47 protein-coding genes (2 of these 47 cut by a window edge) are annotated in these 57,671 nt (G+C 69.6%); 13 read left to right on the top strand and 34 right to left on the bottom strand.

Translation table 11 applies throughout. From position 1 onward, the window contains the following. Nucleotides 1–1,124, top strand: the 3' portion of a protein-coding gene (locus ABEA39_RS02345; RefSeq protein WP_345372790.1) for a glycoside hydrolase family 15 protein. The gene continues 808 nt to the left of window position 1, outside the view; 1,124 of the gene's 1,932 nt are visible here — the last part of the coding sequence; the start codon falls outside the window, past its left edge; it ends in the stop codon at nt 1,122–1,124. Nucleotides 1,125–1,246: 122 nt separating this feature from the next. Here the strand turns inward: ABEA39_RS02345 and ABEA39_RS02340 are convergent, their stop codons facing one another. Then, on the bottom strand, nt 1,247–2,623 hold the full coding sequence (locus tag ABEA39_RS02340; protein WP_345372788.1) for a glucose-6-phosphate dehydrogenase: 1,377 nt from the start codon (nt 2,621–2,623) through the stop codon (nt 1,247–1,249). A gap of 275 nt (nt 2,624–2,898) precedes the next feature. On the opposite strand from ABEA39_RS02340, the gene ABEA39_RS02335 reads away from it, so the two are divergent. From ABEA39_RS02335 to ABEA39_RS02310, 6 genes are all read left to right on the top strand, one after another. After that, a complete protein-coding gene (locus tag ABEA39_RS02335) occupies nt 2,899–6,363 on the top strand; it encodes a DNA polymerase III subunit alpha (protein ID WP_345372786.1) in 3,465 nt (1,154 codons plus the stop codon). A 15-nt stretch (nt 6,364–6,378) separates the two neighbouring features. Beyond that, nucleotides 6,379–7,413 (top strand): glutathione S-transferase family protein, encoded by a 1,035-nt coding sequence (locus tag ABEA39_RS02330; RefSeq protein WP_345372784.1) that lies wholly within the window; start codon nt 6,379–6,381, stop codon nt 7,411–7,413. Next, nucleotides 7,410–7,871 (top strand): TraR/DksA family transcriptional regulator, encoded by a 462-nt coding sequence (locus tag ABEA39_RS02325; protein ID WP_345372781.1) that lies wholly within the window; start codon nt 7,410–7,412, stop codon nt 7,869–7,871. The genes ABEA39_RS02330 and ABEA39_RS02325 overlap by 4 nt, the downstream gene beginning before the upstream one ends. Nucleotides 7,872–8,613: 742 nt before the next feature. After that, nucleotides 8,614–9,879 (top strand): GAF domain-containing protein, encoded by a 1,266-nt coding sequence (locus ABEA39_RS02320; protein ID WP_345372779.1) that lies wholly within the window; start codon nt 8,614–8,616, stop codon nt 9,877–9,879. Between the two features lie 123 nt (nt 9,880–10,002). Then, nucleotides 10,003–11,544 carry an acetaldehyde dehydrogenase ExaC gene (gene exaC / locus ABEA39_RS02315; RefSeq protein WP_345372777.1) on the top strand — a complete coding sequence of 514 codons (1,542 nt, stop codon included), beginning with the start codon at nt 10,003–10,005 and terminating at the stop codon, nt 11,542–11,544. Beyond that, nucleotides 11,541–11,957 carry a DUF779 domain-containing protein gene (locus ABEA39_RS02310; protein WP_345372773.1) on the top strand — a complete coding sequence of 139 codons (417 nt, stop codon included), beginning with the start codon at nt 11,541–11,543 and terminating at the stop codon, nt 11,955–11,957. The genes exaC and ABEA39_RS02310 overlap by 4 nt, the downstream gene beginning before the upstream one ends. On the opposite strand, the gene ABEA39_RS02305 is transcribed toward ABEA39_RS02310, so the two are convergent. Further along, the gene (locus ABEA39_RS02305; RefSeq protein ID WP_345372771.1) at nt 11,954–12,637 is read right to left on the bottom strand and encodes a hypothetical protein; all 684 of its coding nucleotides are present in this window, start codon (nt 12,635–12,637) and stop codon (nt 11,954–11,956) included. The two genes, ABEA39_RS02310 and ABEA39_RS02305, sit on opposite strands and share 4 nt — an antisense overlap. An 84-nt stretch (nt 12,638–12,721) precedes the next feature. Between ABEA39_RS02305 and rplU the strand changes: the two genes are divergently transcribed. The 3 genes from rplU to ABEA39_RS02290 all read left to right on the top strand — a co-directional run bounded on the left by rplU (nt 12,722) and on the right by ABEA39_RS02290 (nt 14,796). After that, complete coding sequence (rplU, locus tag ABEA39_RS02300) at nt 12,722–13,033, top strand: 50S ribosomal protein L21 (protein ID WP_345372769.1); 312 nt, start codon at nt 12,722–12,724, stop codon at nt 13,031–13,033. Nucleotides 13,034–13,047: 14 nt separating this feature from the next. After that, nucleotides 13,048–13,305 carry a 50S ribosomal protein L27 gene (rpmA, locus tag ABEA39_RS02295; protein WP_345372767.1) on the top strand — a complete coding sequence of 86 codons (258 nt, stop codon included), beginning with the start codon at nt 13,048–13,050 and terminating at the stop codon, nt 13,303–13,305. Between the two features lie 525 nt (nt 13,306–13,830). Continuing rightward, the gene (locus ABEA39_RS02290; RefSeq protein WP_345372765.1) at nt 13,831–14,796 is read left to right on the top strand and encodes a phosphodiesterase; all 966 of its coding nucleotides are present in this window, start codon (nt 13,831–13,833) and stop codon (nt 14,794–14,796) included. A gap of 219 nt (nt 14,797–15,015) precedes the next feature. On the opposite strand, the gene ABEA39_RS02285 is transcribed toward ABEA39_RS02290, so the two are convergent. The 9 genes from ABEA39_RS02285 to ABEA39_RS02245 form a co-directional block, all read right to left on the bottom strand. Beyond that, the gene (locus ABEA39_RS02285; RefSeq protein ID WP_345372763.1) at nt 15,016–16,563 is read right to left on the bottom strand and encodes a stealth family protein; all 1,548 of its coding nucleotides are present in this window, start codon (nt 16,561–16,563) and stop codon (nt 15,016–15,018) included. Between the two features lie 218 nt (nt 16,564–16,781). Beyond that, nucleotides 16,782–17,153 (bottom strand): DUF6804 family protein, encoded by a 372-nt coding sequence (locus ABEA39_RS02280; protein WP_345372761.1) that lies wholly within the window; start codon nt 17,151–17,153, stop codon nt 16,782–16,784. A 137-nt stretch (nt 17,154–17,290) separates the two neighbouring features. Next, the gene (locus ABEA39_RS02275) at nt 17,291–17,860 is read right to left on the bottom strand and encodes a GDSL-type esterase/lipase family protein (protein ID WP_345372759.1); all 570 of its coding nucleotides are present in this window, start codon (nt 17,858–17,860) and stop codon (nt 17,291–17,293) included. A gap of 43 nt (nt 17,861–17,903) precedes the next feature. Further along, nucleotides 17,904–19,442 carry an SDR family oxidoreductase gene (locus tag ABEA39_RS02270; RefSeq protein WP_345372757.1) on the bottom strand — a complete coding sequence of 513 codons (1,539 nt, stop codon included), beginning with the start codon at nt 19,440–19,442 and terminating at the stop codon, nt 17,904–17,906. 34 nt (nt 19,443–19,476) lie between these two features. After that, nucleotides 19,477–20,487, bottom strand: a complete 1,011-nt coding sequence (locus tag ABEA39_RS02265; protein ID WP_345372755.1) for a bifunctional riboflavin kinase/FAD synthetase — start codon at nt 20,485–20,487, stop codon at nt 19,477–19,479. Nucleotides 20,488–20,496: 9 nt separating this feature from the next. Further along, on the bottom strand, nt 20,497–21,006 hold the full coding sequence (locus tag ABEA39_RS02260; protein ID WP_345372753.1) for a hypothetical protein: 510 nt from the start codon (nt 21,004–21,006) through the stop codon (nt 20,497–20,499). Nucleotides 21,007–21,053: 47 nt separating this feature from the next. Further along, nucleotides 21,054–21,425: a hypothetical protein gene (locus tag ABEA39_RS02255; RefSeq protein ID WP_345372751.1), complete on the bottom strand. Its 372-nt coding sequence runs from the start codon at nt 21,423–21,425 to the stop codon at nt 21,054–21,056. After that, nucleotides 21,422–22,378 (bottom strand): tRNA pseudouridine(55) synthase TruB, encoded by a 957-nt coding sequence (truB, locus tag ABEA39_RS02250; protein WP_345372749.1) that lies wholly within the window; start codon nt 22,376–22,378, stop codon nt 21,422–21,424. The genes ABEA39_RS02255 and truB overlap by 4 nt, the downstream gene beginning before the upstream one ends. Nucleotides 22,379–22,436: 58 nt before the next feature. Next, nucleotides 22,437–22,886: a nucleoside/nucleotide kinase family protein gene (locus ABEA39_RS02245; protein WP_345372747.1), complete on the bottom strand. Its 450-nt coding sequence runs from the start codon at nt 22,884–22,886 to the stop codon at nt 22,437–22,439. Nucleotides 22,887–22,909: 23 nt separating this feature from the next. On the opposite strand from ABEA39_RS02245, the gene ABEA39_RS02240 reads away from it, so the two are divergent. Then, nucleotides 22,910–23,779 carry an A/G-specific adenine glycosylase gene (locus ABEA39_RS02240; protein WP_345372745.1) on the top strand — a complete coding sequence of 290 codons (870 nt, stop codon included), beginning with the start codon at nt 22,910–22,912 and terminating at the stop codon, nt 23,777–23,779. A 49-nt stretch (nt 23,780–23,828) separates the two neighbouring features. Here the strand turns inward: ABEA39_RS02240 and rbfA are convergent, their stop codons facing one another. From rbfA to ABEA39_RS02160, 16 genes are all read right to left on the bottom strand, one after another. Then, a complete protein-coding gene (gene rbfA / locus ABEA39_RS02235; protein WP_345372743.1) occupies nt 23,829–24,314 on the bottom strand; it encodes a 30S ribosome-binding factor RbfA in 486 nt (161 codons plus the stop codon). Nucleotides 24,315–24,387: 73 nt separating this feature from the next. Further along, complete coding sequence (gene infB, locus ABEA39_RS02230; RefSeq protein WP_345372741.1) at nt 24,388–27,183, bottom strand: translation initiation factor IF-2; 2,796 nt, start codon at nt 27,181–27,183, stop codon at nt 24,388–24,390. A gap of 151 nt (nt 27,184–27,334) precedes the next feature. After that, nucleotides 27,335–27,598 carry a YlxR family protein gene (locus ABEA39_RS02225; RefSeq protein WP_345373910.1) on the bottom strand — a complete coding sequence of 88 codons (264 nt, stop codon included), beginning with the start codon at nt 27,596–27,598 and terminating at the stop codon, nt 27,335–27,337. Between the two features lie 88 nt (nt 27,599–27,686). Then, nucleotides 27,687–28,679, bottom strand: coding sequence for a transcription termination factor NusA (nusA, locus tag ABEA39_RS02220; protein WP_345372739.1), 993 nt, complete (start codon nt 28,677–28,679; stop codon nt 27,687–27,689). 59 nt (nt 28,680–28,738) lie between these two features. Then, a complete protein-coding gene (locus tag ABEA39_RS02215) occupies nt 28,739–30,502 on the bottom strand; it encodes a proline--tRNA ligase (protein WP_345372736.1) in 1,764 nt (587 codons plus the stop codon). Nucleotides 30,503–30,544: 42 nt separating this feature from the next. Next, nucleotides 30,545–31,420, bottom strand: a complete 876-nt coding sequence (locus ABEA39_RS02210; protein ID WP_345372734.1) for a hypothetical protein — start codon at nt 31,418–31,420, stop codon at nt 30,545–30,547. Further along, nucleotides 31,417–32,508 (bottom strand): vWA domain-containing protein, encoded by a 1,092-nt coding sequence (locus tag ABEA39_RS02205; protein WP_345372731.1) that lies wholly within the window; start codon nt 32,506–32,508, stop codon nt 31,417–31,419. Before ABEA39_RS02205 ends, ABEA39_RS02210 begins: the two co-directional genes overlap by 4 nt. Beyond that, on the bottom strand, nt 32,505–33,506 hold the full coding sequence (locus ABEA39_RS02200; RefSeq protein WP_345372728.1) for a vWA domain-containing protein: 1,002 nt from the start codon (nt 33,504–33,506) through the stop codon (nt 32,505–32,507). The genes ABEA39_RS02205 and ABEA39_RS02200 overlap by 4 nt, the downstream gene beginning before the upstream one ends. Beyond that, complete coding sequence (locus ABEA39_RS02195) at nt 33,497–33,973, bottom strand: hypothetical protein (protein WP_345372726.1); 477 nt, start codon at nt 33,971–33,973, stop codon at nt 33,497–33,499. The genes ABEA39_RS02200 and ABEA39_RS02195 overlap by 10 nt, the downstream gene beginning before the upstream one ends. Further along, complete coding sequence (locus ABEA39_RS02190; protein WP_345372723.1) at nt 33,960–34,847, bottom strand: DUF58 domain-containing protein; 888 nt, start codon at nt 34,845–34,847, stop codon at nt 33,960–33,962. The genes ABEA39_RS02195 and ABEA39_RS02190 overlap by 14 nt, the downstream gene beginning before the upstream one ends. Beyond that, the gene (locus ABEA39_RS02185) at nt 34,844–35,887 is read right to left on the bottom strand and encodes an AAA family ATPase (RefSeq protein WP_425556890.1); all 1,044 of its coding nucleotides are present in this window, start codon (nt 35,885–35,887) and stop codon (nt 34,844–34,846) included. The genes ABEA39_RS02190 and ABEA39_RS02185 overlap by 4 nt, the downstream gene beginning before the upstream one ends. A 93-nt stretch (nt 35,888–35,980) precedes the next feature. Beyond that, nucleotides 35,981–37,129, bottom strand: coding sequence for a flavodoxin-dependent (E)-4-hydroxy-3-methylbut-2-enyl-diphosphate synthase (gene ispG, locus ABEA39_RS02180; protein ID WP_345372721.1), 1,149 nt, complete (start codon nt 37,127–37,129; stop codon nt 35,981–35,983). Nucleotides 37,130–37,284: 155 nt separating this feature from the next. Then, nucleotides 37,285–38,631, bottom strand: coding sequence for a M50 family metallopeptidase (locus ABEA39_RS02175; RefSeq protein ID WP_345372719.1), 1,347 nt, complete (start codon nt 38,629–38,631; stop codon nt 37,285–37,287). Nucleotides 38,632–38,778: 147 nt separating this feature from the next. Continuing rightward, a complete protein-coding gene (gene dxr / locus ABEA39_RS02170) occupies nt 38,779–39,864 on the bottom strand; it encodes a 1-deoxy-D-xylulose-5-phosphate reductoisomerase (RefSeq protein WP_345372717.1) in 1,086 nt (361 codons plus the stop codon). An 85-nt stretch (nt 39,865–39,949) separates the two neighbouring features. Further along, the gene (locus ABEA39_RS02165) at nt 39,950–40,960 is read right to left on the bottom strand and encodes an FKBP-type peptidyl-prolyl cis-trans isomerase (protein ID WP_345372715.1); all 1,011 of its coding nucleotides are present in this window, start codon (nt 40,958–40,960) and stop codon (nt 39,950–39,952) included. Between the two features lie 107 nt (nt 40,961–41,067). Next, complete coding sequence (locus ABEA39_RS02160; protein ID WP_345372713.1) at nt 41,068–41,550, bottom strand: OsmC family protein; 483 nt, start codon at nt 41,548–41,550, stop codon at nt 41,068–41,070. 33 nt (nt 41,551–41,583) lie between these two features. Between ABEA39_RS02160 and ABEA39_RS02155 the strand changes: the two genes are divergently transcribed. After that, nucleotides 41,584–42,594, top strand: coding sequence for an asparaginase (locus tag ABEA39_RS02155; RefSeq protein WP_345372710.1), 1,011 nt, complete (start codon nt 41,584–41,586; stop codon nt 42,592–42,594). Here ABEA39_RS02155 and ABEA39_RS02150 read toward each other — a convergent pair. After that, nucleotides 42,578–43,444, bottom strand: coding sequence for a hypothetical protein (locus tag ABEA39_RS02150; protein ID WP_345372707.1), 867 nt, complete (start codon nt 43,442–43,444; stop codon nt 42,578–42,580). The genes ABEA39_RS02155 and ABEA39_RS02150 overlap by 17 nt on opposite strands. A gap of 144 nt (nt 43,445–43,588) precedes the next feature. Between ABEA39_RS02150 and ABEA39_RS02145 the strand changes: the two genes are divergently transcribed. Continuing rightward, entirely contained in the window at nt 43,589–43,726 is a 138-nt protein-coding gene (locus ABEA39_RS02145) for a hypothetical protein (protein WP_345372705.1), read from the top strand. Here the strand turns inward: ABEA39_RS02145 and ABEA39_RS02140 are convergent. The 6 genes in view from ABEA39_RS02140 to ABEA39_RS02115 are tightly spaced (at most 49 nt apart) and all read right to left on the bottom strand, a layout consistent with a single transcriptional unit that may run on beyond the window. Next, nucleotides 43,723–45,894: a zinc-ribbon domain-containing protein gene (locus ABEA39_RS02140; RefSeq protein WP_345372703.1), complete on the bottom strand. Its 2,172-nt coding sequence runs from the start codon at nt 45,892–45,894 to the stop codon at nt 43,723–43,725. The two genes, ABEA39_RS02145 and ABEA39_RS02140, sit on opposite strands and share 4 nt — an antisense overlap. A 16-nt stretch (nt 45,895–45,910) precedes the next feature. Next, nucleotides 45,911–48,283: a transglutaminase-like domain-containing protein gene (locus tag ABEA39_RS02135; protein WP_345372701.1), complete on the bottom strand. Its 2,373-nt coding sequence runs from the start codon at nt 48,281–48,283 to the stop codon at nt 45,911–45,913. Next, nucleotides 48,280–49,761 carry a DUF58 domain-containing protein gene (locus ABEA39_RS02130; protein ID WP_345372699.1) on the bottom strand — a complete coding sequence of 494 codons (1,482 nt, stop codon included), beginning with the start codon at nt 49,759–49,761 and terminating at the stop codon, nt 48,280–48,282. The genes ABEA39_RS02135 and ABEA39_RS02130 overlap by 4 nt, the downstream gene beginning before the upstream one ends. Then, nucleotides 49,758–50,729 carry an AAA family ATPase gene (locus ABEA39_RS02125; RefSeq protein WP_345372696.1) on the bottom strand — a complete coding sequence of 324 codons (972 nt, stop codon included), beginning with the start codon at nt 50,727–50,729 and terminating at the stop codon, nt 49,758–49,760. The genes ABEA39_RS02130 and ABEA39_RS02125 overlap by 4 nt, the downstream gene beginning before the upstream one ends. 49 nt (nt 50,730–50,778) lie before the next feature. Continuing rightward, nucleotides 50,779–56,598 (bottom strand): Ig-like domain-containing protein, encoded by a 5,820-nt coding sequence (locus ABEA39_RS02120; RefSeq protein WP_345372694.1) that lies wholly within the window; start codon nt 56,596–56,598, stop codon nt 50,779–50,781. Then, nucleotides 56,595–57,671, bottom strand: partial view of a serine/threonine-protein kinase gene (locus tag ABEA39_RS02115; RefSeq protein ID WP_345372692.1) — the 3' portion only. 360 nt of this gene lie beyond the right edge of the window; the window shows 1,077 of its 1,437 coding nt (coding positions 361–1,437); the start codon falls outside the window, past its right edge — the gene reads right to left on this strand; the stop codon is at nt 56,595–56,597. Before ABEA39_RS02115 ends, ABEA39_RS02120 begins: the two co-directional genes overlap by 4 nt.

Below are 57,671 nucleotides of genomic sequence, written 5' to 3'. Positions count from 1 at the left end.
CGATGACCCTGCAGATGCTGATCCTCCACGGTTTCGCCGACGAGGCGACCGGGTGGCGCGACTGGCTGCTGCGCGCGATCGCCGGCGACCCGGCCGACGTGCAGATCATGTACGGCCTGAGCGGCGAGCGCTACCTGATGGAGAACACGATCGACGAGCTGCCCGGCTACCAGGGCGCGGCTCCGGTGCGGACCGGCAACGGCGCCTTCACGCAGTACCAGGGCGACATCTTCGGCGAGGTCATGGTCGCCCTGCACGACGCCCGCGAGCTCGGTGTCGAAGAAGGTCCCGACTCCTGGGCCCTCCAGCGCGCGCTGATGCAGTTCGTCGAGGACAACTGGTCGAGGCCCGACAACGGCATCTGGGAGATCCGCGGGCCCGCTCAGCACTTCACGCACTCCCGGGTGATGATCTGGGCGGCCCTCGACCGAGCCGTCAAGGGGGTGCAGCAGTTCCACCTCGAGGGGCCCGTCGACCGCTGGATGGCCCTTCGCGAGAAGGTACGCAACGAGATCGAGGAGAACGGCTTCGACGCCGAGCGCAACACCTACACGCAGTACTACGGCTCGCACGAGGTCGACGCGTCGCTGCTGCAGTTGTCGCAGGTCGGCTACGTCGACGCGCACGACCCTCGCATGCTGGGCACCGTGGCGGCGATCGAGAAGGACCTGCTCCACGACGGGCTGCTCGTCCGCTACCGCACCGGCTCCGGTGTCGACGGCCTCTCCGGCACCGAGAACGCGTTCCTGACCTGTTCGTTCTGGCTGGTCGAGCAATACGCCCGCAGCGGCCGTCTCGACGACGCGACGACGCTGATGGACCGCCTGGTCGGCTACAGCAACGACGTCGGGATGCTCTCCGAAGAGATCCAGGTCTCCACCGGTCGCCACGTGGGCAACACTCCGCAGGCCCTGTCGCACCTGGCGCTCGTGAGGGCGGCCGACGCCATCGAGGCCGCGCTCGAGCACAGTCGGGGCGGCAAGGGTCGGCGTCTCGGCAGCGACACGGCTCCGCATCCCTCGAACCGGTCGAGCGCCCCGAAAAAGACCGATGAGTTCGCCGAGCCGACACCTGCCGATCGCTGGTCGGACGACCTCGGGGCGGACCGCACCACATCCGCGTGACGGGGGGCGTGCATCCCACGCTCTCTCGTGACTGCGATCGCAGCGCAGGTGGAAACGGCGTCGGTGAACGCGGAACGGCCCCCTCTCGCTCGCGCGGGAGGGGGCCGTTCCGGCAGCGGCTGTCAGGCCTCTTTGGAGGTGGTCCAGTCCGCCGGGCCGGAGGAACCGGCCGGGTAGGTCTCGAGCGGCACGAGGTCGCTCTGCCACGCGTCGATGACCGGCTGCACGATCGCCCAGCAGCGCTCCGCGACGTCGCCGCGGATCGACAGGGTGGGGTCGTCGTGGAAGATGCCCGAGAGCACCTCGCCGTAGGGGGTCAGCTCGGGCTTGCCGAGGTCGGTCTTGAAGACCGACTTCTCGAGCGAGAACGGGTTGCCCTTGCCGTTGGTCGTGACGCCCAGTTCGAGCGTCTCGGGGCTGATCTCGATGCGGAGCGTGTCGGGGCTGGTCGCGCCCGTGAGACCGGCGGGGAGCACCGGCACCGGCTTGAAGGTGATGAGCACCTCTTTACGCACCTTGGTCATGCCCTTGCCCGAGCGGAGGATGAACGGCACGCCCGCCCAGCGACGCGTCTTGATCTCGAACTCGACCTCGGCCAGCGTCTCGGTGTGGCGGGAGTTGTCGACACCGTCTTCGTCGGCGTAGGCGGGCACGTCTTTGCCGTCGATGGTGCCGGCCGAGTACTGGCCGCGGCGGCTGGCGGTGACGGGGTCGCCGTCCTTGATCCAGGTGGCACGGAGCACGCGGGCGATCTCGCTGCGGAGCTCGATCGCGTCGATGGAGGCCGGGGCGTCCATCGCGATGATCGCGAGGATCTGCAGCAGGTGGCTCTGGATCATGTCGATCAGGGCGCCGGCCTTGTCGTAGTACTGCGCGCGGCCTTCGAGACCGAGGATCTCGTCGTAGAAGATCTCGACCTTCTCGATGTTGTCGCTGTTCCACACCGGCTCGAAGAGACGGTTCGCGAAGCGCAGACCGATGATGTCGAGGACCGTCGAACGACCGAGGAAGTGGTCGGTGCGGTGGATGCGCTCTTCGGGGATGACCTTGAGGAGTTCGGCGTTCAGGTCGCGAGCACCCTCCTCGTCGTTGCCGAAGGGCTTCTCGAGCGCGAGGCGGAGGCCGTCGGGCACGTCGATCTTCTCGAGGGCCTTGATGACCTTCGTCGAGATCGCCGGCGGGAGCGCGAAGTACATGACCGAGTCGCCCTCGGCGGCTTCGAACAGCTTCTTCAGGTGCTCGGGGTCGGTCGGGTCGCCCTGGATGTACTCGCTGGAGGCGAGGGTGCGCTTGGCGAGGTCGCTGCCGGCGTCGCCGTTGAACGCCGTCTTGACGACGTCGTCCCACTCTTTCGGGCTGCGCTCGCTGCGACCGGTACCGATCAGCTTGACGTCGACGCCGCGGTCGCTCTTGAGCAGGCTGGCGAGGCCGGGGAGGAGGAGTCGCTCGGTGAGGTCGCCGGAGGCTCCGAGGATGATGAGTGTGCTCGTCTCCGCCATCAGACGGTCAGCTCGAGACGTGAAGGGGTGTTCATGGGGGTCCTTTCCGAGGTGTGAGACCTCGAGGGTCAACGCGTCGGCGGAGGAGACATTCCCGCGGGCGTGTCGCAGGGGACGGGCACGGGCGCGTGGAGGGCCTCGGTGCCTCGTCGAGCGTACTCCCGCCGGGGGTCCGGGGATTCGCGGCGCACCCGGTTCTCCACAGGCCGTCCCGCTCTCATCGGAGGTGACCTACACTGTTCGAACACACGTTCGAATCGTCGAAGGAGGCACCGGTGGGCTTCACGCATCTCCACGTCGCCTCGGCCTTCAGCGCCCACTTCGGCACGGCCCAACCGGGCGTCCTCGTCGCGCACGCCGTCGCCGAGAACAAGGCCGACGCCGCCGCCATCACCGACCGCGACGGCCTCTACGGGGCGATCCGCCACATCGGGGCCTGCCGAGCCCTCGGCATCGACGCGATCGTCGGCGTCGAACTCGGTGTGAAGCCCGACGAGCCCGGCACCCCGGTCGCGACCACTGCCGGCACGAGACCTCCGACGGCGAACGACAGCGACCGCGTCGTGGTCCTCGCCCACGGGCACACCAACGGCGCCGGGTGGGCCTCCCTCTGCCGCCTCATCAGCGCGGCCCACGGTCGAGCCACCCGCAAGGTGAGCGGCAGCGCCAACAGCGTGGCCACGATCGGCCGGTCCCGGGTCAAGGCGTTCCTCATGAGCGACGACGGCGCGACCGGCACGGTCCTCCTCGGTCCCGACTCCGACGTGGGGCGGGCGGTCGCCGCCGGCCGCCATCACGAAGCTGTCCGGCTGCTCGAGCACTGGCGCGCGATGATCCCCGGCGGCGTGGTCGTCGAGGTCGTCTGCCACCTGACCGAGCCGGGCGAGAGCCGAAGCCTCCGGCACGCGGCCCGAATGCTCGAGTTGGCCGATGCCACGGGCACCCCCGCCGTTCTGACCAACGCCGTCCGATACCTCGATCCCGACGGCGCCGTCACCGCCGACGTCCTCGACGCCGCAGGCCATCTGGCGGCGCTCGGCTCGTTCCTCCCCCAGCCCAACGCCCAGGCCCACCTCAAGAAGCCCGACGTGATGCGCGCCCTCGCCTACACGATCGCCGCCGCCTCCTCCCTCGACCGTCGCGCCGCCGAAGAGATGCTCGCTGCCACCGAGGCCCTCGCCGACCGGTGCCGCCTCGACCCCGACGCCGACCTGAACTGGCGCAAGGCCAAGGTTCCCGAGCTCAGCGCGATCGGCGTCGACGGCGACCCCGACCAGGTGCTGTGGCGCCGAGCCGAGGCCGGGGTCACCGAGCGATTCGGCGACGTGTCGATGTCCCGCCGCACCAAGATCGAGCAGCGGATGCGCGACGAGCTCGCCACGATCACCGACTTCGGGTTCGCGGCCTATTTCCTCACGGTGGCCGACGTCTCGCAGATGATGCGCGAGATGCGAGTGCGCAATGCCGCCCGCGGGTCGGGCGCCGGCAGCCTCGTCACCTACCTGCTGCGCATCTCGAACGTCGACCCGCTCGAACACGACCTGCTCTTCGAACGCTTCCTGGGCAACAAGCGCGAGACCCTCCCCGACATCGACATCGACGTCGAATCGGCCCGGCGCCACGAGATCTACCGGGCGATCTTCGACCGCTACGGCAGCAACCGCGTCACGCTCATGTCGATGCAGTCCACCTACCGGGGCCGCGGTGCCGTGCGCGACGCCGGCCTCGCCCTCGGCCTCGACGAAGAGCAGATCGACCTCGTCGCGAACAACGTCTGGCGCTCCAACGCCCGCGACATGCGGCAGGCCCTGGCCGAGAAGCCCGAGCTCCGACAGATCGCCGACCTGGTGAAGACCAACGACCAGATCGACCTCCTCGTCGACCTCACCGAGCGGCTCGACCGCCTCCCCCGGCACATCTCGATGCACCCCTGCGGCGTGATCCTCGGCAACTCCGACCTGCTCAGCATGACCCCGGTGCAGCCGAGCGGCATGGGCCTGCCGATGAGCCAGTTCGACAAGCACGACATGAACGACGCCGGGCTGCTCAAACTCGATGTACTCGGGGTGCGCATGCAGTCGTCGATCGCCTTCGCCCTCGACGAGATCGAGCGCGTCAACGGCCAACGCACCGCCGTCGCCGGCGCTCTCCCCATCGACGTCCCCTACGTCAACCGCCAGGGCCGCATCGAGCTCGACGCCATCCCCCACGACGACGAGCCCACCTACGAGGCCATCCGCACCACGCACACGCTCGGCATGTTCCAGATCGAGAGCCCGGGTCAGCGCGAGCTCATCGGCAAGATGCAGCCCGACCAGTACGAAGACCTCATCGCCGACATCTCGCTCTTCCGCCCGGGGCCGATGAAGGGCAACATGATCGCCCCCTACCTCGACACCAAGCACGGGTTCCAGCAGCCCGACTACCTGCATCCCTCGTTCGCCCCGTTCCTCCAAGACAGCTACGGCGTGGTCATCTACCACGAACACGTGCTGCGCATCCTCCACGCCACGATGGGCATCTCGCTGGCCGAGGCCGACGAGATGCGCCGCCAGATGACCAAGCGCGACGACCTCGAAGAGGAGTTCCGCACCAAGACCCGGGCCAACGTCGACGAGCACGGCAAACGGCGCTTCACCGACAAAGAGGTCGACACGATCTGGGCCGTCCTCAAGGGGTTCGGCTCGTTCGGCTTCTGCAAGGCGCACGGGGCCGCATTCGCCCTGCCGACCTACCAGAGCGCGTGGCTCAAGACGCACTATCCGGCGGAGTTCCTCGCGGGCATCCTCACCCACGATCCCGGCATGTACCCGAAGCGGCTGCTGCTCACCGAGGCGCGACGAATGGGGGTCCCGATCCTGCCGATCGACGTCAACGCCTCGAGCGAGGTCTACCACGTCGAGCGCATCCGGCCGCCCCGCAGCCCCATCGCCCGCACCCAGGCCGGCGACCTGGGCATCCGCCTGTCGCTCGTCGATGTCCAGGGCATCAACGAGGCCGAACTCGAACGCATCCTCGAGAACCGCCCCTTCACGTCGATCGCCGACTTCTACCAGCGGGCGACGCCGTCGAGGCGTCTGATCGAGAGGCTGGGCCAGGTCGGCGCGCTCGACTCGCTGGTCGGCGAGGGGCACACCCGCGGCGACGTGCTGGCGCGCATCCGCCAGCTCACCGGTCGCAGCACAAAGCCCAAAGCGCTCGACGTCGTCAATCAGCTCGACTTCGACGTCGACGAGTCGTCCGAGATCCCGCTGGGCACCCCCGACGTCTCGGCGCGCGAGCGGGTCAGCAGCGAACTCGACATCCTCTCGATGGAGGTGAGCGACCACGTCATCGAGAGCTACCGCCCCATGCTCGACGACCTCGGCGTCACCCGCGCGGCCGATCTGCTGAACAACTGGAACGGCACCACCGTGCTCGTCGCCGGAATCCGCATCGCCACGCAGACCCCACCGATGAAGAGCGGCAAACGGGTGGTCTTCATCAGCCTCGACGACGGGTCGGGATGCTCCGACTCCACCTTCTTCGAAGAAGCCCAATCACGGGCGGGCTCTCTCCTGTTCGGCACCAAGCTGATGCTCATCCAGGGCCGCACCCGTCGCACCGGCGAGCGGGGAATCTCGCTCGAGGCCGACAACGCCTGGGATCTCAAGGCGCTGTGGCGCGACTGGCAGGCCGCACGGGCTGCGGGGCGCGGGCTCGAGGGGCTCGGGTCGACCGAAGACCTGGTCAGCCCGTGAGCCTAGGGTGAGCGGATGAGCGATGCCACGAACGACGCGAGCACCCCCGGCACCTACGTCGAGCCGGGGCAGGAGTACACGCGCGACACCAACTACATCGAAGACCGGATCACGCAGGACTCGCGCGACGGCTGGCCGGTCGAGGCCGGCCGCTACCGACTGATCGCGGCCCGGGCCTGCCCCTGGGCGAACCGAACCGTCATCTCCCGTCGGCTCCTCGGGCTCGAGGGCGCCATCTCGCTGGGTCTCCCCGGGCCGACGCACGACTCCCGGAGCTGGACCTTCGACCTCGACCCGGGCGGCGTCGACCCCGTCCTCGGCATCGAGCGGCTGCAGGAGGCCTTCTTCAAGCGCACCCCCGACTACCCCCGAGGCATCACCGTGCCCGCGATCGTCGACGTGCCGAGCGGCAAGGTGGTCACCAACAACTTCCCGCAGATCACACTCGACTTCGCCACCGAATGGACGGCCTTCCATCGCGAGGGCGCTCCCGACCTCTACCCCGAGCGCCTCCGCGACGAGATCGACGACGTCGCCGAGGTCGTCTTCCGCGACGTCAACAACGGCGTCTACCGCGCGGGCTTCGCCGGCAACCAGAAGAGCTACGAGCGCGCCTACGACCGTCTCTTCTCACGGCTCGACTGGCTCTCCGACCGCCTCGAAGACCAGCGCTACCTGGTGGGCGACACGATCACCGAGGCCGACATCCGCCTCTTCACCACCCTCGCCCGCTTCGACGCGGTCTACCACGGGCACTTCAAGTGCAATCGGCAGAAGCTGACCGAGATGCCCGTGCTCTGGGCCTACGCCCGCGACCTCTTCCAGACCCCTGGCTTCGGCGACACCATCGACTTCGAGCAGATCAAGAAGCACTACTACGTCGTGCACTCCGACATCAATCCGACCGGCATCGTCCCCGCCGGCCCCGACCCGCGCGTATGGCTCACTCCGCACTCCCGCGAAGACCTCGGCGGCCGCCCCTTCGGCGACGGCACGCCTCCGCCTCCACCCGTGGCGGGCGAAGAGGTGCCGGCAATCCTGGCGGCATGACGGGCGGCGGGGCAGATGCGGGGGCGGGTGACGTGTCGAATGCCGGGGCGAATGCCGGGGCGGGTGACGTCTCGAGCAGCACGTCGGGTGCGGTGACGGGCGATGTCGCGGCGGCGGCGGCGGCAGGCCCGACGGAGACACGGCTCCGCGCCATCCGCCACGACGCCCTGGCGCTGGCCGAGCAGCTCGAGCACGACATGGTGGCCGTCTCCGAGGCGCGCGACTCGTCCAATGTCGACGACGAGCACGACCCCGAGGGCTCCACCATTGCGTTCGAGCGGTCGCAACTGGCGGCGGTGCGCGACTCCGCCGCCGCCCGAGCGCGCGATGCCGACGACGCCCTCGAACGCCTCGGAGCCGGCACCTATGGCATCTGCCTGAACTGCGGCCGGCCCATCGCCCCGGCACGGCTCGACGCGCGACCGATGGCGGGCCTCTGCATCGACTGCGCGAGCTGAGGGGTGCGGCTGAGGGGTGCGGCTCCGCGCGACCGGGGTGCGGCTCCGCGGGGGCGGGTGCGGCTCCGCGGGGGCGGGTGCGGCTCCGCGGGGCCGAGGTGCGGCTCGACGCGCGCTGCCCGAGAGCACCCCGTAAGCACCGCCACAAACACACGCACCCCCGACACCGCAAGAGACCCCCGGTCGACCGGGGTCGCAGCAGCCGCCAGGGGTGCGGCTCCGCGGGGCAGGGGTGCGGCTCCGCGCGACCGGGGTGCACGTCCGCGCGACAGGGGTGCGGCTGAGGGGTGCGGCTCCGCGGCGCAGGGGTGCGGCCCCGCGCGACCGGGGGTGCGGCTCCGCGCGGCAAGGATGCGGCTCGACGCGCGCTGTCCGAGAGCACCCCGTAAGCACCGCCACGAACACACGCACTTCAGACACCGCAAGAGACCCCCGGTCGACCGGGGTCGCAGCAGCCGCCAGGGGTGCGGCTCCGCGGGGCAGGGGTGCGGCTCCGCGGCGCAGGGGTGCGGCTCCGCGCGACCGGGGTGCAGCGTCCGCGCCTCGACCGAGCCCCGCGCACCCCCCGCCCCACCCACACGCCCCACCCACACGCCCCACCCGCGCATCCCCCGCCCCACGCCGGCCCCGACCGCCCTCGCGCCACCCGGCGCGGCGACGTAGGCTGTGCGCATCACGGCGGACGAACGACGGCCGAACCGCACCGACGCTCTCCGCCTCAATCGACGACGATTGGCGTGGCATGGTGGCGAGCGAGACGAGTTCGAACCCCTGGTTGGCGATTCCGCCGGGCAGGCCGGTGGCCGGTCCGCGCCGCATCGTCGCCGAGTCGTGGGAGAGATCGCTGCGCCGAAGCCTCGACCCCGAACGGCTCCTGCCCGAATTCGAGCTGCCCGACGACGACCTCGCCGGGTACCGCCGCGACCACCCTCTCGCCGCGGTCCTCCCCGTCGTCCGCCGCCTGCTGCTGAACGACGTCGAGGGCTCCGGCCTGATCGTCGCGATCGGCGACGACGAGGGGCGACTGCTCTGGGTCGAGGGGGATGCCCAGGCCAAACGCAGCGCGGAGGACATGCGCTTCGCCGAGGGCGCCGGCTGGGCCGAGAGCCGCGTCGGCACGTCCGCTCCGGGCACGGCGCTGGTGCTCGACCACGGCATCCAGATCCGCGGCCACGAGCACTTCAACCGGATGGTGCAGAACTGGAGCTGCACGGCGGTGCCGATCCACGACCCGGTGACCCGGCGCATCCTCGGATTCCTCGACATCACCGGCGACGACCGCGCAGTCGGTCCCCACACGCTGCCCCTGCTCGAGGCCACCGCCATGGCGATGGAAGCCGAGCTCATGGTCTCCCGCCTGCGAGCGACCCCGGCCCGGTCTTCGACGGCTCGGAAGCGGATCGCCCAGGTGCAGTCCGCGGCCGCCGCGACGATCTCGACTCTCGGTCGCGACGTCGCCCTGATCTCCGATGGTCGCCGGATCGTCTCCCTCAGCGCCCGCCACAGCGAGCTGATGACCCTGCTCGACTGGCACAGCGGCGGCCTCTCCGCCGACGAGCTCAGCCACCTCGTCTACGGCGACACCGGCGCCCAGCTCACTCTGCGCGCCGAGATGGTGCGGCTCCGCCACGCGCTCGACGCCCTCGACCCGCGTCTCGCTCCGCTGTCGCGCCCCTACCGGCTCCCGTCGCCGCTCGACTCCGACAGCGGCCGGGTCCTCGCTCTTCTCGACCGCGGCGCCCATCGGCAGGCCGTCGACGCGTACACCGGCCCGATCCTGCCGAGTTCGACGGCGCCCGGCATCGAGGAGATCCGCGAGAGCCTCCGCATGCGCGTCCGCGAGGCCCTTCTCACCGACGCATCGGTCGACGTGCTGCTCGACTACGCGGGCAGTGCCGAGGGCGAGACCGATCGGGGGATCCTGATGGCCGCGCTCCAGAGACTGGCACCCCGGTCGCCGAGACGCACGGGCATCGTCGCCCGCCTGGAGTACCTCGACCGGCTCTGACGCCCGCAACCGTCCGCAACCCTCCCACGCCTACCGTCGCCTCGAGCCCGAAATGGGCTCAGAGCCCGAAACGAGCTCAGTGCCCGACACGGGCCACGACAACGACGTCGAAAGGGACCGACAATGACCGTCACCAGTTCTCCCAGCACCTACGCCGCGCCCGGCACCCCCGATGCGAAGGTGCAGTTCAAACCGCGGTACGACCACTTCATCGGCGGCGAGTACGTCGCTCCGGCGAGCGGGCAGTACTTCGAGAATCCCTCCCCCGTCAACGGCAAGGTCTTCACCGAGGTCGCCCGCGGCAACGCCAAGGACATCGACAGGGCCGTGGAATCCGCGTGGCGCGCGTTCGACTCCTGGAAGAAGACGACGATCACGCAGCGCGCGATCATCCTGAACAAGATCGCCGACCGCATGGAGGAGAACCTCGAGATGCTGGCGGTCGCCGAGACGTGGGACAACGGCAAGCCGATCCGCGAGGCCCTGGCCGCCGACGTCCCGCTCGCCATCGACCACTTCCGCTACTTCGCCGGAGCCATCCGCGCCCAGGAGGGCTCGACCGGGGAGATCGACAACGACACCGTGGCCTATCACTTCCACGAGCCGCTGGGCGTCGTCGGTCAGATCATCCCCTGGAACTTCCCGCTGCTGATGGCGGTCTGGAAGCTCGCCCCGGCCCTCGCCGCCGGCAACTGCGTCGTGCTGAAGCCGGCCGAGCAGACCCCCGCCTCGATCCACGTCTTCATGGACCTGATCAAGGACCTCCTCCCCGCAGGCGTGCTGAACATCGTCAACGGGTTCGGCGTCGAGGCCGGCGCTCCCCTCGCCGCCCACCCGAACATCCGCAAGATCGCGTTCACCGGCGAGACCACCACCGGTCGTCTCATCATGCAGATGGCCTCGGAGAACCTGATCCCGGTCACCCTCGAGCTCGGCGGCAAGAGCCCGAACGTCTTCTTCGCCGACGTCGCCGACGAGAAGGACGACTTCTACTCCAAGGCCCTCGAAGGTTTCTCGTTCTTCAACCTCAACTCGGGCGAAGTCTGCACCTGTCCGTCGCGGGCCCTCGTGCAGCAGTCGATCTACGACGGCTTCGTCGCCGACGGCCTCGAGCGCGTCAAGCAGGTCAAGCAGGGCAACCCGCTCGACCTCGGCACCATGATCGGCGCCCAGGCCTCGAACGACCAGCTCGAGAAGATCCTCAGCTACATGGACATCGGCAAGCAGGAGGGTGCGAAGCTGCTGCTCGGCGGCGACCGGGCCGACCTCGGCGGCGACCTGACCGACGGGTACTACGTCAACCCGACGATCTTCGAGGGCAAGAACTCGATGCGGATCTTCCAGGAGGAGATCTTCGGCCCGGTCCTCAGCCTCACGAGCTTCCAGGACTACGACGACGCCATCAAGATCGCCAACGACACGCTCTACGGCCTCGGTGCCGGCGTCTGGAGCCGCAACGGCGCGCAGCTCTACCGCGCCGGACGCGACATCCAGGCCGGCCGCGTCTGGTCGAACACGTACCACCAGTACCCCGCGGGAGCGGCGTTCGGCGGCTACAAGCAGTCCGGCATCGGGCGCGAGAACCACAAGATGATGCTCGACCACTACCAGCAGACCAAGAACCTGCTCGTGTCGTACGCCGACGGACCCATGGGGTTCTTTTGATCGACACCGAGTCGGCCGCGGTTCAGGCGGCCGGGAAGGCGCTGTCGCGGGTTGACGTGACACCCGCGGCAGCGTCCTTCCTGGTGGAGCTCACGGCGAAGCACGGCCCGTTGATGTTCCATCAGTCAGGGGGATGCTGCGACGGCAGTTCGCCGATGTGCTACCCGGTCGGCTTCTTCAAGGTGGGCGCGGTCGACGTGCACCTCGGCGACCTCCACGTCGCGCATCTCGATCCGATCGAGGTCTTCATGTCGCGCAGCCAGTACGAGTACTGGAAGTACACCCACCTGACGATCGACGTCGTTCCCGGCCGCGGCGCCGGGTTCAGCGTCGAGAGCCCGGAGGGCAAGCGCTTCCTGATCCGCTCGCGGATGCTGACCGACGACGAGCTGAAGGCGTTCGACCTGATCTAGCCGGCGGTGCCGCCGACGTCGCCATCATCCCCGCCGACGTCGTCCGCGGCGACCGCAGGCAGGGCGTAGGTGCCGTGGCCCACCCGGGTCACGGCGCCTCGGCGCGCCAGCACGGACAGGGTCGAGAGCACGCTGGAACGTCGGTAGTCGGGGAGGGCGGCGACGATCTCGGTGGTGGTCCGAGGACCTCCGCGGAGGATGCCCGGCAGACGTTCGACGAGAGAGCCCGAGTCGTCCTCGGCGGTGGCCCGGGCATCCCGCGTACCGTCTTCCGGCTCGCTCGTGTCTTCGGCCGCGTAGTCGCGGCGAGCCTCTTCCAACCCCTCGGCGGACACGCGCGTGACCGAGCCGGTCGCCTTCGCGTAGGGGGCCAGTGTGAGCGATCGGCCGACCCGGTTGTAGACGTTCGACTGGCTCGTGCCCTGGTGCTCGGCGATCTCCGGGTAGGAGGCTCCCCCGAGCAGCAATGTCGCCTCGCCTTCGAGGCCGAGCCACTGCCCGAGGCTGGCGATCTCCCACCCGGCCGTCGTGACGGCCGAGCCCCAGACCTCGATGTCGCCTTCGTGCTCCTTCATCAGGTGACCCAGATCGTCGAGGATCTCGAGGATGCGTCCGCGAGCGTCGTCGACGATGTCCACCGTGAACTGCGGCGGGTGGCGAAGTTTGATCGGTCGTGACATTTGTGAAAGACTATCCAAGTTGCCCATCGGGCAGCACCCCTGCGCTCGGCACTCCGGGCGCGGCCCCAGTCTTTAGGAGTTCCCATGGTTTTCGCCGTTGTGCGCGCCGGTGGCCGTCAGGAGAAGGTCGAGGTCGGAACGATTCTGACCGTCGACCGTCTCAAGGCCAACGAGTCCGACACCGTCACCTTCGTCCCCGTCCTGCACGTCGACGGCGACACCATCCTCGCTGGCTCCGACCTCGCGAACGTCACGGTCACCGGTGAGGTCTTGAACGACCTCCGCGGCCCGAAGATCGTCATCCAGAACTACAAGAACAAGACCGGTTACAAGCGTCGCATGGGCTTCCGTGCCGACCTCACCCGCGTCCGCATCACCGACATCACCACCAAGTAAGGGGCTGACGACAGATGGCACACAAAAAGGGCGCATCGTCCACTCGTAACGGCCGCGACTCCAACGCGCAGCGCCTCGGCGTGAAGCGCTTCGGCGGTCAGGTCGTCCTCGCGGGCGAGATCATCGTCCGCCAGCGCGGCACCCACTTCCACCCCGGCGTCAACGTCGGCCGTGGCGGCGACGACACCCTCTTCGCCCTCGCTCCCGGCTCCGTCCAGTTCGGCGCCAAGGGCGGCCGCAAGGTCGTCAACATCGTCGCGGCTGCCGAGTAGCCTCCGCGCCAACGCTCGAGGGCGGTCCGTCTCACGACGGGCCGCCCTTTTCGTGTGCGCCGCGGGCCCTGCGCCCGCGGGCCGTCGCCCGTCGCGCCGGCGCCCGTCGCCCCGGCGCCCGTCGCCCCGACTCCAGAACACGCCGCTCACCTTCGAGCCAGCCCGCATTTTCGGGAGTCGGCGCACCCGGTGGGCCCCGGCGCAGGCGCCGCCAACGCCCCCGACTCCAGAACACGCCGCTCATGTTCGAGCCAGCCCGCACCTTCTGGAGTCGACATGAACGCCCCCGGCCCCGCGCATCCCACGCCCCTTGTTAGGGGTCCTTGGCAGGAGGAATCCTCACGACTAGGGTTGATGTCCGAACATAGTTCGCACCGAGGTGTCACCGCGTGGTCGTTCACGAGAAATTGGCCGACTCGCGCGGTGCCGTTCATCACTCACGGAGCAAGCGAGTGATGGACTGGTGACGAACAGAAGAGCGTGAGCGTCACTTTCGCCCACGTCGGCACACCGAATGTGAGAATCATGGGTCTCCGAACGGCTGAGCATGCTCGGCCGGACCACTTCCTGCTCCACCTCAGCGACACCCACCTCATCGCCAGCGACGGCGACCTGTACGGCGACGTCGACAGCGAAGGTCGATTGCGGCAGATCCTCGGAGAACTCGAGGATTCCGGGGCACGCCCCGAGGCCATCGTCTTCACCGGCGACCTCGCCGACAAGGGCGAACCTCTCGCCTATCGCAAGCTGCGCACGCTGATCGAGCCGATCGCGGCCCGGCTCGGCGCCCAGGTCATCTGGGCGATGGGCAACCACGACGACCGCGGGGCCTTCCGCAGCGAGCTCTTCGGGCAGATCCCCAACGACCGGCCCGTCGACTTCGTCTACGACGTCAACGGCCTGCGCGTGATCACGCTCGACACGACCGTTCCAGGCGAGCACTACGGCGAACTCACCGGCGCCCAGCTCGACTGGCTGGCCGAAGAGCTCTCCGTGCCGGCCCCCGACGGCACCGTCATCGCGATGCACCACCCGCCGGTCCCCTCAATCAAAGACCTGACCGTGCTCGTCGAGCTCCGCGACCAGGCCTCGCTCGCCGAGGTCATCGAGGGCAGCGACGTGCGGTCGATCATCGCCGGGCACCTGCACTTCTCGACCAACGCGATGTTCGCCGGGGTGCCCGTGTCGGTCGCCTCGGCCACCTGCTACACGGCCGACCTCAACATCCCGGTCGGCGCCACCCGCGGCCAAGACGGAGGGCAGTCGTACAACCTCGTACACGTCTACCCCGAGACGGTCGTCAACTCGGTCGTCCCGATCGGCAGCTACCGCACCGTGGGCGAGTACGTCGCCCCCGAGGTCGTCGCCGCCCGCCTGCTCGAGGCCGGAGTCGTCATCCCGGCGGCCCGTCCGCGCCACCGCGCCGAAGCCGAGGAGCTGACGGTGCCGACCCGCGACCTGTCGCTGACCGGGCCGATCGGCACGCTCTAGCCGCTCCGAACGCTCGACCGGAACCGCCCGCACGCTCGTGTCGGGCGGTTTCGTGCATCCCGCCGTCTTGGTGCCCCGAGCCACGGCCTGCCCCGCCAATTCGCGAGCGTTCTGGGCCGACACGCCGAGACACGCCGGTACGGGTGAGGTCGACTGCCGAAATCACTCGCGAATTCGGCCCAGAACTACGCCGCAGATCGCGGTGCCGAGCCCCGCCCGCTATTTCTCCCAGGGGGCGCGGAAGGGGAAGTAGAGCTCGAGGAAGTCCGTCACAGTGGCCGTGCGCTCGTCGTCGCTGACCTCGGGGAAGCTGCCGTCGTTCAGGCAGAAGAAGTCGAACGAGCGCTTCTTCAGCAGGTCGGACAACGATGCCAGGCCGGAGACCATCGTGGTGTCGACGTACTTCACGCGCGCGTTCTCCTGCACGATCGCACGGCCGGTGACCAGCGCGTAGTAGTGGTAGAGCGAGTTGGTGACCGAGATGTTCGACGCGGCCCGGAACGGCGAACCGGCGGTGTCGCGGAACTCGTCGGCGAACTCGTGCTCCATCTCGGTGAGCACGCTGCGGCGGAGCGGTGCGGCCGTGTGTTCGAGGTGGCGGGTGGTGACGCGCCCGAAGCGCTGCTGCAGGAGGGCGCGATTGACGCGGGCGGCGTTCTCGAAGCCGCTGCGCTCGGAGTTGTTCAACCCGAGGCCGATTCGCGTGTCGGCCTCGATGAACTTGGTCACCGAGCCCGGCGAGAAGAACATGCCGGGGCTGACCGGACGCCCGAAGAACATGTCGTCGTTGGAGTAGAGGAAGTGCTCGCTCAGACCCTTGATGTGGTGCAGCTGGGCTTCGACGGCCTGCGAGTTGTGCGTCGGCAGCACCGACGGGTCCGCGAAGAACTCCTCGCTGCGCACGACGTGGACACGGGGATGCTCGTCGTCGAGCCACTCGGGCACCGGTGAGTCGGTCGCGATGTAGATGTTGCGCACCCACGGAGCGAACATGTAGACCGAGCGCATCGCGTACTTGAGCTCGTCGATCTGCCGGAACCGCGCGACCGAGTCGTCGCCCTCGCCGACCACGTGCCGCTTCATTCGAGCCGCGCGGGCACGTTGGTACTCGACCGAATTGCCGTCGACCCAGGAGAAGACGATGTCGATGTCGAAGGTGATGTCGGTGGCGTGGTCGTCGAACATGTGCTCGAGCGTCTGCCAGTGCAGACCGTAGCGCTCGATCTCGGTGACGACGGCCTCGTCGCGCGGCAGTTCGCGTCGCATGAGCGAGTTCTCGGACGGCGCGAGGATCTCGGCGTCGGTGAAGATCCAGAACTCGATCTGGACGGCCAGGGAGGCTCCGTACCGCAGGCGCCCGAGGGGCTCGACGCGGGGTCGGTAGAGGCGGAACACCCGCGCCGTCTCCGGGCTGAGACCCGCCTCGGACAGGAGCATGGCTCGCTCCTTGCCGGCCTTGGCGTAGAACGGCTCGGTGCCGGCCGCCTCGATCATGGCCTTCTCGAAGCGGGGGCGGTCGACGGCGTCGAGCGCGATGACCGGCTGCTCGGTGTTGCCGCGGACGAGGAGGTGGGCGATGCCGGCGTCGTCGAGGACGCGCTTGACGAAGAAGAGGTCTTCGAGCATGGACTGCTGCGGGGTCAGATGACCGTTGAGGAGAGTGAACTGGCCTTTGCGCACGACGACGTCGTCGCGTTCGAGACCGCCGATGGACACACGAGGGATCAGGAGGGGACTCTCCGTTGCGCCAACGATCTCCGAGGCCATTCAGACTCCTTCTCTTGCCGGCCGAGGTACGGCCTGTCGAGGCCGGGGCGGCCGCGGATGAGCAATCAAGCGATTTTACTCTCATCCGGCGCATGTTCCTTGACGCGCGGCTTCAGGACAGGTCGCATGGTCCCCCAGGACAGGTCGCACGGTCCGTCAAGACAGGTCGCACGATCCGTCAGGACACATCGCAACCCGGCGCGCGAGGGGCCGTGAGATCAGCGCCGGCGGGGCGTGACCGAACCGCGCGAGGTCGTCTCCGGCTCGGCCGGCACCTTCACTCGAACGGCGGTGACGATGAACACGACGGCGGCGGCGAACTGCATCCCCTCCCAGAGCTGTCCGGTGAGGGGGACGATGACGACCGGGTTCCAGAGCACGGCGATGGCCGCGAGGAACGGCAGGTAGATCCAGCCGCGGCCGCGGTACGCGAAGACCAGCACGATCAGCGCGAGGATCGCGATGACGTAACGGAACCCGATGAAGATCGTCGAGTCGATCAACACGGTGCCCGCCACGAGTGCGATGGCGCCGAGGAGACCCGGGGCGAGGGCGGGCCGGGTGAAGGTCGGCTGCTGCGGAGTGGGCATGACGGTCTTTCGACGAAGCGACGGCGCTCGAGTGGACGCCGACTCCGAGCTTACCCGGGGTGTCCGCCGGGGTCGGGCCGGGCATCCCCCGCTCGCCTTCGGCAGAAGCGCCGGGGCCGTGGGATGCACGCCCCGGTCTAGTAGGCGTCGCGGATGATGCTGATCGGCCTCGACATCGGGGGCTCGTCGCGCAGACGTTCGAGCGCCGGCCGCAGTTCGCCGAGCCAGGCTTCGTAGCCCGCCTGGGTGAGGTGGAGACCGTCTTCGGTGAACGCCGGGTTGAGGCTCTCGCCCACCGCCATGGCGGGCCACAGGTCGAGGTACTGCGCGCGGACCGTCGCCGCGAACTGCCGCAGGTGACGATTGGCGTCGTGGATGCGCGGCGCGAACTCTTCTTGCCGGGGCATGATCGACTGCAGCAGCAGCCGGGCGCCGGGCAGTAGACGCCGCAGGTCGACCAGGATCGTCTCGACGTTGCGGACGACCTGCTCGACCGACCGGCGGTCGCGGAAGTCGTTCGTGCCGATGAGGAGCAGGATCGAGTCGGGCTCCTCGGCCACGACCGCATCGAGCCGGGCCTGCACCTGAGCCGTGGTGTCGCCGTTCACCCCGAGGTTCACGACCTCATCGTCGGGGAACCAGGCTGCCCAGTCACCGCCCGCCGTGATGCTGTCACCGAGAAAGACCAGTTTTTCGCCGAACGCCATCAGCGACCTCCCTGCATCGTCGTACGCGCCATCGAGTGTTGCATCACTGTACCGGCTCGGGCTCTTGCTCGGCTGTGGCGGCGATGCGATTGAGCATGCCGGAGAAGATGATGCCGTGGAACGGCAGGATCGAATACCAGTAGAGACGACCGCTGAGGCCGGCCGGGAAGAACACGGCTCGCTGACGGTAGTGCGAGCCCTCGGGGCGCTCCTCGACGGTCATCTCGAGCCAGCCTCGGCCCGGAGCCTTGAACTCGGCGCGCAGACGCAAGAAGTGGCCGCGGTCGATCTTCTCGACGCGCCACCAGTCGAGCGCGTCGCCCGTGCCCAGCGTGGTGGCGCTGCGACGGCCGCGATTCAGCCCCACTCCCCCGGCGAGTCTGTCCATCCAGCCCCGTGCGGCCCACGCGAGCGGGAACGAGTACCAGCCGTTCTCGCCGCCGATGCTCTCGATGACCTTCCACAGCTGAGCGGGCGACGCCTTCGTGTCGCGCTCCCGGTCGTCGGTGTAGACCGTGTGCCCGGCCCAGTCGGGATCGCTCGGCAGCGGGTCGCTGGGGGCCCCGTAGACCGACGAATCACGCCAGCTCGTCTCGATCTCTCCCGCCTTCATCTTGCCTAGGGCGAGGCGCACCGACCTCCGGTAGCCGGTCAGGCCGCCCTCGGGTGCCGGGACGAAATCGGTGATGTCGTGCTCGCGGACCACGCAGTCGTACTGGAGCGATTCGATGATCGGAACGGCGAGAGAGCGTGGGATGGGCGTGACGAGGTTGACCCATTGGGACGCCAACCACGGCGTCAGCACCGGCAACGGGGCGATCGGGCGCTGCTTGAGACCCGCCTCGACCGCGTAGCCGTTCATCATCTGGCCGTAGCGGAGCACGTCCGGACCGCCGATGTCGAAGGTGCGGTTGACGTCGGGCGGCACGCTCGCCGATCCCACCAGATAGTGCAGGACGTCGCGCACGGCGATGGGCTGGATGAAGTTGCGGACCCATTTCGGTGCGGGCATGTACGGGATCACGTCGGTCAGATGACGGATCATCTCGAACGACGCCGAGCCGGAGCCGATCACGACGCCGGCCTGGAGAGCCACGGTCGGCACTCCGCTCGCGAGGAGGATCTCCCCCACCCGCTTGCGGGACTCGAGGTGGTGCGACAGCTCCCCCTCGGGGTGGAGGCCGCCGAGGTAGACGATCCGTGAGACTCCGGCCGCCTTCGCCGCATCGGCGAGGACGTGCGCGGCCTGCGCTTCGGCGGCAGCGAAGTCGCCGCGACCCGCCATGGCGTGGGCGAGGTAGTAGACCACGTCCATGCCGTCGACGGCATGCTCCACCGCCTCGGCATCGGTCAGGTCGCCCTGGACGATCTCGACGCTGCCGGCCCACGGGACGTCGTCGAGTTTCTCCGGGGTGCGGACGAACACGCGTACGTCGAAGCCGGCCTCGACGAGCCGGGGGGCGAGCCGGCCGCCGATGTAGCCGGTGGCGCCGGTGACGAGGGCACGGCGGCCCTGGCCGGGCAGGCCGTCGAGGGAGTGGGGGGCGACGCCGTCGGGTGCGGAGCTGGGGGTGTCGGACATTCCCTCACGCTACGCGCGCGATGCGGAGGACGCCTTACGGCCTGCCGCCCGGGGTCTCCTCCAGGATGCCCCGGATCTCGTCGACGTCTCGGGCGATCTGCGCGACCAGCGCCTCCATGCCCTCGTATTTGACGTTGCCGCGAAGGTACTTCAAGAAGAAGACGGTGACCTCCTTGCCGTAGACGTCGAGGGCCACGTCGATGAGGTGCGCCTCGACCTGCTTCTCGGGGACGCCCTCGAAGGTGGGGTTGTTGCCCACCGAGATCGCCGCGTCGTAGAGGGTGCCGTCGATCAGGACCCGGCCGGCGTAGATGCCGTCGGCGGGCACGAAGCCCTCGCTGTGGGGTTCGAGGTTGGCCGTGGGAAAGCCCATCTCGCGGCCGCGCTGTTCGCCGTGGACCACAACGCCGCGCACGCTCGGCGCGCGCCCCAGCAGGAGCGCCGCCTCGTCGATGTCGCCCCGGTCGAGGAGTTCGCGGATCCAGGAGGAGGAGACGCGGCGGGGGACGTCGTCGCGCGCGGTGTGGTCGCGCGCGGTGTCGTCGTCGCGCGCAGTGTCGTCGTCCACTCCGATCTGGACGTCGGGGATGATGCGCACGTCGAAGCCGCGGGTGCGGCCGAGCTCGCGGAGCGTGTCGATGCTGCCGCTCCCCCGCACGCCGAACCGGAAGTCGGTCCCGACCAGGACGACCTCGGCCTGGAGGGTCTCGACCAGGATCCGGTCGACGAACTCGTCGGGCGTCAGAGCCTGGAGGTGCGCGTCGAAGGTCAGCATGAGCGTCGCCTCGACGCCGGTGTCTTCGAGGAACTCGCGCTTCTGCCGGTTGCTCGTCAGCGGCTGCGGAACGGCGTCGGGACGCACGATGGCGAGGGGATGCCGGTCGAAGGTGACGACGGTCGAGACGAGGTCGCGGTCGCGGGCCGCGTCTTCGAGACGATGGATGACCTCCCGATGACCGAGATGCACCCCGTCGAACTTGCCGATGGTCACGGCCGACGGGCCGAAGCCCTCGGGGACCTCGGCGATACTCGTGAAGAAGTCCACGAGGAACCCCTACGCGCCGGGACGGGCCGCGGCCTCGTCGCCGTCCACGTCGAACCGCTCGCCGTCGAATCGATCGCCCTGGACGGGCTCGACCGCGGGGCGCGTGCGCACCAGCCAGAGCATGCCGAGGATGGGAAGGACGAGGGGAACGAACCCGTAGCCGATGCCGAAGTAGGTCCAGACGGTGGAGTGGTCGGAGTGGACGTACTTCGCGCTGGGCACGAAGACCGACGGATCGACGATCGACATCAGACCGACGAACAGGACGCCGACGAGCTCGAAGGAGATGGTGGCCCACGCGACCGCATACCAACGCCGGCCCCGACCGATCAGGGCGATCGTCGCCATGATGTAGACGACGGCGGAGACGCCGCTGAGCGAGTACGCGAGGGGTGCCTGCTGGAACTGCGTGGCGATCTGGAACACCGACCGGCCGGTCGCCGCCAGGGCGAGGATCGCGTACACCGCGATCAGGACGCGGCCGATGCCGACTGCTCGTGTTGACTTCTTCTGAACCATCAGGGACAAGGATATGGCCCTTCCGGCACGGTATGCGTCCGCGGTGGTCAGACCGAGTAGTTGGCGGTCCAGATCTGCAGCATGCGCACCACCATGACGGCGACGGCGAACGCACCGGCACCCAGGACCACGTTGCTCCAGCGCGTGCGGTCGACCAGGGCCCAGACGACGGAGAGCGGCGGCAGGAGCAGCGCCACGACGAGGTAGATGTAGAACTCGACGATGTTGCCCGTCGAGTGGTTGCCCGCGAAGGGCGCCACGATGGCGACGACGAGTTGAGCGATCAGCAGCAGCTCGACGAGGGCGAGGGAGCCGACGGTGTAGTCGTTGGGGACTCGGCGGGCGAGACCCACGACGATGCAGTAGACCGCCGCCAGACCCGCGATCCCGGCCTGGACGAAGGCGAACCAGTCGATCATGCGAATACCTCGTCGTTCGGGAAGTTCACGATCGGCTTGGCGCGGCCGTTCGAGATGGAGACCAGCCCGGCGAGCCGGCCGTCGGGGGTGATCGCGGCCACGGGGCCGACGCTGTCGGCGTGCTCGACGCCGGGGCGCTTGCCGTGGGAGAGATCGATGCTCTGCTGCTCGCTGAGCGGGAGCACGTCGAAGAGCTGCTCGGCCACCCGCGTCGGGGCGAGGAGACGGGCGGCGACGTCGACACCCTCAAGAACGGCGGCGTCGGCGACCGGGAACGGCCCGATGCGGGTTCGTCGGAGGGCGGTCAGATGGCCGCCGACCCCGAGGGCCCGACCGAGGTCGCGGGCCAGGGCGCGGATGTACGTGCCGGAGGAGCAGTCGACCACGACGTCGAGGTCGATGGCGTGGACCGTCGCGCCGGGCGACCCGGCGCCCGGTGCCTCGTCGCCCGGCGCCTCGATCTCGACGTCCCGCCGCGCGAGCACGTCGAAGCGGGCGATCGTGACCGGCCGGGCCTTCAGCTCGACCTCGACCCCCTCGCGGGCCAGCGCATAGGCCCGTTTGCCGTCGACCTTGATCGCGCTCACGGTCGTGGGCACCTGCTCGATGTCTCCGCGGAGCGCCGCGATTCCGGAGTCGATCGCGCTCTGCTCGACGCCGCTCGCGTCGACGACCGCGAGGGTCTCCCCCTCGGCGTCGTCGGTGGTGGTCGCCACGCCCAGCCGGATCGTCGCCTCGTAGCTCTTGTCGAGCCCGACGAGGAAGGTAAGCAGGCGCGTGGACGAGTTGATGCCCACGACGAGGAGCCCCGTGGCCATCGGATCGAGGGTGCCGGCGTGACCGACCTTGCGAGTACCGGCGGCCTTGCGGACCCGGGCGACCACGTCGTGGCTGGTGATGCCCTGCGGCTTGTCGACGAGGAGGATTCCGCTCGTTCCGGTGCCGCTGTTCACCCCGACAACTTACCAGTCATGCGAGGAGCGGCCGTCTCGAGCGGCACGGGACGCTGCTTCAGCAGGCGTCGTCGAAGAGGCGGCGAGGATGCTCGGGGTCGGCGTTGTCGATCACCGCATCGGTGCGGAACCGCGCGTCGTACCCTTTGCCGGCCGGGATGGCCCCCTCGACCCAGACGGCGTAGTTCCACAGGCCGCGGAGGTCGTCGTGCCCGTCGAGAGCTCCGTCGACCACCAGCACAGCCGGACCCTCGGTGCGGCCGGCGCGGAACGGGTCGACGAGACCCGTGCGGAGCGCCGCCTCGTCGGGGTAGTCGTCGAACGACGCCCGCTCGGCTGCGTGGTCGAGTTCGCGGAGGGCCGCAGCGAGGTCGTCGGAGAAGGCCGCCACACCGGCGTCGGCGAGGCCGTCGACCGCGACGAAGGCGCGGCCGGAGGCGTAGTTGTGCAGGATCTCGGTCGCGAGGGAACGGACCGTGTCGCTCTTCTGAGGTGCCCACCGTGTCATGGCCCAGAGCTTAGGCTCGACCGGTGACAATCTCCCCGGCCGTCGTCGCCTGGTACCGAGCGAACAAACGCGACCTGCCCTGGCGGCACGAGGGCTTCCCGGCCTGGGGCACCCTCGTCAGCGAGTTCATGCTGCAGCAGACCCCCGTGGTGCGGGTGATCCCTCGCCTCGCCGAATGGCTGGAGCGGTGGCCTACTCCGGCTGATCTCGCCTCCTCACCCCCCTCCGACGCCGTGCGCGCCTGGGACCGCCTCGGCTACCCGCGCCGCGCGCTCAACCTCCACGCCTGCGCCGTGGCCATCACCGACGAACACGACGGCGTGGTGCCGAGCGACGTGCCGACCCTGCTGTCGCTGCCGGGCATCGGCGACTACACGGCCCGCGCGATCGCCGTGTTCGCGTACGGGGTACGGGTGCCGGTCGTCGACACCAATGTCCGGCGCGTGCTCGCTCGGGCGGTCGAGGGGCGGGCTCTGCCGGGTCCGCCGAACGCCAAGCACGACCTCCCGCTCATGGAGTCGCAACTGCCCGACGACCTCTCCGACGCGCACGACACGAATGCCGGAGTGATGGAACTCGGCGCTCTGGTGTGCGTCGCCCGGAACCCCCGCTGCGACGTCTGCCCGCTCGTCGACCAGTGCGCCTGGGTGCTGGCGGGGCGGCCGGAGCACGACGGGCCCCCACCCCGCACGCAGAAGAAGTACGAGGGGTCGGACCGCCAGGTGCGCGGGCTGATCCTCGCCGAGCTCCGGGCGAGCGACGTCGGGGTGACCGCCGCCGAACTCGAAGCCGTCTGGCCGGAGCCGGTGCAGCGGGCGCGGGCCCTCGCCGGACTGCTGCGCGACGGCCTCGTCACGGGCGGCCCCGTCGACGGGTACCAGCTGCCGGGCTGAGCCCGGGCATCCCCCGCTTCGAATCTTTCGAGACGGGGGATGCACGTGCCTAGCGGGTGCCGCCGTCCGGCTCGTCGGACCCCTCGTCGACCTCGTCTTCTCCGTCGACTGCGTACTCGCGCGGCTTGACGTACGGGTCCTCGTCGCCGGCGTAGGCCGCGGTCTTGGCGAGCGACGCACTCTCGGCGTCGCGCTGGCGAGCCTCCTGCAGCAGACGGTCGATCGAGGCGGCGTTCTCGGGGATGCCGTCGGGGATGAACTCGATCGACGGGGTGAGGCGGGCGGTGATGTTCTTGCCGACCTCGGTGCGGAGCATGCCGGTCGCCGACTTCAGGGCGACGGCCGTGTCGGCCCGCTCTTCGTCGGTGCCGTAGACCGTGTAGAAGATCGAGGCGTGCTGGAGGTCGCCGGTGACCTTGACGTCGGTGATCGTCACGAACCCGATGCGGGGGTCTTTGATGCCCTTCTCGAGGCGTCGGGCGATGATCTGCTGGATGCGATCGGCCATCTTGCTGGCGCGCTGGGCGTCGACCATGGTGTGTTCCTTCGTTCGTGGGAGAAGGCCCCGCACGATCTCTCGATCGTGCGGGGCCTCTCACGGGGTGGGACTAGACGCGAGGCTTCTCGACCATCTCGATGGTCTCGATCTCGTCGCCGATCTGGATGTCGTTGAACTTTCCGAGACCGATACCGGCCTCGAAGTCCGTGCGCACCTCGGTGACGTCGTCCTTGAAGCGACGCAGCGAGTCGATGGCGAGGTTGTCGCCGACCACCACGCCGTCGCGGATGACGCGCGCCTTGGCGTTGCGCGTGATCGTTCCCGATCGCACGACGACACCGGCGATGTTTCCGACCTTCGAGGAGCGGAAGATCTCGCGGATCTCGGCGACACCCGACTGGACCTCTTCGAACTCGGGCTTGAGCATGCCCTTGAGCGAGTTCTCGATGTCTTCGAGTGCTGCGTAGATGACCGAGTAGAAGCGGACGTCGACACCTTCGCGAGCAGCACGCTCGCGAGCCTTCGTGTCGGGACGCACGTTGAACCCGATGATGACCGCGTTGTCGACCGTTGCGAGGTTGACGTCGCTCTCGGTGACGGCACCCACACCACGGTGGATGATGCGCAGCTGCACGCTGTCGTCCACCTCGATCTTGAGCAGCGATTCTTCGAGTGCCTCGACGGCACCGGAGACGTCACCCTTGATGATGATGTTGAGCGCTTCGACCTTGCCCTCTTCGAGTGCACGGGTGAAGTCCTCGAGCGAGATGCGCTTGCGGGCCTTGGCCAGCTGGGCGTTGCGCTCGACGGCTTCGCGCTTCTCGGCGATCTGACGGGCCGTGCGGTCCTCCTCGGTGACGAGGAAGGTGTCGCCGGCTCGCGGGACGCTCGAGAGGCCCTGCACCTGGACGGGACGCGACGGGTAGGCCTCTTCGACCAGGTCGCCGTTCTCGTCCATCATCGCGCGGACTCGGCCGTAGGCCGTGCCTGCCACGATCGCGTCGCCGACACGGAGGGTACCCGACTGGATGAGGACGGTCGCGACCGCACCCCGACCCTTGTCGAGACGCGCCTCGATGGCGACACCGCGGGCGTCCTTGTTCGGGTTGGCACGCAGGTCGAGACCGGCGTCGGCGGTGAGCAGCACGGCTTCGAGCAGAGCGTCGATGTTCGTGTTGTTCCGGGCCGACACGTCGACGAACATGACGTCTCCGCCGTACTCTTCCGCGACGAGGCCGTACTCGGTCAGCTGCTGACGCACCTTGGCCGGGTTCGCACCCTCCTTGTCGATCTTGTTGACCGCGACGACGATCGGCACGCCGGCCGCCTGAGCGTGGTTCAACGCCTCGACCGTCTGGGGCATGATGCCGTCGTCGGCCGCGACCACGAGGATCGCGATGTCGGTGACCTGGGCACCACGGGCACGCATGGCGGTGAACGCCTCGTGGCCCGGTGTGTCGATGAAGGTGATGGCGCGCTCGACGCCCTCGTGCGGAGCCCACACCTGGTAGGCACCGATGTGCTGCGTGATGCCGCCGGCTTCGCCTGCGACCACGTTGGCGTTGCGGATCGCGTCGAGGAGGCGCGTCTTACCGTGGTCGACGTGACCCATGACGGTGACGACGGGGGGACGGATCTCGAGAACCGACTCGTCTTCGTCTTCGAGCTCCTGCTCGAGGTCGATGTCGAAGCCCTCGAGGAGCTCCTTGTCTTCGTCTTCGGGGCTGACGACCATGATGCGGTAGCCGAGCTCTTCGCCGAGCACCTCGAAGGTGGCCTCGTCGAGCGATTCGGTCGCCGTGGCCATCTCACCGAGGTGGAAGAGCACCGTGACGAGGTTGCCGGGGCTGGCGTCGATCTTGTCGGCGAAGTCGCTGATCGAGGCACCGCGACGCAGACGGACGACGGTCGTGCCGTCGCCGCGCGGGACGCTGACGCCACCGAGCGACGGAGCCTGACGCATCTCGAATTCGGCCCTCTTCGTCCGCTTCGACTTGCGTGCCTTGCTCTTGCCGCCACCGCGACCGAACGCACCGGCGGTTCCACCACCGGGGCCACGGCCACGACCGCCTCCACCGCCACCGGCGGGACGCGGAGCGCCGAAGCCGGGACGGAAGCCGCCGGGTGCACCGGCGCCTGCACCGGCACCGGGGGCGCCGGGACGGGAGAAGCCCGGACGAGCGCCGGCACCGGCCGGACGCTGCCCGAAGCCACCGGGACGCGGGGCGCCGCCGGGACGGGGAGCACCCGGGCGAGGAGCACCGGGACGAGGCGCCTGCGGACGCGGGCCTGCGGCGCCACCTGGGCGAGGCATGCCTGCGGCCGGAGCACCGGCACCGCCGGGACGCGGAGCCGTGGGTCGGCCCATGCCCTGGTTGGAGCTGTAAGGGTTGTTACCGGGGCGAGGAGCGCCCGGACGGGGACCGCCGGGACGCGGGGCGCCGGGTGCGGCGGCCGGAGCGTCGGCGGCGGGCTTCGGCGCGTTGCGCTGGGCCTCGGCCTGCGCCTGGCGCTCGGCGACCGTCAGCGGAGCTGCGGGCGCCGGGACGGCGTCGGCGGATTCGGCGGCGGGAGCAGCCTGGGGAGCCTCCGCCTGGACCGGAGCAGGGGTGGGTGCGGCGGGCGCCGGGGCTGCGGGTGCCGGAGCAGCAGGGCGAGGCGCGCCGGGACGCGGTGCACTGCTGGTCGCAGGCGCAGTGGCCTTGGCGGCCGGTGCCTTGGCAGCGGGAGCCGGGGTCTTCGCACCCTGGTCGGCGAACGCAGCGCGAAGCTTGCGTGCGACGGGGGGCTCGATGCTGGACGACGGGCCCTTGACGAACTCGCCCATCTCTTTCAGCTTCTCGAGGGCGATCTTGCTTTCGATACCGAGCTCGCTGGCGATCTCGTGTACGCGTGGTTTTGCCACTGTTCTCCTGTCTCGGGCCTCCACCCGGGATCAGGGGAGGCCGTTATTTCTGGACGCAACTCATTTCGAGGTGCTCATTAGTTGTCCATAAGCCGTTCAGCCTTTTGTTCGAGCGAGGGCCGGATGCCGCACGCTGTTCGTGGAATGGAACTCACGGGAGGGGGTGTTCGATGCGCTCGAGATAGTCTCGGACATCGCTTGTATCAGGCTCCGAAGCGAGTCGCAGTGCACGGCGGAAAGCCTTGCGCCGGAGGGCTGCTTCGTAGTTCTGCATCGTCGGGATCAACCAGGCACCCCGCCCGGGAAGAGTCTTTGTCGTGTCGACCACGACCCGACCGTCTCGGGCGACGACCCTCACGAGTGAGGACCGCGGAGCGCGCGTTCGAGAGCCGATGCACGTTCTGACTGGGTTCATACTACTCCCCCGGTCGCTCGGCACCAGGACGCCACGGGCGAACGCGGCGTCCTGGTGCCGAGCGAATGGGTCGCGAACGGCGAAGAGGTCAGTCTTCGAGGATCGAGTCGGGCTGAATGTCGATGCGCGCGCCGGTGAGCTTCGCGGCGAGACGGGCGTTCTGCCCCTCCTTGCCGATGGCGAGCGAGAGCTGGTAGTCGGGCACCAGGGCTCGGACGGCCTTGGTGGCCGCGTCGATCACGAAGGCGCTCGACACCTTGGCCGGCGACAGCGCGCTGGCGACGAAGGTCGGCAGGTCGGACGAGTAGTCGACGATGTCGATCTTCTCGTTGTTGAGCTCGGCCGTCACGGCGCGGACCCGCTGGCCGAGCTCGCCGATGCAGGCGCCCTTGGCGTTGACCCCGGGCTCGGTCGCGCGGACGGCGATCTTCGTGCGGTGGCCGGCCTCGCGAGCGAGCGACACGATCTCGACGACGCCGCTGGCGATCTCCGGCACCTCGAGGGCGAAGAGCTTGCGGACGAGCGACGGGTGCGTGCGCGACACCGTGACCGACGGACCCTTGAGACCGCGGCTCACGCTCGTCACGTAGACGCGGATCCGCGTGCCGTGCGAGTAGTTCTCGCCGGGGACCTGCTCTTCGGGAGGCAGGATCGCCTCGAAGTTGCCCAGGTCGACATGGATCATGCGCGGGTTCGGACCCTGCTGGATGACGCCGGCGACGATCTCGCCCTCGCGCCCCTTGAACTGGCCGAGCACCTTGTCGTCGCCGATGTCGCGCAGACGTTGGTTGATCACCTGCTTGGCCGCGAAGGCGGCGATGCGACCGAAGTCGTCGGGGGTCTCGACGGCTTCGCCGATGACCTCGCCGGCCTCGTCGCGCTCGATCGAGTACACGGTCACGTGCCCGGTCTTGCGGTCCAGTTCGACTCGAGCGGACGGTTTGTCGTCGCGGACCTCGGGCTGGTCGTCATGCTTGAGGTAGGCCGTCAGAATGGCCTGCTCGATGATGCGCACCAGTTCGTCGAAGGGGATCTCGCGCTCGCGCTCCATGAGACGCAGCACGCTCAGGTCGATTTCCACTGAGGGCCTCCAATATTGAGATTGTGAGCTGCGCGCACGGTGGCGCGCACAGCATCCCCCTACGGTACCCGAGGTGCGGCGAGCGTGCTGACCGCTTCGGCCACGGGGACGGGCGTGCGCTCGCCCGTGCGGCGATCCCAAAGCTCGACGACGCCCTCGCCGGCGCTCCGTCCGACGATGACGATGTGCGGCACGCCGAGCAGCTCGGCGTCGCCGAACTTGACGCCGGGCGACACCTTCGGGCGGTCGTCGTAGAGCACGTCGAGACGGTGGGCCTCGAGGTCGGCGACGAGCTTCTCGGCCACCTCGTAGACGACCTGGTCTTTGCCGGTGGCAACGACCTGCACGTCGAAGGGCGCGACGTTCTCGGGCCAGATCAGGCCCTTGTCGTCGTTGTTCGATTCGGCGATGACGGCGAGGATGCGGGTCACGCCGATCCCGTAGGACCCCATCGTGACCGTGACCTGCTTTCCGTTCTCGTCGAGCACCTTGAGCCCGAGCGCCTCGGCGTACTTGCGGCCGAGCTGGAAGACGTGGCCGATCTCCATGCCGCGCGCCGTCTCGATCGGGCCGGAGCCGTCGGGAGCCTCGTCGCCCTCGCGGACCTGAGCGGCCTCGATGGTGCCGTCGGCGGTGAAGTCGCGCCCGAAGACGAGCCCCTCGACGTGCACGCCGGGCCGGTTCGCGCCGGTGATCCAGGCGGAACCGGGCACGACGCGGGGGTCGACGAAGTAGCGGATGCCCGTCTCCGACTCTTCACCGAGGATCTGGGGCCCGATGTAGCCCTTGACGAGCAGCGGGTTCTTCTCGAAGTCGGCGTCGCCGGCGGCCTCGACCTCGGCCGGCTGGAACGCCACCTCGACCCGCTTGAGGTCGACGTCGCGATCGCCGGGCAGACCGACCACCACGATCTCGCGGCTGCCATCGAGGTGGGTGAGCGCCAGCACGACGTTCTTGAGGGTGTCGGCGGCCGTCCACGGCGTGCCGTCGGCCTTCGGGCTGGTGGCGTTGACCTGGTCGACGAGCGACGCGATGGTGGGCGTGTCGTGGGGGTCGAGCAGGTTCGCCTCGGCGAGGCCCTCGAGGGGGATGCTCGGGGGGACGATCGTCGTGAAGGCCTCGACGTTCGCCGCATACCCTCCGGCCGAGCGCACGAAGGTGTCCTCGCCGGCCGCCATGGGGTGCAGGAACTCCTCGCTGCGGGAGCCGCCCATCGCGCCGGCGTCGGCCTTGACGATGACGTACTCGAGGCCGAGTCGGGTGAAGATGCGCTCGTAGGCGTCGCGCTGCGCCTGGTAGCTCAGGTCGAGACCGGCATCGGTGTAGTCGAACGAGTACGCGTCCTTCATCGTGAACTCGCGGCCGCGCAGGAGACCGGCACGCGGCCGTGCCTCGTCGCGGTACTTGTCCTGGATCTGGAACAGACTCAGCGGCAGGTCTTTGTACGACGAGTACAGGTCTTTCACCAGGAGGGTGAACGCCTCTTCGTGCGTCGGGGGCAGCAGGTAGTCGGCGCCCTTGCGGTCTTTGAGTCGGAACATGCCGTCGCCGTATTCGGTCCAGCGACCGGTGGCCTCATAGGGCTCACGCGGCAGAAGGCCGGGGAAGTGGACCTCTTGCGCGCCGGCGGCGGCCATCTCCTCGCGGATGATCGCCTCGATCTTCGCCTTCACGCGCAGACCGAGCGGCAGCCACGCGAAGATGCCCGGGGCCTGCCTGCGGATGTAGCCGGCCCGGACGAGCAGACGGTGGCTGGTCACCTCCGCGTCGGAGGGGTCTTCACGGAGGGTGCGGACGAAGAGCTGAGAGAGGCGCGTGGACACCCTGCAACATTAGTCGGATGGAGAGCGGCGGCGAGCCCGCGGCTACCAGGGCTTGCCGCTGTAGTCTTCCGGGTTCTGGCTGAAGTCACGGGTGCGGTCGTCGTTCTGCTGCTGGTCTTGTTGGGCCTGGCCGTTCTGCTGCTTCAGCTTGTCGAGGGGGCTCTGCGACGAGTCGCCGGAGCCGTCGCCACTGGAGCCCTGCCCCGAACCGCTCTGGCCGGACCCGGACTGGCCCTGGCCGCTCGAACCCGAGCCGCCCTGCTGAGAGCCTCCGGACGTGCCTCCCCCGTCTTGCTGGGCCTTCTGTTTCTGCTCGAGCCGGCCCTGCTCGTCTTGCAGGGGCTTGGCCGTGTTCGGTTTGGAGCCGCCCTTCGGGTCGCTGAAACAACCCGTCGGTGCCGACTTGATGAGGGCGAGCGCGTGCGCGTAGAAGCCTTCTGCGGCGGTCGTGTCTTGATCGAGCACGGCCGAGTCGCCCTGCTGCTCGACGACCAGCGACAGGTCGGTGAGGATGCGGCACTGGACGCCCGTGTCGCCCGACGGGGCTCGCGAGAGGGAGGCCTCGAACGCCGTGCGGGCATCGGTGAGGACGCCGATCTGCGCCAGGGCGGTTCCGCGGTCGAAGTAGCGGACCCAGGGCTCGAGGACGTTGACGACGCCGAGCGAGTCGGAGGCCGCCACGCTGCTGTCGTAGGACTTCGTGTCGTACGTGGTCTGCGCGACCGCGGCGCCGACGGGCAGGCTGAGGAGCTTCACGGCGACGAGCAGCACGAGGATCACGACGGGAAGCGAGCCGAGCACCAGGCGACGGCGGAGGCGAGCGCGGTAGGCGGCGAGGGCCTCAGGCACCTCGACGAGGGGCTCGATGTGCTCGGGCGGTGCCGGCGGACGGACCTCGGGCAGGAAACCGGTGCTCATGGGGCCTCCTTCGGGAGCCGCGGAACGCGACCTGCTCGCGGGCCGCGATCTGCTCGCGGTTCGCGGCTCGGGCGGACCGGCCGCACGTCGCCGAGGGCCCGGACGACGAGCGCGATGTCGACGAAGAGCAGGAGGAACGCCGGGATCGCGGCGATCCAGTACAGGTCGATCAGGCTGGCGGTCGTACCCGTCGCACTGACGACCTCGCCGCGCCGCTCCGAGCCGACGACCGAGGCCAGGGAGCCGCCCGCGTGGCGTTGCAGGTAGGGCACGCCGAGCTGCGATGCGATCGTCTTCAGGTTGGCCGGGTCGATCTTGGACAGGGCGTCGGGCGACCCGGGCAGCGTTTTGTCTTTGATGTAGCGGTTGGCCGAGTACTGGTCTCCGTAGCCGTCGAACTCCTTCATGCGGCCACCGGCGGCGGTGCCGTAGCCCAGGACTCCCCCGCCGTCGACGTCGGCCCGAGAGGCGGCGAAGGAGGCGGGAGCCGACGACGCCGTCTGCTCGCCGTCTCCGAGGTAGTACACGACGTCGGCTCGCTCGGGGTTGCTCTTCTTGGCCTCGGCCAACACCTGGGCGAGGAGCGTGTGCGCCTCGGAGATGCTGCTGCCGTGCGAGTAGTACGTGACCTCTTGGCGCATGACCTTCGCCGCGGTGACGAGGGCGGACGAGTCTTGAGTCAGCGGGACGCGCTGGATCGCGGTGGAGTCGAAGGAGATCAACGAGAATCGGGCGCCGGCCAGATCGGTGGTGATCGCGTCGATGTCGCTGCGCATGCCGTCGAGGCGCGGCTCGGTGCCGTTCCAGTCCTCGGCCGCCGAACTCGAGGTCGTGTCGACGACGAAGAACACGTTGAGGTCGGCGACGGAGGCGGGCGAGGTGCCTCCCGGCAGACTCGGGCGAGCGGCGACGACGAGGAGCAGGGCGACGATGACCGCCCGACGGACCCAGGTCAGGAGCATCCCTCGGTTCGCCCTCTCGGCGACGACGCGCCAGAGCGCGAACCCGAGCAGGACGACGGCGAACGCGAGGAACCAGCCGATCGGCAGGACCGGTTGGAAGACGAGAAGGGCAGGTGATGCGGTCACAGTCGCACCCGCCACAGGAGGCCGAACAGGGCGATCATCGCGAGGAGCCCGACGACGATGAGGACGTTCGGGTGATCGGTGATCACAAGGCGCTTCGAGCCGGTGAAGAGGCCCGCCTCGCGCGAGTCGATGGCCTTGACGATCGACGGCACCGTGTCGGTGCTGGTCAGGCCGTAGAAGGCGCCCCCGGTGGATTCGACGACCTGCTTCATCTCGAGGGCGACCGTGGAGAGGCCGTCGCCGGACGAGTAGTCGACCGGGTCGATGCCGTAGACGCGGATGCCCCCCTTGGTCGCGAACTGGCCGGCCTGCTTGAGGGTGAACAGGGGCGACCCGTTGACGTAGTTGTCGGTCGCGAAGACGATCGACCGGGGCCGGGTGCTCGACTTCGACCCGTCGAAACCGGTGACGCAGGATGCGAGGCCGTCGCCGATGAGGGAGGCGCCCTGCCCGAGGTCGGTGCCCGTCCAGTAGCGGAGGCCCGAGTCGCCCTGGCTCTGGAAGGAGTTGCGGTAGGCGGTGAGCTCTTTCGCGACGTAGTCGTAGTCGTCGGTGAGCGGGAACACCTGGACGGCCGAGCTGTCGAAGATCGTGAGACCGATCCGCTCGCCGTCGAGGTGCTTGGCGAGGGAGGCGAAGGTGTCGACGATCTTGGCGTCGACGTCGGTCATGGAGCCGGAGACGTCGAGGCAGAGCATGATGTCGCGCTTGTACGACTGCGGTTGCACGACCGAGACGGTCGAGAGGCGCGACGCGAGCAGGACCCCGACACCGGAGGCGATGATCGCCGCCACCAGCACGCCGGCGAGCAGAGCGCGGTACTGACGGAGGACTCGTCGGTATTCGGGCAGCGCGGTGAGCCGCTCGCTGTGGGCGATCGGGGTGCCGGAGCGCTTGAGCCGGTCGCGGGTGCGGCGGCGCCAGGCGACGTAGGCGAAGGCGCCGCCGAGAGCGAGGGCCAGCGCCACGAGCGGCATCCACCAGAAGGTCAGTTCCACGAGCGCACCACCAGTCGGGCCGTCTCGAGAGCGTGGGCGGGATCGCCGGGCTGGTCGGCTCGGAACGCCGGCGGGTAGTACTCGCCGACGGCTCCGGCCACCTGGGGCAGCGGGGACCGCTGCAGGTCGGCGAGGGTCATGACGTGGGCGTCGACCCCGGAGGACTCGAACGCGAAGAACCGCAGGAGAAGGCTCAGGCGGGAGTGGGTCGCCCGATCGTCGAGACGCCCGGCGCGCCACTCGGCCTCGACCTCGTCGATCAGCCCGGAGTATTTCGCCTGGAGCTGCTGCGGATCGCTCTTCTTGGGGTTCGGTCGACGGTCTGCGGGTGGGAGCCGGGTGCGGGAGAACCGGACGGCGAAGACGTACCAGGCGATCACGGCTGCGACCAGGACGACGCCGACGACGAGGTAGACGACCCACCAGGTGTACTGGCTCGGCCCGAAGAAGCCCCTATCGTTCAGCACGGCGGTGCTTCTCGAGGAGGGCGAACAGACCGGGGACCACTTCGGCCCGACTGGGGATGCGGTGGCTGGTGATTCCGAGGAGTCGGAGCTCGTGCTCGGTCGTCGCGACCGTCTGCAGGGCGGTCTCGGCGAACAGGCCGCGGAGACGCGAGTTGTTGCGCACGTAGGCCGGAAGCGCCGCCACCTCTTGCACGTCGTAGACGTCGTGCCCGCGCTCGTCCGCCCTCATGAGGTCGGCGTCGCCGATGGTCAGCCAGAGGATCTCGTGCTTGGCGCGCAGGCGCCGGAGCACGTGGTCGAGTTCGGGGGTGAGGGGCACGTCGTCGGTGACCACGAGGAGCATGGATCGGCCGGTGACGCGCCGCGCGACGTTCTCGAGGAGAGCCCGCAGGTCGCTGCGGGGCGCTTCGAGCGAGATGCGCGCGTCGATGGCGCGCAACAGGCGCTCGAGGTGCTCGTCTTTCTGGCCCGGGGGGAACGACCGGACGTCGTGCTCGTCGCCGATCAGCATCGAGACGACGTCGCCGTGCGCCGTCGCGATCGAGGCGAGGGCGCCGGAGGCCAGCACGGCGATGTCACGCTTGCTCTCGCCGCTCTCGGCCGTCGCGGCCATGTTGCGCCCCACGTCGACCACGAGGACGAGGGTGTGTCGCCGCGACGCGATGTAGCGCTTGACCAGCGGCTCGCCGTGTCGGGCCGTGGCCTTCCAGTCGATGTCCTTGACTTCGTCGCCGGGCACGTAGGCGCGCAGGTCGTCGAAGTCGTGGCTGCGGCCCCGGTGGATCGACGCGTAGCCGCCCTCGAGGAGATCGATGGTCTTGCGGTGCGCGAAGATCGACATCGTCGTCTTGACGCGGAGGAGAAGGCTGGTCACGGAGTCTGGACCGCGTGGAAGATCGCGTCGATGATCGTCTCGGGCTTCACCTCGTCGGCGGCCGCCTCGTAGCCGAGGATGAGCCGGTGGCGGAGCACCCCGTGGCGCAACTGCTTGACGTCTTCGGGGATGACGTAGTCGCGACCGTTCAACAGCGCCAGGGCGCGCGCCGCCTGCGTGAACGCGATGCTCGCGCGCGGGCTGGCGCCGAACTGGATGTAGTCGGCCAGGGTGGCCGGGATGTACTGCTGCGGGTGCCGCGTGACGTAGACCAGTTGCACGATGTAGGTGACGATCGACGGGTCGACGTAGACGCGCTTGGTCAGGTCTTGGAGACGGATCACGTCGTCGAGGTGGACGCCGGTGCCCGAGTCGCCGGTCGCTTCGCGCGGGGTGTCGTAGACCCCGACCTCGATGCGGCGGATGATCTCGGCCTCCTCGGCCGGGCTCGGGTAGTCGAGGATCTCTTTGAGCAGGAACCGGTCGAGCTGCGCCTCGGGCAGTTGGTACGTGCCCTCCTGCTCGATCGGGTTCTGCGTGGCGAGCACCAGGAACGGGCTCGGCAGCTTGTAGACCGTGCCGCCGATCGACGTCTGCCGCTCTTGCATGGCCTCGAGCATCGCACTCTGGGTCTTGGCGCTGGAACGGTTGATCTCGTCGAGCAGGACGAAGTGCGAGTGGACCGGCCCGAGCTGCGTGACGAAGGTCGACGACTGCGCGTCGAAGATCTGGGTGCCGGTGATGTCGCTCGGCAGGAGGTCTGGGGTGCACTGGATGCGGCGGAAGCTGGCAGCGACCGCGGCGGCGAGAGTCTGCGCGGCCGTGGTCTTGGCGAGCCCCGGCACGCTCTCGAGCAGCACGTGGCCCCCGGTCATCAGCGCCACGAGCAGGGAGTCGCGGAGCGCCGTCTGGCCCACGACCTTCTCGGAGAACGCCTTCGACACCCGACCGAGGATCTCGCCCGCACGCTGCAGTTCGTCGCGGGTGATGGGCTCGCTCGCGGGCTGCGGAGCCGCGGAGGTGGTCGTCGTGTCGGTCACTCGCTCACTCTAAACCAGGCCTCCGACAGGAACCCCTGCCCCGGGCATCCCCCGTTCTGGCTTTCGAAACGGGGGGATGCACGGCGGGAGGCTCTAGACGGTGACGACCTCGGGCGAACCGATCGCCCCGGGGCCCATCTCGTCGGCCAGGCGGTTGGCCTCGCGGATCAGGGTCTCGACGATCTGGTCTTCGGGGACGGTGGCGATGACCTCGCCCTTGACGAAGATCTGGCCCTTGCCGTTGCCGGACGCGACCCCGAGGTCGGCGTCGCGCGCCTCGCCCGGGCCGTTGACGACGCAGCCCATGACGGCGACGCGGAGCGGCACGGTCATGCCCTCGAGGCCGTCGGTGACGTCGTTCGCGAGCTTGTACACGTCGACCTGGGCGCGGCCGCAAGAGGGGCAGGAGACGATCTCGAGCTTGCGCTCGCGCAGGTTGAGCGACTGCAGGATCTGCAGGCCGACCTTGACCTCTTCGGCGGGCGGGGCGCTGAGCGAGACGCGGATGGTGTCGCCGATGCCTTCGCCGAGGAGGATGCCGAACGCCGTGGCGCTCTTGATCGTGCCCTGGAACGACGGGCCGGCCTCGGTCACGCCGAGGTGCAGGGGCCAGTCGCCGCGCTCGGCGAGCAGGCGGTAGGCCTTGACCATCACGACCGGGTCGTTGTGCTTGACCGAGATCTTGAAGTCGTGGAAGTCGTGCTCTTCGAACAGCGAGGCCTCCCAGACCGCGCTCTCGACGAGGGCCTCGGGGGTCGCCTTGCCGTACTTCTGCATGATGCTGGGCTCGAGCGAGCCGGCGTTGACGCCGATGCGGATCGAGACGTCGGCCGCCTTGGCCGCGGCGGCGATCTTGCCGACCTGGTCGTCGAACTTGCGGATGTTGCCGGGGTTGACGCGCACGCCCGCGCACCCGGCGTCGATGGCCGCGTAGACGTAGTTGGGCTGGAAGTGGATGTCGGCGATGACCGGGATGTTGCTCTTCTTCGCGATGATCGGCAGCGCTTCGGCGTCGTCACGGCTGGGAACGGCGACCCGGACGATGTCGCAGCCCGAGGCGGTGAGCTCGGCGATCTGCTGGAGGGTCGCGTTGATGTTGGTGGTGGGAGTGGTGCACATCGACTGGACGCTCACTTGAGCGCCGCCGCCGACGAGGACCTTGCCGACCTTGATCTGACGCGACTTGCGGCGCGGGGCAAGGGTTTCGGGGACTTTGGGCATTCCGAGGTTGATCGCAGGCACGAGTTCATCGTAAGCCTCGGGTCTGAACAGCGGGTATCGCTTCGCTCGCTCTGGGCGAACGTCAGCCGCCTCCCAGGCGGGGCGGACGGTTCGTGGGATGCACGGCCTCCGTCTCGCCGGGTCGCCCGTGCGCCCTGCCCGGCCGAGGTGCCGCTCTAGCCGAGGCTGATCGGCTTGAAGAGGTCGGCGTAGATCAGGAGGAGGCTCATGGCACCGAGGATCACGGAGACCGCGATGGTCAACGGCACGGCCTTGGCGATGTCGACCGGGCCCGGGTCGCGGCGGCCGAAGAGCTTGGCGAAGAAGCGGCGCACGCCCTCGATGATCGCGCCCGCCACGTGCCCGCCGTCGAGGGGCATCAGCGGGATCAGGTTGAACGTGAAGAGGGCGACGTTGAGCGACGCCATCAGGCCGACGAGGTAGCTGATGCGATCGACGATCGGCACCGAGTTGGTGCTCGCGATCTGCCCCGCCATGATGCCGACGCCGACGACGCTGACCGGACCGTTGGCATCCCGCGTGCCTCCGCCGAAGGCGGCCTTCGCGACACCGACGAGACGCTCGGGCAGATGCACGATGAGGGTGACGACGTCGGCGATGTTCGTGCCGACGGCCGGGAGAACGGCGGTGACCGGCTGCTGGACGCGCTCGTAGGCGGAGCCGATGCCGACGAAACCGACCTCCTGGGTCTCCTTCTTGCCGGCCGAGTCGGTGACGACGTTGCCTGCCGCGTCGGTGACGTAGCGCTCGGTACGGATCGGTGTGACGGCGAGGGTGACGCGGGCGCCGTTGCGCTCGACGAGGAACGAGAGGGTCTTGCCTGCGGCCTTCTGGATGATCGCGGTGGACTGGTCCCAGCTCGAGATGCGGGTGCCGTCGATGGAGAGGATCGTGTCGCCGGCGGCGAGACCGGCGGCGGCGCCGGGCGACCTGGTCGCGTCGGCCGGGCAGCTCGTCGCCGTGGACGTCGCGGGGAGGACGCATTCGGAGACGCTGCCGACCGTGGTCGAGACCTGCTGGGTGCCGAAGCCGCACAGCACGACGCCGGTCAGGACGATGGCGATGAGCAGGTTCATCACCGGGCCGCCGAGCATGATCACGATGCGCTTGGGCACCGCCAGGCGGTAGAACGTGCGCGAATCGTCGTCGATCGTGTCGGCGGACGCCTTCTTCGTGTCTTGCACGAGCGTCTGGAAGACGCTCGTCGTCGACGACCGGGCGTGCGACTCGAGGGCGTCCTCCCCCACCTTGACGGTCTGCTGAGGCGGGAACATGCCCGACATCGAGATGTAGCCGCCGAGCGGGATCGCCTTGACGCCGTACTCCGTCTCGCCCTTCTGGCGCGAGAACAGGGTCGGACCGAACCCGATCATGTACTGGCCCACCTTGACGCCGAAGCGCTTCGCCGGCACCAGGTGGCCGATCTCGTGCAGGCCGATCGAGAGCACCAACCCGACCAGGACGATCAGGATGCCGACGATGAAGAGAAGGACGGTTTCCACGTCGTCACAGTACGGGACCGAGTCAGTGAACGGGCCGGACGCGGGCCGGGCGGGCGCGCCCCAGTTCGGGGACGGCGGCTGTCTCGGGGCGGCGGGACGCGCATCCCCCGTTTCTCACGTGCCGTTACGGTGGGCGCGCCCCGCGATTCAGTGCGCGGTCGACGCCAGGATCGTGTCGGCCTCGGCGCGGGCCCAGCGCTCGGCGTCGAGGACACCGGCGAGCGAGAGCTCGTCGGGCTCGTGCCGGTCGACGACGGCGCGGATCGTGTCGACGATGTCGAGGTAGCCGATGCGGCCGGCGTGGAAGGCCAGCACGGCCTGCTCGTTCGCCGCGTTGAAGACGGCGGGGAACGTGCTCCCGGCACGGCCGACCTCTTTGGCGAGGCCCACCGCGGGGAAGGCGTCGTCGTCGAGGGGTTCGAAGGTCCACGAGGATGCCCGAGTCCAGTCGAGCGGGACGCCCACGCCCGGCACGCGGTCGGGCCACGCCATGCCCAGCGCGATCGGGAGGCGCATGTCGGGCGGCGACGCCTGCGCGAGGGTGGAGCCGTCGACGAACTCCACCATCGAGTGGACGATCGACTGGGGATGCACGGTCACGTCGATGCGGTCGTAGTCGACGTCGAACAGCAGGTGCGCCTCGATGATCTCGAGCCCCTTGTTGACGAGAGTCGACGAGTTCGTGGTGACGACGAGGCCCATGTCCCAGGTGGGGTGGGCGAGGGCCTCGCGCGGCGTGACGTCTTTCAGGTCGGCGCGGCTCCGGCCACGGAACGGACCGCCGGACGCGGTCAGGACCAGCCGGCGGACCTCGGCCTGCGTGCCGCTGCGGAGGGCCTGGGCGATGGCGGAGTGCTCGGAGTCGACCGGGACGAGCTGGCCCTCCCGCGCCGCTGCCTTCACGAGTGCGCCGCCGACGATGAGACTCTCCTTGTTCGCCAAGGCGAGGGTCGCGCCCGACTCGAGGGCGGCCAGCGTCGGGCCGAGGCCGACCGAGCCGGTGATGCCGTTGAGGACGACATCGGTCTCCACGGTCGTGACGAGCTGCACGGACTCGTCGGTGCCGAGAGCGGTGTGCTCGACGCCGAACTCGCGGGCCTGCTCGGCGAGGAGCTCGCGGTTGCTGCCGGCGGAGAGGCCGACGACGGTGAACAGGTGCGGGTTGGCGCGGATGACGTCGAGCGCCTGCACGCCGATGGAGCCGGTGGAGCCGAGGAGGGTGATGCATCGCATCGTGCCAGCCTAGGGCGGTGGGATGCTCGTGGCGGTGCTAGTGCCGCTGCTGCTGTGCCGGTGCTGGTGCTGCCCTTGCGGCGCGCTAGCTCTTGGCCAGGATGTCGATCACGAAGACGAGCGTGTCGGTTCCCTTGACGCCGGCGGTGTCGTTGCCCGCGGTCCCGTAGCCCTCGGCGGGCGGCACCACGACGAGCACCTGCGAGCCGACGGTCTGACCGATGAGAGCCTGCTGGAACCCGGCGATGACGCCGCTGATGGCGAAGGTGGCGGGGCCGCTCCCCCAGCTCTGATCGAACACCTTGCCCGTGCGCCAGAGGGTGCCCTGGTACTGCACGGTGACCGAGCCGGTGGAGGGCACGGTGTCTCCGGAGCCCTTCTTCAGCACCTCGAGCTGGAGCGTCGACGGAGCCGTCGTCTTCGGGATCGTGACCGTGGGCTTGCCGTCGGAGGCGAGCTTCACCGTCGGGAACCCGGCCTGCGGTGCCACGGGGGTGCCGGTGGCCTTCGTCGCCACGCTCGAGAGGAGGTCCATCACGATGACGAGGTCGTCGTCGGCTCCGATGCCGTACGACTCGGACCCGTTGCTGCCGAACATGTCGGCCGAGTCGGCGACCGTGACCGTGCGGGAGCCGATGGGCGCGCAGTGCATGGCGGCCACGAGTCCGGGCAGGTAGAGGCTGGTGTTGACGCTGAATTGCGCGGCGTCCTGGCCCGGGTAGCCGGCGGAAGTGACCTGGGCCCCGGTCTTGGCGTCGAAGATGGTGAAGGCCACGTTGAGCAGGGTGTTGTCGACGGCCTTCTTGCCCGTGCCCTCGGTCACGACCGACCGCTCGGTCTTGGTCACCGTCAGGCCCTTGTCGAAGGAGACGGTGGGCGCTGCGTCGAAGGCTCCGGAGACCTGCACGGCCTTGGATGCCGAGCCGGCCGCGGTCGGCGTGCAGGAGGCCTGCGTGTCGCTCGTCGCGCTGGAGGTCGGCGTCGACGTGGAGGTCGACGAGGCGGTGCTCGTCGAGCTGGTCGACGTGCATCCCGCCAGAGCCAGGGCGATCACGGGGACGACGGCGAGGGCGGACAGGGAGAGTGGTCGACGCATCGGGGACTTTCGAACGGGAGCGGTGGTCTCGGCCGTGCAGGGCGGAGGCCCCGGCATTGGCAGGCCCGTCGCGGTGGCCGACGGACCCCGCCAGTGTGCGGGACGAATCAGGCGGGTTGCTGAGTGTCGGCCCGAACGATGGGCGTGTTGAGCACCGGGAAGTTCATCGACGAGGCGATGAAGCATTTGGCGTGCGCCTCGTGGTGCAACTCGAGGGCACGGTCGATCATGGCGGGATCCGAGACCGTCACCTCGGGGTGCAGCATCACTTCGGCGAAGTGCCCGCCGCCGTCGTCGGTCTGCACCATGGTGCCCTCGGCGTGATCGACGTAGGCCGTGACGACGACGCCGTTGACGGAGCAGAGCCAGAGGTAGCTCAGGAGGTGGCATTGCGAGAGCGCGCCGAGCAGCATCTCCTCCGGGTTCCAGCGGTCGGTGTCGCCGCGGAAGGGCTTGTCGGCCGACCCGGCGATCTCGGGCTTGCCCGCGACCCGCAGAGTGTGGTCGCGGCCGTATGCCTTGTAGTCGGTGGTGCCGACCTCGCGGGCGCCCGTCCAGGTCGTCTCGAGCTCGTAGTGGTGGTCGAACATGGGGGCCCCTCTCGGCGTCGTACACTCCCCATCATGACCGACAGAACCCTCCTGACGAATCGCCATGCCCTCGACGCCGCTGGGAGCGTGGAACTCGCCGTGTTGTCGCGGTCCGGTTTCGACGAGAGCCGGCACCTCGGTGCGGCCGTCGTCGTCGGCCCGGACGGCGCGGTGCTCCGCAGCCTCGGAGACGCGGCGGCATCGATCTACCCGCGCTCGTGTCTCAAGCCGTTCCAAGCGCTGACGGTGCTGCGCTCCGGAGTCGAACTCGACGGGCCCCAGGCCGTGCTCTCGACCGCCAGCCACGCCGGGACGCCGGCCCATGTCGACGTCGTCCGCAGCATGCTCACGCGCATCGATGCCATCGAGGAGAACCTGCTGTGCCCCGCCGACTGGCCTGGCGACCGCGCATCGGCCCGCGTGGCGACGGCCCCGAGCCGCCTGTTCATGAACTGCAGCGGCAAGCACGCCGGCTTCCTGCTCGCCTGCGCCCACAACGGCTGGGACCCGAAGCACTACGACGACATCGATCACCCGCTTCAGGAGGCGGCTCGCTCGACCGTCGCCGAGTTCACCGGCGAGGCGATCGACCACGCGGGTGTCGATGGTTGCGGCGCCCCCGTCTTCGCCGTCACGCTGGAGGGACTCGCGCGGGGCATCGCCCGGCTGACCGGGTCGGTCTCGACAGGCGCCGACCCGCGGGCCGCGCACCTCGTCTCGGCGGTGCTGCAGGACCCCTGGGCCCTCGACGGCCCCGGCCGCGCCAACACGGTCACCATCGAAGAGCTCGGCGTGTTCGCCAAGCTCGGCGCCGAGGGCGTCATGGTCATGGGCACGACCGAGGGCACCGCAGTCGCCCTGAAGGTGCTCGACGGCAATCTGAGGGCCGGGACTCTCGCCGCGCTCCACCTCCTCGTCGACGCCGGCGTCGTCGACGCGGACGCTGCGAACCGCGTCCTCGAGGCCACGACCGAGAAGGTCCTCGGTGGAGGAGTCGTGGTGGGTGAGCTGCGCGCCGGCGCCGGTCTCACCGACGCCGCCTGACCGCAGCGCCGAGCCGGCGACCCGTCTCTCGCGCGGCGGCCCGTGCGGGTCCGAGCGGTGCGTGGGTGCGGGCGGTGTCCGACGCCGTGGGGATAGCCCTCGACGGGCGTCCCATCGCCGAGCGTGACGCCTCCGGCTCCACCCGGGCCGCTGGGGACTCGGCGACGAAGGGCTCCAGCGCGAGGGGAACCCACCTCCCGTGCGCCTCCGCCTGGGAGCGAGCGCAGGCGCTCCCGTCGGGCGCGATCCAGACCTCGGCGAGACCGTACGGTGCTCTGCTGCCCCGCCCGTGCCGGAAGGCGCTGCGCCCTCGCGACCCGTCACGGGACGGAGCCGCCGAGACGGCCGAGACCACGCAGGTCTCTCCACCGGCTCGGACCTCGACGAGCCACTCGTCGTCGTGACGGGCGGCGGACTGGCCCGCACCTCTGGCATCCTCACCCCCGCCTCGGTCTCGATCGAACGGGGGCACGTCGAGACCGTCGAAGGCCGGATCTGTGCAGCCGCGCACCTCGCTCGCCTGCGGATCGAGCCGGTTCAGCACCTGGAGGACGTAACCGCGGGCCACGGCGCGCGCGATCGGCTTCGGCCCGAGAACCCGGACGCCCGGAGAGGCCGGGACGACGAGGGGCGCGTCGACGAGGACCCTCGCCCCGGCCTCGAAGCCGTCGGGAACCACCAGGTCGTCCACGACGACTGCACCGCGGCCGAGAACGAGATCGGGGAGAACGACGGCTGTGCCGCGAGCTCGGGGGGACGGCGGTATGGGCGATGTCGAGACGGGGAAGAGCCGATCGAGCTCGGCGCGGTGTGCGGCGGGATGGAGGGTGGGCGGCAGGAGCAGCGTCATGCGTCCATCGAAGCGGCTCCGGGGCTCCGGATTCGGGCCGGGGCGGCATCTGTGGAGAACTCGCGGCCGTCCACAGGCGCTCCTGGAGAGGTGGCCCCTCCGCGTGTGCGCTCAACCGAGGAACTCGGAGAAGGAAATCCTCGGATGCCGACGCTTAAGACCCCGAAGTCCTCGCGTACGAGCACGGCGACGCCGCGTCTCCTCAGAACAAGTCAGGATTTCCTCACCTGGCGACAGGCGCGCCCGAGCATCATGGACACCGCGAAGGCCGGCGGCGGCTAGCTCACGATGAAGAACTGCTCCCCGATGTCGACCCGAGCGCCCCGCGGCACGAGGTGGCGCTTGCCCGGCTCGAGTCGACGCGCCTCCTTCGACGGCTCGCGCAGGATCGACCCGTTGCCCGACCAGCGGTCCGACACCCACAGGGCGCCGCTCTCCTGGCCGAATTCGAGGTGCGTCTTCGAGACCGATTTGCCGGGATCGATGATGCGCACGAGCAGGTCGATCGACTCGCCGGGCTGGGGTGTCGGCGCACGACCGACGAGCCCGCTGCCCTGCACGGTGAAGCTCTCGCCCGTGCTGAACTGGAGGACGAACGGCTCCCCCAACGGTCCACGCGGCACGATACGGGTCATCTCGACGTCGTCGTCCGGCGCGCCGAGGGCCCAGGCTTGAGCCTGCGTCTGGCGGGGCGTCTCGGGTGCGGGCGGTAACGGGGGCACGACCACGGGCGCCGCCGTCTGCGCCGGTGCATCGATCGGCGTGGCGCTGAGAGGGGCGGGCGCGGGATGCTCGGGCCCGGCCTCCTGGGGAACGGGCACGTCGCCGGCGTGCACGGTCGGCTGCTCGAGCGGCGGTTCCGGGACGGAAGCCGGGGCGCGTACTGCCGCGGGCACTGCGGCGGATGTGACCGGCGGAACCGTGGCTGCCCGCCCGGCGACGGAATCAACCGGCGGGACCGGGGCTGCCGTCGGTTCAGCCTCGGACGGTTCAGCCTCGGACGGTTCGGCGGGAGCCGACGTCCACGGGACGGGCCTCTCGGCCTCGGGCTTGCGGCGGCCGAAGAGGCGACGGCGCGGAGCCTTCGCCGGGGGCTCCGGGTCGGCGACGAACGGGGGCACGACGGGAGCGGCCGGGGCGAAGGGTGTCGCCGCGAGAGGCGCCTCTCGCGGCGCTTCCGGCGCCGGGGGTGCCGGGGCTGCTTCAGGTGCTCTCGGTCCGACCGTTTCGGGGGCGGCAGCAGAACCGGGCGCAGCAGCAGACCCGGGCGCAGCGGCAGACCCGGGGGCGGCAACAGACCCGGGCGCAGCAGCCGAACCGGGGGCGGCAGCCGACCCGGGCGCCGCCGCCGACCCGGGTGCGGGCAGCGGAGTGATCGGACCCGTGAACGACTGCGCCACGGACGCCACGACCGTCCCGCAGACCGGACAGAAGATGTCGTCCCCGGTCAGGGCGGCCCCACAGGTGGCGCACCGCAGCCCGACTGCACCGGTAGCCGGCGGTGTCACGAGCGGGGCGATCACGTTGGTGTCGCCCTCCTGGGGCTCCGCCGACGCGAGGGGCGCGGCATCACCGGCGGATTCGTTCGAGGACTCCGCCCGGGAATCGCCCACGGACTCCGCCGTCGAGTCGCCCGCGGACTCGGCCGCAGAATCGCTCGCGGCCTCGCCCGAGGTCGTCTGCGAGGGTGCGGCGTCGGCCGAGGGTGCGGCGGCGTTCGAGGGTGCAGCGTCGGCTGGGGGAACGGCAGCGGACGCATCGGTGATCGGCGTGAGCGAGGCCGTCCACAGCGGCACCGAGGTCGGTCGGGAGCCCGTACTCGAGGCGGAGCCCGGAGGACGCAGGGGCACCGGAGACACGGGCGGGACAGCCCAGTCGGGCAGGACGAGCGGCGGCGTGGGCGCGGCGACGGGAGCCTCGACTCCCGAGCGAGGAGCGTCGGCCTCACCCTCAGAGGGTTCGGCGGCGACCGGTTCCGTCGGCACGGCGGCGCGCGGGGGCACCGCACCGGTCTCGTCGATCCCGCCGCCCGTCACCCGGTCGTCGACTGCGGCGTCGTCGACCGGGGCGTCGTCCACCGCAGCGTCGTCCACCGCGTCATCGTTCTCGACGTCGGCCCGATCCGACACCCACCAGGGCGTGCCCGCCGGGACGGAGGCCGGAGGCGGAGTCACCGGGGCCCACGCGGGGGCTTCGGGACGCTCGGCCTCGGGCTCGACCGCGGCGGAGGAGACACCGGACTCGGCCGAGGCGTCGGCGGGGGCATCCCCCGTTGTTCCGTCTGTGGATCCGGCACCGTCTGCTGACACACCCTCCACGACCGAGGGCTCGGACGACACCGGCGAGACCGGCTTCTGAGCCGCGACATCGGCACTCGTGATGGCGCGGCCGCACTGCCCGCAGAACATGGCTCCGTCGGGCAGGGGTGCCGAGCAGGTGGGGCAGATCATGACGATGAAGGGCTCTCTAACGCTGGGAAGCTTTCCGGCCATGGTATCCGCGCAGCGAGCGGAGGCTGACGGCGGCCTTGAACCGCTGCCACCGGGTGAGGTCGCTGTCGAGGCCGGCTCGCATCTCGCCGACGGCCTTCCAGACACGGTCGGCGTCGGCAGGATCGGTGGTCTCCGGAGCGAAGACGGCGCGGTCGACCACCCGGGCGAGGACGACCGGGCGCGAGCCGCCGACGACCGCCGCGACCTCGCTCCGCGTGGCGTTCGGCGGCGCCGGAATGCCGTGGTCGACGACGGAGTCGTGGAACTCCTCCCAGCCGGCGGTCATGCGTCGAGCGGGTTCGCGAACGCGCTTGCGGGCTCGGCGACGACGAGCCTTGACGGCCACGATCGTGAGGAACGGAGCCATGATCAAGCCGGCGACGAGGAGCACCCAGGCGGCGATCCGCCCCACGAGCAGCAGCGCGACGAGCCAGGCCGGCGTCACGATCGCCGGGTCTTGTTTGCTCTGCGGCGGGGTCTGGTTGTTGCGCGGATCGTTGACCTCGGGAGGCGGCTGCACGACTGACTGCGGCCTGGTGACCTGGTCGGGGTTGGTGACCGTCTGATCGGGGATCGGCCGCGGCGTGGGGTTTGGGTCGAGTCGGACCCAGCCGTACTGCGCCGTGTCGACCTCGATCTCGGCCGTGATGTCGGAACCGGTGAAGTCGTACGTCGAGCCGGACGTCCGCGCGGACGCCGTCGCCGAGAAGCCCATCACCACCCGGGCCGGGAAGCCGAGCTGGTCGGCCATCAGAGCCGCCGCCGCCGAGTACTGCTCGGCGTCTCCGACCATCAGCGAGTCGGTGAACAGCTGGCTGAGGCGATCGGAACCGTGACCGGATCGACTCACGGCCTGTCCGTCGCCGGTGCCGTGACTCACGTAGCCGTTCTTCTTCAGCTCGGCCAGGACCGCCTGCAATCGGGCGCCCTGCCCCGTGACACCGTCGGTGTAGGTCGAGACGGCGTTCTTGAGCGCAGTCGGGACCGACACGGGCGTGGGCACGGAGTCGGTTCCGGGGGTCACGGCCGCGAGCTCGGCGCTCGTCGGCTCGGTCGGCACGACTCCGCTGAGTCGATAGCTCACGCCGCTCGACACTCCGCCCAGCACGGCCGCGGTCCCGGTCCGGTCGTTGTAGAAGAAGTCGTCGCGCAAGGTGGCGGCGTCGGAGCCCGAGAAGTCGATCGTCTCCAATTGGCCGACGGTGGGCAGCCACACGCCTGAGTACCCGTCGACGGTCACGGCGACGTTGGCCTGACTGCCGTTCACCTGCGACTGGTCGAACGAGGTCGGCACCCGCGTGAAGGTCCCCGAGTCGCTCGACGCAGCACCGCTGCCGACCGAGAACTGGACCCCGTCGTAGGTGTCGAGAGTGGCGATGCGCACGAAGTCGCCCGAGTCGAGGCCGGAGACGCGCAACTGGGTCGACGAGACGGCCGGACTCTGCTCGTACGAGCGGAACCCGCTCAAGGGGCTGTCGTAGTCGCGCGGGTCGAAGGGGTGCGCCACGACCGATCGAGCCACCAGGCGGGCACCGGCGGGATGCAGGACCGTCGTCGCTGCCGCCGAGAACGCCGCAGCCACGAGCACGGTCACGATCGTCCCGGCGATCGCCCGGCGGGCGAAGGCACGGCTGCCGGAGCGATGGACGCCCGTCCGCACCGCTTCTCGACCCTGCGTCGCCAGCGTGACCTCTTCGATCGCGAGGCGCCGACGCCGCAGCCGCCACCACGCGAGCCAGAGCACACTGGCCGCGAGCAGCGCGAGGCCGGTCACGATCGGGCGGAGACCCGTTTCGGGCCCGAAGACGATGCCCGCGAGGTACACGACCACGGGCGGGACGAGAGCCAGCTCGGCGCGACGGGAACGCAGTGCGGTGGAGAGGCCGATCACGGTGCCCGGCAGGACCAGCACGAAGAGCGGGACGAGAAGAGCCTGATACCCGCCCACGGGCAGTGTGATCGTCAGCAGTTGCTTCCAGCCCAGAGCGGCGCCGGAGGCGAGCTCACGGAGGCCGGCGAGCGTCGGAACCACTCCGTAGGTCGTCTGGCTCGGAACCGCGACCGGCACGCCGAAGAGGCCGAACGCGACGACCGTCGCCACGAGGATCCAGAAACCGGCGAGTCGCAGGAAGGTCCCCGCGAGGGCGATCAGGGCGCCGAGGACGAGCCCGACCCCGACAAGGACGACGACCTCGATGCTCTGGTAGATCGGCCACCAGGTGACGACGGCGAGAGCCATCACGACGACGAAAGCGAGGGTCTGTGCAATGGCGAACGGGATGGAGACGCGGGCTCGCCCCGCCCGGGGCCGGAGCCCGACGGCTCGTGCGCTCGAGGTGGCCGTCATGCCGTGACCGACTTCGCCAGCGACTTCTGCAGGTCTTCGAGATAGCCCACGGTCAAGATCGTCATGTCGGCGACGCGGCGCATCCCCGGAATGCTCTCGGGGTCGCACACGATCGCGACGGCCTCGACACCGGGCGGGAACGCGGCGGCGGCGGCCCGGAGCTCCGTGATGCGCGTCGTCGAGCCCACGACGAGGAACGCGACCGAGATGCCGTCGACCTGCTCTCCGGTCACCCGGGCGACGTCGGTGATCTGGAGGGCGGTCTCGTCGTAGTCGACGGTGGACAGCTCGTCGAGGAGGCGGCTCCGTGTCAGGGTGGAGAGCGACTTCACCGCCAGCGTCTTACGGCTCGCGAAGTCGGGGGTCCGTTCGCTGACCACGACGGTGACCTCGCGCGCGTCGCGGATGGCACGCACGCCGAGCGAGGCGGCCACGCTGACGGCGAGCTCGAACTCGTCCTCCGTCGCGAAGTCCGCATTGGCGAGACTCAGGGCGATCACGAGGTGGCTTCGTCGGGTCTCTTCGAACTGCCGCACCATGTACGAGCCGGCCTTGGCGGTTGACTTCCAATGGATGTGGCGCCGTTCGTCGCCGGGCAGGTACTCGCGCAACGCGTGGAACGAGATGTCGCTCGACGACAGATCGCGGGTCGGGTTGCCCTCGAGGTCGCGGATCAGACCGGTGCTGGTCGAGGGGATTCCGATGGTCCGGGGATGCACGAACAACTCGACCACGCCGGTCCAGTCGAGTTCGCGCCGCGCCAGTCCGACGGGGTCGCCTCGCACGGTCCGCACAGGGCCGACCGGTACCAGACCCCGCCGCGCGGTCGGGACCGAGAACGTGTCGGAATGGGAGTCCTTGCCGCGCAAGCCGGGGAGGTTGATCTCCGCGAGGCCCGCGCCGATGGGGACCTCGACGACGACGCCCAGTACGCGGCGCCTCGTGGGATTCGCGATGGTGACCCGACCCGAGGCCTCGTCGCCCACGGCCACCCGGACGTGGGGCAGGTCGAGCTGGATCGTGAACGCGTTCCGGCCGACGACGTAGAGGGCGGCGAGGCAGAGCAGGACGACCACCGCGTAGCCGACGGCGACCAGTTCGATCCAGCCGAGCAGGTAGCCCGCGACCAGCGCGGCCGGGGCGACCCCGAGCATGACCCAGCCGAGCGGAGTGACGACGCTCGACGCCGCGCGGTAGACGGCTCGGGCGGCTGCGGCGATCGCCCGCCAGATGCGGGCGAGGAGCACGACGAGATCGGCTCCCGGACCGGTCCGGTTTCCGACGAGACGAGTCCTGGCGTTCGTCAGGCCCTGCGTGCCGGTGGCGAAGAGGTTCTCGCTGCGCGAGTCACCCGCGGCCCGAGACCTGTCGCGCACGGTGCCCGGGCCGCGCCCGGGACCCGACCTCGAGGACCGGCCCCGGGAGTCTTTCTTCCTGCCCTTCGATTTCGCCTCGGGGCGAACGACGGGCGAGGTCACGCAGAGACCCTCTCGGCCGGGGGCGGCGTCTCGATGAGGAGCTGGCTCACGATGCTGGTCGGAGTGACGCCGTCGAACTCGGCCTCGGGGTCGAGGACGAGTCGGTGAGCGAGGACCGGCTCGGCGAGCAGCTTGATGTCGTCGGGGGTCACGTAGTGGCGCCCCGTGGAGGCGGCGTAGGTCTTGGCCACCCGGATGAGCGCCAGGGCCCCGCGGACGCTGACGCCCAGGCGCACTTCCGGAGCCGTGCGGGTCGCTTCGACCAGGCGGGCGACGTAGTCGGCGACGACGGGGTCGACGTGGACCGTGCGAGCGAGTCGGGCCATCTCGCTGACCACGGCGGACTCGACCAGCGGCGAGAGGCTGCCCTCGTGGACGTTGGTGCCGGATCCCTCGAGGATGCGCAGGGTGGCGCCGTGGTCCGGGTAGCCGATCGAGGTTTTCATCACGAAGCGGTCGAGCTGGGCCTCGGGAAGCCGGTAGGTGCCGGCCTGCTCGATCGGGTTCTGAGTGGCGATCACCATGAACGGCGCGTCGACCGGGTGGCTCACGCCGTCGACCGTGACCCGCGACTCCTCCATGACCTCGAGGAGCGCGGCCTGGGTCTTCGGGCTCGCCCGGTTGATCTCGTCGGCCAGGACGATGTTCGCGAAGACCGGTCCGGCGTGGAACTCGAACTCGCCCGACTTCTGGTCGTAGATGCTCACCCCGGTGATGTCGCCGGGAAGCAGATCGGGCGTGAACTGGATCCGACTCGAGACGCCCTGCACCGTCTGGGCGATCGCGCGAGCCAGCGACGTCTTGCCGGTGCCCGGGAAGTCCTCGAGCAGGAGGTGCCCCTCGCTCAGGAGTGCCGTGAACGAGAGTTTGATGACGAAGCTCTTGCCGAGCAGCACCTTCTCGACGTTGCCGACGAGGCGGGCGAAGATGTCGGCGAACCAGGAGGCCTGTTCGGGCGTCATGCTCATGCTCTCGGTGTCTCTCTCGTGGGGGCTGGGTGTCGATGCGGGGCGGGCGTCACTGGCAGGTCGCGATCGCGTTTCCGAGATCACGGTAGACGATGCCTCCGACGGTGAGCGTGGTGGTGATGCGCACCTGCGTCGCGTCGTCCGGCACCGTACTGGTCACGGTATAGGCCCCGCCCGAATCGGCCAGCTGCCACACGCCCGACCGGAGGAACTCCACCTTGGAGTAGTTGGGAGAGACGTCGGGGGTGTTCGCCGGGTCGGAGACCCCGAGTGGGGTGCCCACGGTGCAGGACGTGATCGTGGCCCGCGTGGTGACGGGCGTGGCCGATGCCGTCACCGGCGCCGAGCAGTACTGGCCGTCGGTCGTGCGGCAGGCGACGAACCGCCAGGTGTTCGAGTGGCCGTAGACGCTCTGGTCGCCCATCGAGGTCAGGAAGTCGCCCTGGGAGACGAGCGTGGTGTTGCCCGACCCGTCAGTGGCCTCGAAGGACTGGGCCGTGCCGCCGGTCGCCCCGATGGCCCCGATCTGCACGTCGTAGCCTCCGCTCGTCCCGTTCGGGTTGATGTTCAGCGTGACGTACGCCCCTGTCGGTGCCTTGAGGCTCACGACGTTCGCCGGCGAGCTCGCCGAGCAGAAGTAGCCGTTGTCGGCGTAGGCGAAGTACGTGTACGTGGCCCCGTCGCTCGTCGACGTGTCGGGCGAGGTGACGCTCGTGCCGGGCTTCGACGAACCGGTAGTGCAGGCGGGTGCGGCCGTGACGGTCCCGTCGAAGCGGCCGTAGGAATACGAGACGGTGGATGCGCCGGCCGGGTCGCTGGAACCGTGCGTCAGGGTGACGTCGCCCGACCCGCCGGCATCGGTCGTCGCGCTCACCGACGGAGCGGACGGGACGCCGATGGCCGTTGCCGTGACGGAACCGCTGCGCGACCAGTCGGCCGAACTGGACACCTGAGCGGAGTTCGTCGCGTAGACCTGCACGCTGTATTGCGACCCGGGAGTGAGACCCGCGAAGGTGGTCGTCGTCGTGGTGGTCGTCTGCGAACCGACACCGGCGACCTCGACGACGTAGCCGGTGACGGCCGTGCCGCGAGCGGGGCGGGCCACTGCGGGCCAGGAGACGACGAGGGCGTTGGCCACGCTCGTGGAGGGGACCACGGTGACACCCGTCGGTGCCGTGGGAACGTAGTCGGCGCTGTAGGAGATGCTGGCCGGGCTCGATGCCGAGGTGCCGATGGCGTTGATCGCGACGACGCTGAACTGGTACTGCTGCCCGGGGTCGAGGTCGGTCAGCGTGCAGACCGTGGAGAGACCGCAGTCTTTGGAGTAGGAATTCGCTCCCGACGTACCCGTCAGCACGTAGGAGGTGATCGGCGAGTTGTTGAACGACGGAGCCGCCCAGGAGAGCGTCAGCTGGCCGCCGATGAACGAGCCGGAGCGGATGGGGACCGTGGGCGAGTCCGGGACGTCCTGAACCGAGATCGTCACGCTCCCGTAGACGTAGCGCGACGGATCGTTCGTCACGTCCGCCAATTGGTACTGGAGGTTCGTGTTGCCGGGCTTCGCCGACGAGGCGACTGAGACGACCAACTGCGAGTTGTCGCTGCTCGGCGTGACCGTGACGCCGGCCGGCAGTGAGGAGCCGTCGAGCCCTCGGATTCCGAGGACGCGCAAGGGTTGCCCCGGGAACGGGTTGGTCGCCTGGTCGTTGGCGAGGACGTCGATGGTCGTCGTGGCCCCTCGACGGACGACTGCCGAGTCGCTGGCCGCGATCGCCAAGGGCCGCGTCGATTCGACGACGTTCAGCGCGATGGCACCGGCCTGACCGGTGGAGGTGCTGTCGCGGACGGCGATGCCGATGCTGCCGCTCGTCCCCTTCGCGGTTCCGGCTGCCACGGTGACGGTGAGCTGATGGCCGGAGAGGCGTGCCGTGAGACCCGCGGAGGGAGTCGACGTGATCGAGTAGGCGAGCTGGCCGAGGTCGTTCGCGTACGGGTAGGTCGTCAGCCGGGTCAGGTCGAGGGTCTGCGACGAGCCGGGTTCGAGCTCGAGCGAGGTGCCGTTGAACACCGGCGGCTGGTTGGCCCGGGCCGTGACCTGGATCGGGAGGACGAGGGTCGCCTTGTGCCCCGCGGGATCGGACGCGGACGTGCCGTCGGTGACCTGGAACGAGATCGACGCCTGTCCGAAGTAGAGCGCCGAGGAGGTGAAGGTCAGCGTCGTGGAGTTGACGACGAGGTTGCCGCCGTCGGAGTGGGTCGCGCGGACCGTGCCGCTGTCGGTCAGGCGGACGCCGTTGGAGCCCGCGGCTATCACGTACTTGTTGAGGTCGATCGTGAGCGGCTTCTCGCTCTGGACCGTCAGCGCCGGCGCCGCCTCGTTGATCTGAGGCAGAGCGTCGTTGAAGCCGGGCACCTTGATGAAGGCGTAGGCCTTGATCGACGGGTCGTCCGGGTGCGTCACGAAGAACGGGATGATCTGGCTCTGGTCGGTGATCGTGACACGGATCCGGTGGTTGGACAGGACGGTGGCGGTGTCGCCGTAGCCCGGCTGCAACCCGAGGCCGAGCGTGGAGACGTTGCCGTCGGCGAAGAAGACGTTGGCCAGCACGTTCACGTCGACGGTCTTGCGCTTCAGGATGTCGTTGAGCGTCAGGATGCTGTCCTGCGCCTCCGGATAGTTCAGGGCCGCCTTCGCATCCACCTTGACGGTGATGAAGTTGGAGCTACTGCCGCCCGAGGCGTTCGTGACCGTGTAGACGAGGCCGTACGAGCCCGCCGTCTTCGGCGGCGTGACGCGGACGACTCCCCCGGCCAGGATCTCGGCCGTAACGTCGGGCTCGTTGGGCTTGACGCTGGTGACGGTCAGGGCGCCGCCGTCCGGATCGGAGTCGTTGGCGAGGACTCGGACGAGGATGCTCCCGCCCGGCCTCATCGTGACCGAGTCCGCGACGGCGATGGGGTCGCGCGAGCCGTCGGCCCGTGCGGCGATGCCCACTCGGATGGTTCCGGTGGCTCGCGCTCCGAGACCGTCGATGACCGTGTAGGTGAAGGTGTCGGTTCCGGCCGAGTAGCTCCCGGCGGTGTAGTCGAGGTAGGTCGCCCCGACGGAGGCGACGCTGCCCTTCTGCGGGTTGGTGTCGACGCCGAGCAGTTGCACCGAGTCGCCGTCAGGATCGATGTCGTCGAGCGGCACCTGGATCCGGACGGTCTGACCGGCGACCACGCGGGCGGTCAGGGTCTGCGGAACAGGAGGATTGTTCGTGGCGGTGTCCGCTTCCCGGACGGAGATGCCGACCTCGGCCGTGGCGCGCTGGCCGTCGGGGCCGTCGACCGCGTAGACGGCCGTGAAATTGCCGGGCGTCTTCGGGGCCAGGTACCGCAGTTGGGTGCCTGAGACGAACAGGAGGCCACCGCCGGCGGAGACGGGTCGGACGAGCTCGGGCTCGAGCGTGATCGCCTCGCCGTCGGGCTGTTCGTCGTTCGCCAGGACGTCGATGTTGATCGCGTCGCCGACCCGTGCCGTGACCTGGTCGTTGGTCGCGATGGGTGGCTGCAGCCGTGCCGGACGGGGGATCTCGACCACCGTCACGAGCCCCTGGGCGTCGGCGAGTCCGTTGCTGACCGTGTACGTGAAGGCGACGGATCGGGTCAGTGGAGCCGTCAACGTGATGCGGAGGTAGCGCTGCTCGCTCGACTGCACCTGCACGCCGCTCGACGCCTCGGGGGCTGCCACGCTCGTCACCATCAGGACGTTGCCGGCGGGATCGAAGTCGCTCGTCGTGATGTCCACGTTCTGCGTGCTGAGGCTCTCGACGAAGACGGTCTTCGGCGTCGTGATCGGCGGGGCGTTCGCGGCCGGTTGCGCCTCGACGTCGACGCGGACGGTCCCCGTCGCGGTCTTGTCGCCGTCCGTGACCGTGTACTCGAGGTTGTACGTGTTGGGCGTCGTGCTCAGGAACGTGAAAGTGCCCGCCGAATAGCTGGGAGTGATCGTCACGTCGGGCTTGGACGGCACGCTGTTGAGCTTGAGGGCACCGGTACCGCCCGACGCGTACTGCATCGGGTTGACCGTGGTGACCTCGCCGGCGTACGCGTCCACCGTGAAGGAGGCCGCCGTGATGGCCACGGATCCGGCGTTCCCGACGGTGATGGTCAATCGGCCCCGCCCCACGGCGCTGCCGTCCGAGACCGAGAGGACGATCTCCTGGGTCGACGGGCCGTCACCGCGGTCCTGGTAGACCAGTTCGCCGGTGGGCTTGAACGTCACCGTCCCTCCCCCGCCTCCGGAGGCGTCGGTGAGGTAGAACGGATCGCCCTCCGGGTCGATCCAGTCGCCCAGGGTGTCGACCGTGACGCGCCCGCCCGAAGCGACGGTCGCCGTCGTCGGCCGAGCCTGGACCGGTGCCGTGTTCTCGCCGGGGCCCTTGACGGTCACGGTGACCTTGGCCGTCGAACTCCCGCCCCGGCCGTCACTGATCGTGTAGTCGAAGGTCACGACGCCGGAGGCGTCGGCCTCGAGGGTCAGGAGGAGTTGCTGATGGTCGCCGATGACGTCGAGGCGGCCCACGGACTTGTCGATCGTTCCGACAGAGGTGATCGCGAGCGGATCCCCGTTCGGGTCGTAGTCGTTGAGCAGCACGGGGAGCGTCGTCGCTCGGCCCGGTCGCGCACCGAGGGTGTCGGGGACCGCCACGGGAGGCTTCTGCTGCGGGTCGAGCTTCTGCTGGTCTTGACTGTTCTGGGCGTCGTCCTCCTGCTGGGTCTTGTCGTCCTGGATCAGGTCGCTCCAGTTGTCGATGAGCTGGCCCTGGCGTTGGACGGCCCACGACGAGCCGGACACGGAGTCGTTCAGGACGACGTGCTCGCCGTTGACGGCGAAGGCGAGTGTGCTGCCCGCCCCCATCGACGCGAGTCGAGTCGTCGTGCCGGCCGCCGCCGTGCAGGTGTTCCACCCCGTCCCGTCGGCCCAGGCCGCGTAGCTGCAGGTCGAGGTCACGAGCGGACGAGCCGGGGTTCCGGTGCGACCGGCGACCCGCTCGGAGACGCTGCCGCCGGTGAACGGCACCGAGAGGAGCCCTGACGACGACGCGACGAGGACCGAGCCGCCCGTGTCGGACGAGGTCTGGAGGGCGAGGCGACCGGTGCCGCGACCCGCCAGGTCGACCCGACGACCGTCGACGACGAGGATGCTCGAGGTCGTGTCGAGGACGGCCCAGTGCTGCCCGATGGTCGCCACCTCGAAGCCGTCGTTCTTGGAGAGCTTCAGTTTCGCGCTGGCCGACACGCCGAACTGGGACACGTCGTCCACACGGGAGACCACGCCGCTGTCGGCCGAATACGCGACGAGGGTGCCGTTCGGAGTGAGACCCGTCGAGATGTTCGCCCCGAGGCTGAGATCGGCTTGCGACGTCGCGTCGAACGCGGAGAGTCCGCTCACCGGGACCGACCAGAACTCGCCGGTCTTGCCGGAGACGACGACCGCGGTGTTCTTCGCCAGGAGGACGTCGGGCGAGTTCGGCGGCAACGGCACGGTCTGGGCGACGGAGGCCGTGGCGGTGTTCACGACGCCGATGGTCGCGTCGACCCGGTCGAGGAGAAGCACGTGCGAGGGGTCCTGGAGGACGTCGAGGTCGGCCCCGGTGCTGCGCACGGCCGAGTTCAGTTGCAGGACCTGTGGGTTCGCCCGCCCGATGGCCGTCAGCCCGTCGTTGACGACCCACACCGTGCCGTCTCCGAGGTTCACGCGTTGCGCCTGATAACCCGAACTGGAGAATCCGACTGCCGCCAGGACGGCCGCGAGGGCGACCACGAGCACTCCGGTCGCGGCGAACGATCGGTGAGACGTGATCCAGCGGAGCAGTCGCTTCACTTGCTGCCCTGGACCACGGAGCACTTCTCCGCGCTGGCCGGGCCGCTCTTGCCGGCGCGGTTGACGGTCACCGAGATGCAGACCTGCTGGCCGTCGTTCACGTTGGTACTGAAGGTGGTGGAACTCTGCGTGCTGCGATCGGTGCCCTGGGCCACGACGTACGAGTCGCCCGCCTTGAGCCCCGGATCCGCCCAGCTGAACCGCACCGACGAGCCGGTCGTGACGGCCGAGATGTCGGTCACCGTCGGGATGTCGGTGGACGTGGCCCGGACGAGGAAGAGGGTGGCGATGCCGCCGAGCGCGAGCACCACGACCGAGGCGGCGATCAGCGCCCAGGCGAGGTACTGCACGCGGCGACGACCCCGTCGATCGGGGCCGGCCGCCGTGCCCGTGGAACGCGGGATCGCGTTGCTCCGGTGCGCGCTGTCGGACTGGGCGAAGGTTCCTTGCTGCTCCACCGCGCGACGGCGGCGGCGTCGGTTGGCGACCGCGATCGCTCCCCCCTCGATGCCGCGCACCCGCGTCCGGTCCTCCAGGTCGGCGACCGTGGCGAGGGCCCAGTCGTCGACGGCCACCTCGATCGGCGTCTGCGCGACGCCGAGTTCGGATTCGACCTGCTGGAGATCGCGGATCAGCTCGAGGATGCTCGACTGACGGTTCTCGGGGCGGTGCGACATCGCCTTCGACAGCACCGATTCGAGGCTCGCCGGGACGTCGGTCCGGCCGATGGGCGGCAGCTTGCCCTTCTCGATGCGAGCCATCAGGTCGTGCGACGTGTTCGATCCACCGAGGACCTCGAACGGGCTGCGGCCGGCGAGCAGGGAGTACACCGTCGCGCCGAGCGACCACACCTCCGACTCGATGGTGCCGGACGTGTCGTCGCGCAGCACCTCGGGGGCGGACCACGGGATGGACAGACCCATCACCTCGGCCGGCTCGCTCTCGCCGAGCGATGCCGCGATCCCGAAGTCGGAGAGGACGGGATGCCCGTAGGCGGTCATGAGGATGTTCGAGGGCTTGATGTCGCGGTGCAGGACGCCCTGACGGTGGGCCGTCTCGATGGCGCTGCCGAT

Origin of the sequence: Frondihabitans cladoniiphilus, from assembly GCF_039544345.1 — a bacterium.
Classification (GTDB): domain Bacteria; phylum Actinomycetota; class Actinomycetes; order Actinomycetales; family Microbacteriaceae; genus Frondihabitans; species Frondihabitans cladoniiphilus.
Note: the sequence above shows the minus strand (reverse complement) of the source record. Positions and strands in the feature narration are given on the sequence as shown.

Excerpts from the sequence above, each read along its gene's own strand:
- ABEA39_RS02290 (WP_345372765.1), top strand. The coding sequence starts at position 13,831 with ATGGGTCTCCGAACGGCTGAGCATGCTCGGCCGGACCACTTCCTGCTC.
- dxr (WP_345372717.1), bottom strand. The coding sequence starts at position 39,864 with ATGCGATGCATCACCCTCCTCGGCTCCACCGGCTCCATCGGCGTGCAG.
- ABEA39_RS02305 (WP_345372771.1), bottom strand. The coding sequence starts at position 12,637 with ATGTCACGACCGATCAAACTTCGCCACCCGCCGCAGTTCACGGTGGAC.
- ABEA39_RS02285 (WP_345372763.1), bottom strand. The coding sequence starts at position 16,563 with ATGGCCTCGGAGATCGTTGGCGCAACGGAGAGTCCCCTCCTGATCCCT.
- ABEA39_RS02280 (WP_345372761.1), bottom strand. The coding sequence starts at position 17,153 with ATGCCCACTCCGCAGCAGCCGACCTTCACCCGGCCCGCCCTCGCCCCG.
- rpmA (WP_345372767.1), top strand. The coding sequence starts at position 13,048 with ATGGCACACAAAAAGGGCGCATCGTCCACTCGTAACGGCCGCGACTCC.
- ABEA39_RS02140 (WP_345372703.1), bottom strand. The coding sequence starts at position 45,894 with ATGATCTGCCCCACCTGCTCGGCACCCCTGCCCGACGGAGCCATGTTC.
- ABEA39_RS02325 (WP_345372781.1), top strand. The coding sequence starts at position 7,410 with ATGACGGGCGGCGGGGCAGATGCGGGGGCGGGTGACGTGTCGAATGCC.
- ABEA39_RS02320 (WP_345372779.1), top strand. The coding sequence starts at position 8,614 with ATGGTGGCGAGCGAGACGAGTTCGAACCCCTGGTTGGCGATTCCGCCG.
- ABEA39_RS02275 (WP_345372759.1), bottom strand. The coding sequence starts at position 17,860 with ATGGCGTTCGGCGAAAAACTGGTCTTTCTCGGTGACAGCATCACGGCG.
- ABEA39_RS02160 (WP_345372713.1), bottom strand. The coding sequence starts at position 41,550 with ATGTTCGACCACCACTACGAGCTCGAGACGACCTGGACGGGCGCCCGC.
- ABEA39_RS02255 (WP_345372751.1), bottom strand. The coding sequence starts at position 21,425 with ATGATCGACTGGTTCGCCTTCGTCCAGGCCGGGATCGCGGGTCTGGCG.
- ABEA39_RS02145 (WP_345372705.1), top strand. The coding sequence starts at position 43,589 with ATGCCGACGCTTAAGACCCCGAAGTCCTCGCGTACGAGCACGGCGACG.
- exaC (WP_345372777.1), top strand. The coding sequence starts at position 10,003 with ATGACCGTCACCAGTTCTCCCAGCACCTACGCCGCGCCCGGCACCCCC.
- rbfA (WP_345372743.1), bottom strand. The coding sequence starts at position 24,314 with ATGGTCGACGCCCAGCGCGCCAGCAAGATGGCCGATCGCATCCAGCAG.
- ABEA39_RS02155 (WP_345372710.1), top strand. The coding sequence starts at position 41,584 with ATGACCGACAGAACCCTCCTGACGAATCGCCATGCCCTCGACGCCGCT.
- rplU (WP_345372769.1), top strand. The coding sequence starts at position 12,722 with ATGGTTTTCGCCGTTGTGCGCGCCGGTGGCCGTCAGGAGAAGGTCGAG.
- ABEA39_RS02210 (WP_345372734.1), bottom strand. The coding sequence starts at position 31,420 with ATGAGCACCGGTTTCCTGCCCGAGGTCCGTCCGCCGGCACCGCCCGAG.
- ABEA39_RS02135 (WP_345372701.1), bottom strand. The coding sequence starts at position 48,283 with ATGACGGCCACCTCGAGCGCACGAGCCGTCGGGCTCCGGCCCCGGGCG.
- ABEA39_RS02165 (WP_345372715.1), bottom strand. The coding sequence starts at position 40,960 with ATGCGTCGACCACTCTCCCTGTCCGCCCTCGCCGTCGTCCCCGTGATC.
- ABEA39_RS02270 (WP_345372757.1), bottom strand. The coding sequence starts at position 19,442 with ATGTCCGACACCCCCAGCTCCGCACCCGACGGCGTCGCCCCCCACTCC.
- ABEA39_RS02225 (WP_345373910.1), bottom strand. The coding sequence starts at position 27,598 with ATGAACCCAGTCAGAACGTGCATCGGCTCTCGAACGCGCGCTCCGCGG.
- ABEA39_RS02260 (WP_345372753.1), bottom strand. The coding sequence starts at position 21,006 with ATGGTTCAGAAGAAGTCAACACGAGCAGTCGGCATCGGCCGCGTCCTG.
- ABEA39_RS02150 (WP_345372707.1), bottom strand. The coding sequence starts at position 43,444 with ATGACGCTGCTCCTGCCGCCCACCCTCCATCCCGCCGCACACCGCGCC.
- ABEA39_RS02245 (WP_345372747.1), bottom strand. The coding sequence starts at position 22,886 with ATGACACGGTGGGCACCTCAGAAGAGCGACACGGTCCGTTCCCTCGCG.
- ABEA39_RS02330 (WP_345372784.1), top strand. The coding sequence starts at position 6,379 with ATGAGCGATGCCACGAACGACGCGAGCACCCCCGGCACCTACGTCGAG.
- ABEA39_RS02125 (WP_345372696.1), bottom strand. The coding sequence starts at position 50,729 with ATGAGCATGACGCCCGAACAGGCCTCCTGGTTCGCCGACATCTTCGCC.
- ABEA39_RS02340 (WP_345372788.1), bottom strand. The coding sequence starts at position 2,623 with ATGGCGGAGACGAGCACACTCATCATCCTCGGAGCCTCCGGCGACCTC.